At 58.5% G+C, this 57,529-nt stretch carries 52 protein-coding genes, 2 pseudogenes and 1 riboswitch (2 of these 55 only partly in view); of the genes and pseudogenes, 24 read left to right on the plus strand and 30 right to left on the minus strand.

Features of this window, described 5'->3' with window-relative positions:
- Both BSK43_RS30760 and BSK43_RS30765 read right to left on the minus strand, forming a co-directional pair.
- Window positions 1-69, minus strand: the 5' end (the start) of a protein-coding gene (locus BSK43_RS30760; protein ID WP_077467299.1) for a TRAP transporter substrate-binding protein. Its footprint begins 945 nt before the window's first position; the window shows 69 of its 1,014 coding nt (coding positions 1-69); it begins with the start codon at window positions 67-69; its stop codon lies off the left edge, out of view.
- Between the two features lie 66 nt (window positions 70-135).
- Window positions 136-855 (minus strand): hypothetical protein, encoded by a 720-nt coding sequence (locus BSK43_RS30765; RefSeq protein WP_077467300.1) that lies wholly within the window; start codon window positions 853-855, stop codon window positions 136-138.
- A gap of 173 nt (window positions 856-1,028) precedes the next feature.
- On the opposite strand from BSK43_RS30765, the gene BSK43_RS30770 reads away from it, so the two are divergent.
- Window positions 1,029-1,703: a GntR family transcriptional regulator gene (locus BSK43_RS30770; protein WP_077467301.1), complete on the plus strand. Its 675-nt coding sequence runs from the start codon at window positions 1,029-1,031 to the stop codon at window positions 1,701-1,703.
- 119 nt (window positions 1,704-1,822) lie between these two features.
- Here BSK43_RS30770 and yjfF read toward each other — a convergent pair whose 3' ends face one another.
- From yjfF to BSK43_RS30810, 8 genes are all read right to left on the minus strand, one after another.
- The gene (gene yjfF, locus BSK43_RS30775; protein WP_077467302.1) at window positions 1,823-2,791 is read right to left on the minus strand and encodes a galactofuranose ABC transporter, permease protein YjfF; all 969 of its coding nucleotides are present in this window, start codon (window positions 2,789-2,791) and stop codon (window positions 1,823-1,825) included.
- Window positions 2,788-3,816, minus strand: coding sequence for an ABC transporter permease (locus tag BSK43_RS30780; protein ID WP_077467303.1), 1,029 nt, complete (start codon window positions 3,814-3,816; stop codon window positions 2,788-2,790). Before BSK43_RS30780 ends, yjfF begins: the two co-directional genes overlap by 4 nt.
- Window positions 3,813-5,336, minus strand: coding sequence for a galactofuranose ABC transporter, ATP-binding protein YtfR (gene ytfR, locus BSK43_RS30785; RefSeq protein ID WP_077467304.1), 1,524 nt, complete (start codon window positions 5,334-5,336; stop codon window positions 3,813-3,815). Before ytfR ends, BSK43_RS30780 begins: the two co-directional genes overlap by 4 nt.
- A gap of 130 nt (window positions 5,337-5,466) precedes the next feature.
- On the minus strand, window positions 5,467-6,429 hold the full coding sequence (ytfQ, locus tag BSK43_RS30790; protein WP_077467305.1) for a galactofuranose ABC transporter, galactofuranose-binding protein YtfQ: 963 nt from the start codon (window positions 6,427-6,429) through the stop codon (window positions 5,467-5,469).
- A gap of 195 nt (window positions 6,430-6,624) precedes the next feature.
- The gene (locus BSK43_RS30795; RefSeq protein ID WP_077467306.1) at window positions 6,625-7,209 is read right to left on the minus strand and encodes a TadE/TadG family type IV pilus assembly protein; all 585 of its coding nucleotides are present in this window, start codon (window positions 7,207-7,209) and stop codon (window positions 6,625-6,627) included.
- A gap of 1 nt (window position 7,210) precedes the next feature.
- On the minus strand, window positions 7,211-7,741 hold the full coding sequence (locus BSK43_RS30800; RefSeq protein ID WP_077467307.1) for a TadE/TadG family type IV pilus assembly protein: 531 nt from the start codon (window positions 7,739-7,741) through the stop codon (window positions 7,211-7,213).
- Window positions 7,738-9,117: a TadE/TadG family type IV pilus assembly protein gene (locus BSK43_RS30805; protein WP_077467308.1), complete on the minus strand. Its 1,380-nt coding sequence runs from the start codon at window positions 9,115-9,117 to the stop codon at window positions 7,738-7,740. Before BSK43_RS30805 ends, BSK43_RS30800 begins: the two co-directional genes overlap by 4 nt.
- A 994-nt stretch (window positions 9,118-10,111) precedes the next feature.
- Window positions 10,112-10,435 carry a hypothetical protein gene (locus BSK43_RS30810; protein ID WP_169055461.1) on the minus strand — a complete coding sequence of 108 codons (324 nt, stop codon included), beginning with the start codon at window positions 10,433-10,435 and terminating at the stop codon, window positions 10,112-10,114.
- Here BSK43_RS30810 and BSK43_RS30815 point away from each other — a divergent pair.
- Both BSK43_RS30815 and BSK43_RS30820 read left to right on the plus strand, forming a co-directional pair.
- Window positions 10,394-12,487: an EAL domain-containing protein gene (locus tag BSK43_RS30815; protein ID WP_077467310.1), complete on the plus strand. Its 2,094-nt coding sequence runs from the start codon at window positions 10,394-10,396 to the stop codon at window positions 12,485-12,487. The two genes, BSK43_RS30810 and BSK43_RS30815, sit on opposite strands and share 42 nt — an antisense overlap.
- 61 nt (window positions 12,488-12,548) lie before the next feature.
- Window positions 12,549-13,796: an ABC transporter substrate-binding protein gene (locus tag BSK43_RS30820; protein ID WP_077467311.1), complete on the plus strand. Its 1,248-nt coding sequence runs from the start codon at window positions 12,549-12,551 to the stop codon at window positions 13,794-13,796.
- Between the two features lie 88 nt (window positions 13,797-13,884).
- Here the strand turns inward: BSK43_RS30820 and BSK43_RS30825 are convergent, their stop codons facing one another.
- Both BSK43_RS30825 and BSK43_RS30830 read right to left on the minus strand, forming a co-directional pair.
- Complete coding sequence (locus BSK43_RS30825) at window positions 13,885-14,883, minus strand: AraC family transcriptional regulator (protein ID WP_077467312.1); 999 nt, start codon at window positions 14,881-14,883, stop codon at window positions 13,885-13,887.
- A 62-nt stretch (window positions 14,884-14,945) separates the two neighbouring features.
- Window positions 14,946-15,977, minus strand: a complete 1,032-nt coding sequence (locus BSK43_RS30830) for an AraC family transcriptional regulator (protein ID WP_077467313.1) — start codon at window positions 15,975-15,977, stop codon at window positions 14,946-14,948.
- A 229-nt stretch (window positions 15,978-16,206) separates the two neighbouring features.
- Here BSK43_RS30830 and BSK43_RS30835 point away from each other — a divergent pair, with 229 nt between their 5' ends.
- Window positions 16,207-17,358, plus strand: a complete 1,152-nt coding sequence (locus BSK43_RS30835; protein ID WP_077467314.1) for an ROK family transcriptional regulator — start codon at window positions 16,207-16,209, stop codon at window positions 17,356-17,358.
- Between the two features lie 133 nt (window positions 17,359-17,491).
- Here BSK43_RS30835 and BSK43_RS30840 read toward each other — a convergent pair whose 3' ends face one another.
- The 4 genes from BSK43_RS30840 to BSK43_RS30855 form a co-directional block, all read right to left on the minus strand.
- Window positions 17,492-18,454, minus strand: coding sequence for a sugar-binding transcriptional regulator (locus BSK43_RS30840; RefSeq protein WP_077467315.1), 963 nt, complete (start codon window positions 18,452-18,454; stop codon window positions 17,492-17,494).
- 20 nt (window positions 18,455-18,474) lie between these two features.
- The gene (locus tag BSK43_RS30845; protein WP_077467316.1) at window positions 18,475-19,941 is read right to left on the minus strand and encodes an FGGY-family carbohydrate kinase; all 1,467 of its coding nucleotides are present in this window, start codon (window positions 19,939-19,941) and stop codon (window positions 18,475-18,477) included.
- A 65-nt stretch (window positions 19,942-20,006) separates the two neighbouring features.
- Window positions 20,007-20,963 (minus strand): transketolase family protein, encoded by a 957-nt coding sequence (locus BSK43_RS30850; protein ID WP_077467317.1) that lies wholly within the window; start codon window positions 20,961-20,963, stop codon window positions 20,007-20,009.
- On the minus strand, window positions 20,960-21,772 hold the full coding sequence (locus BSK43_RS30855) for a transketolase (RefSeq protein WP_077467318.1): 813 nt from the start codon (window positions 21,770-21,772) through the stop codon (window positions 20,960-20,962). Before BSK43_RS30855 ends, BSK43_RS30850 begins: the two co-directional genes overlap by 4 nt.
- A 214-nt stretch (window positions 21,773-21,986) precedes the next feature.
- Here BSK43_RS30855 and BSK43_RS30860 point away from each other — a divergent pair, with 214 nt between their 5' ends.
- The 8 genes from BSK43_RS30860 (at window position 21,987) to BSK43_RS30895 (ending at window position 30,272) form a co-directional block, all read left to right on the plus strand.
- The gene (locus BSK43_RS30860) at window positions 21,987-22,970 is read left to right on the plus strand and encodes an ABC transporter permease (protein ID WP_077467319.1); all 984 of its coding nucleotides are present in this window, start codon (window positions 21,987-21,989) and stop codon (window positions 22,968-22,970) included.
- A 115-nt stretch (window positions 22,971-23,085) separates the two neighbouring features.
- Complete coding sequence (locus tag BSK43_RS30865) at window positions 23,086-24,015, plus strand: sugar ABC transporter substrate-binding protein (protein WP_077467320.1); 930 nt, start codon at window positions 23,086-23,088, stop codon at window positions 24,013-24,015.
- A 27-nt stretch (window positions 24,016-24,042) separates the two neighbouring features.
- Complete coding sequence (locus tag BSK43_RS30870; RefSeq protein ID WP_077467321.1) at window positions 24,043-25,521, plus strand: sugar ABC transporter ATP-binding protein; 1,479 nt, start codon at window positions 24,043-24,045, stop codon at window positions 25,519-25,521.
- A 122-nt stretch (window positions 25,522-25,643) separates the two neighbouring features.
- Window positions 25,644-26,432 carry an SDR family oxidoreductase gene (locus tag BSK43_RS30875; RefSeq protein ID WP_077467322.1) on the plus strand — a complete coding sequence of 263 codons (789 nt, stop codon included), beginning with the start codon at window positions 25,644-25,646 and terminating at the stop codon, window positions 26,430-26,432.
- 4 nt (window positions 26,433-26,436) lie between these two features.
- Window positions 26,437-27,174, plus strand: a complete 738-nt coding sequence (gene tpiA, locus BSK43_RS30880; protein ID WP_077467323.1) for a triose-phosphate isomerase — start codon at window positions 26,437-26,439, stop codon at window positions 27,172-27,174.
- Between the two features lie 46 nt (window positions 27,175-27,220).
- Entirely contained in the window at window positions 27,221-28,003 is a 783-nt protein-coding gene (locus BSK43_RS30885; RefSeq protein ID WP_077467324.1) for a glucose 1-dehydrogenase, read from the plus strand.
- 98 nt (window positions 28,004-28,101) lie between these two features.
- Window positions 28,102-28,243, plus strand: a riboswitch (FMN riboswitch).
- 114 nt (window positions 28,244-28,357) lie between these two features.
- Window positions 28,358-29,002 carry a 3,4-dihydroxy-2-butanone-4-phosphate synthase gene (gene ribB / locus BSK43_RS30890; RefSeq protein ID WP_077467325.1) on the plus strand — a complete coding sequence of 215 codons (645 nt, stop codon included), beginning with the start codon at window positions 28,358-28,360 and terminating at the stop codon, window positions 29,000-29,002.
- Window positions 29,003-29,237: 235 nt separating this feature from the next.
- Complete coding sequence (locus BSK43_RS30895; protein WP_077467670.1) at window positions 29,238-30,272, plus strand: sterol desaturase family protein; 1,035 nt, start codon at window positions 29,238-29,240, stop codon at window positions 30,270-30,272.
- A 45-nt stretch (window positions 30,273-30,317) separates the two neighbouring features.
- Here BSK43_RS30895 and BSK43_RS30900 read toward each other — a convergent pair whose 3' ends face one another.
- On the minus strand, window positions 30,318-31,355 hold the full coding sequence (locus tag BSK43_RS30900) for a LacI family DNA-binding transcriptional regulator (RefSeq protein WP_077467326.1): 1,038 nt from the start codon (window positions 31,353-31,355) through the stop codon (window positions 30,318-30,320).
- A gap of 137 nt (window positions 31,356-31,492) precedes the next feature.
- On the opposite strand from BSK43_RS30900, the gene BSK43_RS30905 reads away from it, so the two are divergent.
- Both BSK43_RS30905 and BSK43_RS30910 read left to right on the plus strand, forming a co-directional pair.
- Window positions 31,493-31,810: a MocE family 2Fe-2S type ferredoxin gene (locus tag BSK43_RS30905; protein WP_077467327.1), complete on the plus strand. Its 318-nt coding sequence runs from the start codon at window positions 31,493-31,495 to the stop codon at window positions 31,808-31,810.
- On the plus strand, window positions 31,807-33,045 hold the full coding sequence (locus BSK43_RS30910) for an FAD-dependent oxidoreductase (protein ID WP_077467328.1): 1,239 nt from the start codon (window positions 31,807-31,809) through the stop codon (window positions 33,043-33,045). The genes BSK43_RS30905 and BSK43_RS30910 overlap by 4 nt, the downstream gene beginning before the upstream one ends.
- 156 nt (window positions 33,046-33,201) lie before the next feature.
- On the opposite strand, the gene BSK43_RS30915 is transcribed toward BSK43_RS30910, so the two are convergent.
- From BSK43_RS30915 to BSK43_RS36170, 4 genes and pseudogenes are all read right to left on the minus strand, one after another.
- Window positions 33,202-33,639 carry an SRPBCC family protein gene (locus tag BSK43_RS30915; protein ID WP_077467329.1) on the minus strand — a complete coding sequence of 146 codons (438 nt, stop codon included), beginning with the start codon at window positions 33,637-33,639 and terminating at the stop codon, window positions 33,202-33,204.
- A 9-nt stretch (window positions 33,640-33,648) separates the two neighbouring features.
- Window positions 33,649-34,482, minus strand: coding sequence for a phosphoenolpyruvate hydrolase family protein (locus tag BSK43_RS30920; protein WP_077467330.1), 834 nt, complete (start codon window positions 34,480-34,482; stop codon window positions 33,649-33,651).
- Entirely contained in the window at window positions 34,479-35,060 is a 582-nt protein-coding gene (locus BSK43_RS36165) for a Tm-1-like ATP-binding domain-containing protein (protein ID WP_348641767.1), read from the minus strand. The genes BSK43_RS30920 and BSK43_RS36165 overlap by 4 nt, the downstream gene beginning before the upstream one ends.
- Window positions 35,061-35,143: 83 nt before the next feature.
- Window positions 35,144-35,746 (minus strand): annotated as a pseudogene (locus tag BSK43_RS36170) (Tm-1-like ATP-binding domain-containing protein); the annotation flags it as partial.
- A 45-nt stretch (window positions 35,747-35,791) separates the two neighbouring features.
- On the opposite strand from BSK43_RS36170, the gene BSK43_RS30930 reads away from it, so the two are divergent.
- Window positions 35,792-37,192 (plus strand): PLP-dependent aminotransferase family protein, encoded by a 1,401-nt coding sequence (locus BSK43_RS30930; RefSeq protein WP_077467331.1) that lies wholly within the window; start codon window positions 35,792-35,794, stop codon window positions 37,190-37,192.
- 46 nt (window positions 37,193-37,238) lie between these two features.
- Here the strand turns inward: BSK43_RS30930 and BSK43_RS30935 are convergent, their stop codons facing one another.
- Window positions 37,239-37,955: a GntR family transcriptional regulator gene (locus BSK43_RS30935; RefSeq protein WP_136687373.1), complete on the minus strand. Its 717-nt coding sequence runs from the start codon at window positions 37,953-37,955 to the stop codon at window positions 37,239-37,241.
- 144 nt (window positions 37,956-38,099) lie between these two features.
- Between BSK43_RS30935 and bioB the strand changes: the two genes are divergently transcribed.
- Genes bioB through BSK43_RS30960 form a run of 5 tightly spaced genes read left to right on the plus strand, consistent with a single transcriptional unit; the run spans window position 38,100 to window position 43,198 of the window.
- On the plus strand, window positions 38,100-39,089 hold the full coding sequence (gene bioB, locus BSK43_RS30940) for a biotin synthase BioB (protein WP_077467332.1): 990 nt from the start codon (window positions 38,100-38,102) through the stop codon (window positions 39,087-39,089).
- Window positions 39,086-40,231, plus strand: coding sequence for an 8-amino-7-oxononanoate synthase (locus BSK43_RS30945; protein ID WP_077467333.1), 1,146 nt, complete (start codon window positions 39,086-39,088; stop codon window positions 40,229-40,231). Before bioB ends, BSK43_RS30945 begins: the two co-directional genes overlap by 4 nt.
- Window positions 40,228-40,866 (plus strand): dethiobiotin synthase, encoded by a 639-nt coding sequence (gene bioD / locus BSK43_RS30950; protein ID WP_077467334.1) that lies wholly within the window; start codon window positions 40,228-40,230, stop codon window positions 40,864-40,866. The genes BSK43_RS30945 and bioD overlap by 4 nt, the downstream gene beginning before the upstream one ends.
- Window positions 40,863-42,143 (plus strand): adenosylmethionine--8-amino-7-oxononanoate transaminase, encoded by a 1,281-nt coding sequence (locus BSK43_RS30955; protein ID WP_077467335.1) that lies wholly within the window; start codon window positions 40,863-40,865, stop codon window positions 42,141-42,143. Before bioD ends, BSK43_RS30955 begins: the two co-directional genes overlap by 4 nt.
- Window positions 42,140-43,198, plus strand: a complete 1,059-nt coding sequence (locus tag BSK43_RS30960) for a beta-ketoacyl-ACP synthase III (protein ID WP_077467336.1) — start codon at window positions 42,140-42,142, stop codon at window positions 43,196-43,198. The genes BSK43_RS30955 and BSK43_RS30960 overlap by 4 nt, the downstream gene beginning before the upstream one ends.
- A gap of 152 nt (window positions 43,199-43,350) precedes the next feature.
- Here the strand turns inward: BSK43_RS30960 and BSK43_RS30965 are convergent, their stop codons facing one another.
- The 4 genes and pseudogenes from BSK43_RS30965 to BSK43_RS30980 form a co-directional block, all read right to left on the minus strand.
- Window positions 43,351-44,220, minus strand: coding sequence for a shikimate dehydrogenase (locus tag BSK43_RS30965; RefSeq protein WP_077467337.1), 870 nt, complete (start codon window positions 44,218-44,220; stop codon window positions 43,351-43,353).
- 139 nt (window positions 44,221-44,359) lie between these two features.
- Window positions 44,360-45,031: a TetR family transcriptional regulator gene (locus BSK43_RS30970; protein WP_077467338.1), complete on the minus strand. Its 672-nt coding sequence runs from the start codon at window positions 45,029-45,031 to the stop codon at window positions 44,360-44,362.
- 83 nt (window positions 45,032-45,114) lie between these two features.
- Window positions 45,115-47,003: pseudogene (locus BSK43_RS30975) on the minus strand (TIM barrel protein).
- A 104-nt stretch (window positions 47,004-47,107) separates the two neighbouring features.
- Window positions 47,108-48,448, minus strand: a complete 1,341-nt coding sequence (locus BSK43_RS30980) for an MFS transporter (protein WP_077467671.1) — start codon at window positions 48,446-48,448, stop codon at window positions 47,108-47,110.
- Between the two features lie 904 nt (window positions 48,449-49,352).
- Here BSK43_RS30980 and BSK43_RS30985 point away from each other — a divergent pair.
- Window positions 49,353-50,123, plus strand: coding sequence for a hydratase (locus BSK43_RS30985; protein ID WP_077467339.1), 771 nt, complete (start codon window positions 49,353-49,355; stop codon window positions 50,121-50,123).
- 153 nt (window positions 50,124-50,276) lie between these two features.
- Entirely contained in the window at window positions 50,277-50,549 is a 273-nt protein-coding gene (locus tag BSK43_RS30990; protein WP_246662737.1) for a hypothetical protein, read from the plus strand.
- 36 nt (window positions 50,550-50,585) lie between these two features.
- On the opposite strand, the gene BSK43_RS30995 is transcribed toward BSK43_RS30990, so the two are convergent.
- Both BSK43_RS30995 and BSK43_RS35285 read right to left on the minus strand, forming a co-directional pair.
- A complete protein-coding gene (locus BSK43_RS30995; protein ID WP_077467673.1) occupies window positions 50,586-51,419 on the minus strand; it encodes a DUF4118 domain-containing protein in 834 nt (277 codons plus the stop codon).
- 181 nt (window positions 51,420-51,600) lie between these two features.
- Window positions 51,601-51,879 (minus strand): hypothetical protein, encoded by a 279-nt coding sequence (locus BSK43_RS35285; protein WP_169055462.1) that lies wholly within the window; start codon window positions 51,877-51,879, stop codon window positions 51,601-51,603.
- On the opposite strand from BSK43_RS35285, the gene BSK43_RS31000 reads away from it, so the two are divergent.
- Together BSK43_RS31000 and BSK43_RS31005 are read left to right on the plus strand one after the other, a co-directional pair.
- Entirely contained in the window at window positions 51,851-53,701 is a 1,851-nt protein-coding gene (locus tag BSK43_RS31000) for an ABC transporter ATP-binding protein (protein WP_136687375.1), read from the plus strand. The two genes, BSK43_RS35285 and BSK43_RS31000, sit on opposite strands and share 29 nt — an antisense overlap.
- A 341-nt stretch (window positions 53,702-54,042) precedes the next feature.
- The gene (locus BSK43_RS31005) at window positions 54,043-54,555 is read left to right on the plus strand and encodes an NUDIX hydrolase (protein WP_077467341.1); all 513 of its coding nucleotides are present in this window, start codon (window positions 54,043-54,045) and stop codon (window positions 54,553-54,555) included.
- Between the two features lie 193 nt (window positions 54,556-54,748).
- Here BSK43_RS31005 and BSK43_RS31010 read toward each other — a convergent pair whose 3' ends face one another.
- On the minus strand, window positions 54,749-56,332 hold the full coding sequence (locus BSK43_RS31010; protein ID WP_246662738.1) for a DHA2 family efflux MFS transporter permease subunit: 1,584 nt from the start codon (window positions 56,330-56,332) through the stop codon (window positions 54,749-54,751).
- Window positions 56,329-57,529 carry the 3' portion of an HlyD family secretion protein gene (locus tag BSK43_RS31015; RefSeq protein WP_077467342.1) on the minus strand. It continues 59 nt past the right edge of the window, so 1,201 of the gene's 1,260 nt are visible here — the last part of the coding sequence; its start codon lies off the right edge, out of view; the stop codon is at window positions 56,329-56,331. Before BSK43_RS31015 ends, BSK43_RS31010 begins: the two co-directional genes overlap by 4 nt.

A 57,529-nucleotide genomic window follows, 5' to 3' on the forward strand; every position in this document is an offset into this window, starting at 1 on the left:
GATGGCGAATGCTCCCACAGCCGCCAGCGATGCGCCGAAAGCACGGCGCGACATTTGTATGTTCTTCATGGTTCTCCTCCTTGCAAGACGCGACGTGCGTCCCTCCTCCATTGCTTGAAGTTGAATGCGCATCCGTTAGTCGGATGCTGATCTCTCCGCGATCCTGACCGCCAGCGGCGGGCAACCGTCGCAAACGGCTTCTCCGAGTTGGCCGATTTCGATCGCGTGAACCCCCGTCGTGGCACCCGCTATGACGACGTCGCCCTTCTTTAGGCCGCGGTTGCGCGCGGCCAGGTGGTTGACGAGAAAGAGGAAGGCATCGAGCGGGCCGCCGTTTACACCGACCGCGGCACCCTCACCGATCGTTCTCCCATCGATGCGCATCGCGGTTTTCAATTGGTCGATGGCCCCGCTGTCCCAACCCTTGATTTCCGCGCCCACGGCAATTCCGGAATTGTTGCCGAAATCGGAAACGATGGCCCAGGGGCCGATATCGTTGATGGTCGGGAGGGGCGAGCCGGCAATCTCCATTGCCAGATGTATACCGGCGATAAAGGGCTGCAATTCCGGCTTGGTCCACGGCGTCGAGCGTGGAGCGATATCGCCCCCAAGGACGATGCCAATCTCCGTTTCCACGGCAATGAAACCGCCTGCTATTACCGGTATTTCCCCGATTTCGCCCGGCTGGACCCGGATCACCGATCGGGAAAAGGCGGGTCCCGACATGCGGTCGGATTTCAGCTCGGTTCGCAGGTCGGGATGAATTGCCGCAACCTTCCAGCCTGCAATTTCATCCGGCCAGAGCGCGATCGACCGTTCCTGTATCGCATATGCTTCGGGCAGCCCAGCTGGCAAATCCCCTGGGAATCCCGGGAGGGGCCTCGCTTTCCGTCGCGCCATGTGAAAGGCTTCGGCGATGGACGCAGTTGAAGACATGGACAAAATGCTCCCGAACTGGTACTAGTATGTTGTTGTATGGTAGTATTAACTCGTATTCCACTGAATGCAAGTAGCTCGGAGGACGGATTGTGAATATTGAACGCGGGCAAGGTGGTTCTGCGGCTCATCGCCTGGGCCAGGAGCTCTTGAAAGCCATCATCGCGTTGGAGCTTCCGCCGGGCATGCGGCTTTCTGAGCAGGAGATCGCCGAGCGCTACGGCGTTTCCCGTCAGCCGGTGCGCGAAGCGCTGATCGCACTGAGCCGCCAGCGCTTTGTCGAGGTGGTTCCGCAGCGCGGCACGATCGTCGTGAAGATTTCGGTTCGCGAGCTGATGGAAGCCCGTTTCCTGCGCGAGGCCATTGAAAGCGCAGTGATCCGTCGGGCTTGCGAAAGCTTTTCGCCCACGAGCCGGGGGCGTATCGACGATTCCCTCGACGCTCAACGCCGTGCCGCCGCCAAGGGCGATCACTCAGCGTTCCGGCGCTTCGATGAGCTCTTCCATGTAACACTCGCCGAGGGTGCCGACTGCCCCATGGCCTGGACTATCGTCGGTGATCTGAAGGCGCATATGGATCGCGCCTGCCAGCTGACACTTCAGGGGCCTTCGGTCATGCAGGCGCTGGTGGCTCAACACGAACAGATCATTGCGGCGGTCGACGCGCGCGATCCGGAAGCCGCTGAAGCCGCAATGCGCAATCACCTGACCGAAATCCTGCGCGCGCTGCCCGAAGCCGAGCAGCGGCACCCCGAGCTGTTTGCTTGAGGTAAAGCCCGAGGGTTCAAGAACTATCGGCGCTTTAGGGGCGCCGGAGTTCTATTGCTTTCGTAAAGGAGCGCAGCTCTTCACGCGGAGATGGAGCCCACCTGCGTACCTCGTGCCTTTCAGGCATAGCGCCGGTTGAAACGGGAGAGCAGCAGCAGACCCTTCTGCAGCAGGATAAAGGCGAACAGCAACAGGCCGATCAGTATCTTCGTCCACCAGCTGGAAAGCGTTCCATCGAAGGTGATGTAGGTCTGAATCAGGCCCTGTATGAGGATCCCGATGAGTGTTCCCCCCACGAACCCCGCTCCTCCCGTCAACAGCGTTCCGCCGATGACCACCGCCGCGATGGCGTCGAGCTCGACGCCGACCGTGGCAAGCGAATATCCCGCCGATGTGTAAATCGAGAAAACGATGCCGGACAGGCCTGCGAGGAAGCCGGACAAGGCATAGATATGGATCGTCGTGCGGCCGACCGGAACGCCCATAAGCTCGGCCGTCTGCACGCCACCGCCCAACGCATAGACATTGGCGCCGAAGCGGGTCCGATGCGCCAGAACAATACCGCCGGCAAAGACCAGCAGCATGACGCCGCCGATCAGGGTCAGCCGGCCGCCGCCCGGCATCAGCCAATAGAGATCGTTGAGCTGCGAATAGAAATCATGCTCGATCGGAATGCTGTCGATCGACAGGACAAAGGCGATCCCGCGCGCCAGAAACATTCCCGCCAGGGTAACGATGAAGGGCGGCATGGCGAGATAATGGATGATCGCGCCCATGCCGGCGCCGAAAATGGTGGTGATCACCAGGACCAGGGCGAAGGCGATCAGCGGATGGATCGAGGTGTCGCGCAGGATGATCGCCAGGAAAACACCGGTAAAGGCGATGACAGAGCCGATCGACAGGTCGATACCGCCGGAGATGATCACGAAGGTCATGCCGACGGCGGCAATTCCGAGGAACGCATTGTCCGTCAGCAGGTTGCCGACGACCCGCGTCGACAGCATGGTCGGATACTGCAGTGCGCAGCCGGTATAGGCGAGGATGAAGATGACGATGGTTGCGAGCAGCGGGAGATATTTCGAATTCACTTTGCCTGCTCCTCATGGATCATTGCCGTCTCGCCACGCCGCCGCCACAGAAAGGCCGAAAGGGACTGCAGCGCGGGAGACTGGATGACCAGGATGATGATGACGATGACAGCCTTGATCACCAGATTGAACTCCGGCGGAAAGCCGGAGAGCAGGATGCCGGTATTGACCGACTGGATGATCATGGCGCCGATCAGCGAGCCGACAATGCTGAAGCGCCCTCCAAGCAGGGAATTGCCGCCGATGACCACGGCAAGGATCGCATCCAGCTCGAGCCACAGGCCGGCATTGTTGGCATCCGCACCCTTGATGTCGGCGGAAACGATGATGCCGGCAATGGAGGCGCAAAGGCCGCTCAGCGTATAGACGGCGATCAGCAGTACCGGTGTCTGGATGCCCGACAGCGTGCTGGCGCGGCGGTTGATGCCGATAGCCTCGACCAGCATGCCGAGCGCCGTGCGCCTGACAAGCAGGATGACCGCCAGCCCCACCGCCAGCCACACGACGACCGGCATCGGCAGCCACGCGAAAGATCCGCTACCGAAGAAGATCAGGCCATCATTATTGAACGTCAGAATGACGCCTTTTGTAATCAATTGCGCAATGCCACGGCCTGCGACCATCAGCACCAGTGTCGCGATGATCGGCTGGATGCCAAGAACCGCGACCAGAAACCCGTTCCACAATCCGCATGCGATCCCGACGCCGATGGTCAGCATCAGCGTGTAGGCCAGAGAATTTCCGGTAACGATCGTCGATGCCGCCACGGCGCCGCAAATTGCAATCACCGCCCCGACCGAGAGGTCTATGCCCTTCGTGGCGATGACCAAGGTCATACCGATCGCAAGAAGCGCCACCGGCGCACCGCGATTGAGGACATCGATGGCGCTGCCATACAATCTGTCGTTCTGGACCTCCAGATGAAAGAAATGCGGGAACATGATAAAATTCAAGAGGAGGATGGCTGCCAAAGCTATGAGCTGGGGCATCAATCGGAACAAGGAGGCCTTGATCTGGGAACTCATGCTTCCTCCCGGCTCTTCTGCGTTGTCGCGATTGCGTCGACAATGTTGCCTGCGGTTATCTCTCCGCCCGTCAGCTCGGCGATATGCTCCCGGTCGCGCAGCACGATGACCCGGGAGCTATAGGCCACAAGCTCTTCCAGTTCGGAGGAGATCACCACCAGCGACATTCCCTGCCGGCAGAGATCCTCTATCAGCCGGATGATCTCGGCATGCGCACCGACGTCGATGCCGCGCGTCGGCTCATCGAGAATGAGGAAACTGGGATTGGTTGCCAGCCAGCGCGCCAGAATGGCCTTCTGCTGGTTGCCGCCCGACAGGAGCCTGATCGGCTTTTCGCGGTCGGTCGTGCGGATATCCAGCGCCTTGATGTAGCGGTCGGCGATGGCGTTCTGTTCGCTGCGCGGCACCGGCCTCGCCCAACCGCGGCGCGCCTGCAGGGCCATGACGATGTTCTCTCGAATGGAGAGGTCGCCAATGATGCCATCGGTTTTTCGATCCTCCGGACAGAAGCCGAAGCCATTCTTGATGGCGGCCCGCGGGCTGGACAGTGCGACCACGCTGCCTTCGACCGTCGCCTCGCCGCTATCCGAACGCTCGACGCCGAAGAGCACTTCCGCGGTCTCCGTGCGCCCGGACCCGAGCAGGCCGGCGATGCCGACCACCTCGCCACCGCGCACTTCCATGTCGAAGGGCTTGATCTTGCCGCGTTTGCCGAAATTGCTGAAGCGGTATTTCACCGGTCCGCTTTCGTTGGCGGTCTGCCTTGCTGCACTTTCGGTATGTGCAAGCTCGCGCCCCAGCATCATGGCGATCAGCGTTTGCCTGGGAAGACCTTCCGCTTCCCGCGTGCCGACCAGACGGCCGTTGCGCAGAACCGTGATGCGATCGCAGATCTCGTAGACCTGCTCGAGAAAATGCGTGATGAAGACTATACCCAAGCCACGCTGTTTCAGCCGTCTGATGATGCCAAACAGCAAGGCGACCTCCTGTGTGTCGAGGCTCGCCGTCGGCTCGTCCAGGATCAGGACTTTGCCGGAAAGATCGACGGCGCGAGCGATCGCAATCACCTGCTGGATGGCAACCGAGAACCTGTCGAGCTGACGGCCGACATCGATATCCATGCCGTATTGCGACAGCAGATCCCTGGCCATACCGTTCATGACACGGCTGCTGACCATGCCGAAGCGCCTCGGCTGCCGACCGAGAAAGAGGTTTTCCGCCACGCTCAGATTCGGAAGGAGATTCACCTCCTGATAGACAGTTCCGATGCCAAGCTTCTGCGCCGCGAGCGTATCATGCGGATCGATCTCGATGCCATCGAGGCTCAGAATACCCCCATCGCGGCGATAGGCGCCGGTCATGCATTTGATCAGCGTCGACTTTCCCGCCCCGTTTTCTCCGAGCAGCGCATGAACCTCTCCGCGCATCAGAGTGAAATCGACATGATCGAGAGCGGTCGAGCCGGGGAAGTATTTACAGAAGCCTGTCGCTGTCAGAAGTCGCTCGGCGTCGTGAGCCATGAGGCGTGAATGTCCTTGGATTTGAGCCAGTATGCAAAGACGGTTGCCGGCGCATGCAGATGATGCGCCGGCATTCGATATTGAGAGACTGCATCGGCTATATACTTACCGAATGCGGTCGGCCTTCGCCTCAGTAGCCGAGGTCTTTCTTCTGCTCGTAGACCTTCTGCGGATCGTCAGCCTGCGTGTAGAGCTTGGACTCGGTCTGGATCCACTTCGGCGGCTCCTTCTTGTTCTTCAGATAGGCATCGAGCGCATCGAAGGCGGGGCCGGCCATGTTCGGCGTCAGTTCGACGGTCGCGTTCGCTTCGCCCGCCGCCATGGCCTTGAAGAGATCCGGAACCGAATCGACTGAAACGGTCAGGATGTCCTTGCCCGGCTTCAGGCCAGCTTCCTTGATGGCCTGGATGGCGCCGACAGCCATGTCGTCATTGTGGGCATAGAGCGCGCAGATGTTCTTGCCGCCGTTTTCGGCCTTCAGGAAGCTTTCCATGACTTCCTTGCCCTTGGAGCGGGTGAAATCGCCCGTCTGGCTGCGCACGATCTTGAAGTTGTCATGGCCCTTGATGGCTTCTTCGAAGCCCTTCTTTCGGGCGATGGCCGGCGAAGAGCCCGTGGTGCCCTGCAGCTCCACGATGTTGCACTTCTTGTCGCCCACCGTCTTCACCAGCCAGTCGCCGGCAACCTTGCCTTCATGGATCTGGTCGGATGTAACAGCCGTCAGATAGAGATCCTTCGGCGCATTGATGGTGCGATCGAGCAGGATGACGGGGATCTTCGCTTCCTTGGCTTCCTTCAGCACGGCATCCCAACCGGTCTCGACAACTGGCGCGAGCAGGATCGCATCGACGCCCTGGGCGATGAAGGAACGGATCGCCTTGATCTGGTTTTCCTGCTTCTGCTGCGCATCGGCAAATTTCAGATCGATGCCGCGTTTTGTGGCTTCCTGCTTGGTCAAGGTCGTTTCAGCGGCACGCCAGCCGGACTCCGAACCGATTTGTGAGAAACCGACAACCAGCTGCTTTGCAGACGCAGACGTGAACATGCAGGCAGCAAGGATCGTGGCACTGATCAGTGCAGTCTTGAACTTCATGATTTCCTCCCAAAGGCCATCTCCTCAGGCCCGCCGTCAAAAAATCATATAGTAATACTTTTGTAAATCAGCAATCGATGATGCACCGCACAATGAATGCCGAAACCTTGCGCGGCCTGTTGAGAGACCGTTGCGGATCGACCTCTCTTTCCGCAACCTCGATCTTTCGAGGCGATAAAGCAGTCCCGATCCGCGCTAGTTATAGGTAATCGTGTCAGCTGTACGCGGCCGATTGAAGAAATAGCGGTCGAAGCTGTAGCCACTGACACCGGTAAAGCTTCCGAGGAATGCGGAAATCGGCGTCGTAAATTTATATTGTACCCGGGTCAGAACGACCTGGACGCCGCCTTCCTGTATCTTCGCAGGCACGGTGATCGGGCTTGCCGAGCCTGCGGCAAGCGAAGACGTATTGAGTGCTGCCGACCAATTTACCGTCGCGTTGCCATTTGCCGACACGTCCTCCACCGCCACGGTAATGGTCAATCCCGTCGTATCGTAGGGCTGCAGGATGAAGCTCATTCCGGAGAGCAGCCCGGCAACATTGGATTTTGTCCAGGTGCCTTGTTGCGAAATAACATCTCCCGTCGTGGAAGCAATTTGATCGAGCTTGCGGTTGACGGTCAATGCATGTCCGAGATCCAGGGTTGCCGCCAGCAGCAGCAGCAGAATTGGCAAAAGAAGCGCAAACTCCACCGCTGAGGCGCCATTGCGATTGCTTGCGAAGCGCCGAATGCTGAAGGTTCCGATGCGGCGCTTGGGCCGGGCATGTTTGATCGTCATCTCAGGAGGGCTCGTTGCGAAACAGCACAGTCGCACCAAGGAGGTAGCGACCGTCCGCCAGCTTTGCGCTGGAATAGGTGAAGTAATTGACGACAGAACTCCACGGCAGAAATGCCTGCACCAGCATGTAATCGCTCGCCTTGCCGGTGGCGAAGGTCTCCGTGACCTTGAGGTTGCCTGTGCTGTCGATCGGAGTGGCGCTGGTGACGGCAGACAGGTTGGAAATGACGTCGACCCTGATCAGGAGATTGTCCGAACAGCTGAAGGTAAGGGTCATATCCGCGCAGATTTTTGCCTTGAAATCGGTGAGTGTCATATTGGCCGAGACGGCCTCTCCGGTACGGATCATGCGGGATATCTTCTGCACCGATGCATCGAGGCTGGATGCCGCGAAGAACATCACGGAGACCTCTATGATGGCGAAGATCATCAGGGACAGCGGAAATATCAGCAGCGCGAACTCGACCGCAGCCGCTCCTTTGCGATCGGCAAACAGATGGCGCAGGAACCTCAATGATCTGGGGCGCATCATTGCGTCAGCCGTACGGATGCAAGATATTGCGTGAAGAGTGCGGACAAGCCGGACACAATATCGCTCGAGGAAGACGCGGAAATGAACAGGCTCTTGGACGAGGCGCAGTCCGCGAGCGCATAAGGAATATAGTCGCGACGTGTGATGCTGGCAGCTATGCCGCTATCCATGGTGCCGCCCCAGGTGCTGCGCCAATTGGCACTGGCCATCGTCGAGCCAACGGTATTGTTGTAGCCCCAGTCGGTGGTGATCGGCAGATATTCGGTATAGAGAACCGCCATGGTGTTCGACTGGTTCTTCACATAGCCACACCAGTCGGGATTGATGGGAGCGACCTTGTTCCAGTATGGTCCGGCGGTCTTGATTTTAGATCCGGACCACGTCACGCCATCGGTCACCCACTCGCGCTTCGACTGGACGCCGTCCGTGAGCAACAGGACCAGCTTGAGCGGCTTGGCGAGGGAACTGCCATCGCCGCCACTGCCGACTTTCTGCTGCAGAGCCGGCAAAGCCACATCGAAGAACGTGTAGTCTGTGGAGGTCGCGCTGGTCAGCCCATAGCTATCATTCGAGAGGCGCTTCCGCGCATCGGACGTCTCGAGTGTCGGCGCCAGAACCTCGGTTATGGTGTCGCCAAGACTATAAAGTCCAACCTTGATACGCTCGTGATTGCTGTCGGCCTCGTCTATCAGATCGATCACTTCGTTGACAGCATCGACGGCAACATCCGCCCGCAACTTTATGCCCTTGGCATGCGCATAGGCGTAGTTGTCGGCATAATTCACACCTGCCGAGGTATGCGCGTCTCCGGTATGGCAGGCAAACTGGCATCCGATCCCGCTATACATGGCTTGCTGACCGGCGGTTGTTGCGGCCAGTAGCATCGAGGGTGACTTGTCGATAACGATATAGACATTCAAATAGGACGTTGCCGGTCCTTTGACCGAGCTTGCAACGCTAACCGGAACATTGTCGATATTCGCAATCTTCATGAGTGTTGTCGGAACAACACCATTTGCAGTCGCCGTTATCTTGTGGTTGCTGGTATCGATTGCTATATCTGAGATTGTATAACTGCTCTCGGATTGCGAACTGAACCAATCAGTAACTTTCTGTTTAAGAGCATCAGTGTCTGCGGTATCGATCTGCTTCACTGCCGCAATCAGCGCCGCGTCGAGATCACTTTGTAGGCGTTGTCTGACATTGTAGGCCCGGATATAATCGAGGCTGGCGCCAACAGCGAGTATCATCGGGACTATTGATAGGGCCACAACAATCGCGACGTTGCCGCTTTTGTTCCGAAACAGCGCGCTGATTAGAATCCTTAAACGATCGCGTGAGATGAAATATCTTTGCTTCAAAATCCGCACCAACATTTATCATACTAATGCACAACTCAGGCCGCCTTTGGGTTAAAGAGTTGTTTACGCCTGCGTCGGGGACGAGGAAGGCCAGACCACACGGCAAGAATTATGCGCAATTTGGCCATGATGCGCTTTTTGGATACGATATATGCCGTGCTTAGTGCCTCAGAACGAGGCTTTATGCAGGAGTAGGATACTACTTGCTTGGTGACATTGGCGGATCAAATGGCTGTATCTTGGCTCTAAGTGAGCAGTGATCCACTTAGTCATCTACATTGCACTGCATATATTCAATCGTTTAGTCCACTACATACATATTAATAAGCAATGCCTTATATAGACCATACGTGCGTAATTAATTTAAATTGTCTGAAATATAATATTTTAGGAAGGCATTATGAGCAGCTTTTAGCTCACGAGATGCATGCATTGATCGCGGGTGGTTCTAAGCCTCATTGCGCCTGGATAGGCCGCAAGAAATGTATTTTTGATGGTCATTGTGTTCACAGGTAATGCTTGAAGTGAAAGCTCAGCATATTCCAATTAGGCATTATAATTGGTGAGACAGCCAAACGATTGATCGGGACTTACCCTCTGGTCACCAAATTGAAGCGACAAGCCGATTAGCGCAGCTGAATATCCGATTTGCGCATCCGATTTCCCTCTCCGCTCAAGAGTTTGAAATATTTAACTAATTCTCAGCAATTCGCACCGCTTTGTGACAGCATGGCATTGGCTCGCACGGTTCCAATCCCTTTCGGGAGATTTGATCCTTCCGTAAGCCGAAAGCATCACGCGAGGGACCTAAGCTCTTCGGATGTTTGCCACCTGCGAAATGAATTTCGCTGGTTTAAATGATCGTCACGCCAAAGCAGCCGATCGCCCCATGCTCCCTGTGAAGTGATATCCCGCCTATGAGTGGGACAAAGGATGCGGTTCGAACGCCGCAGCATCAGAGAACCAAAGCTGTGTGACGCTGAAGCTGAGTGCCTAGATTAAAGGATCATCAATGAGCAATGTTATTCCATTCCCTCCCAGCCATCTCCACCATGCGTCCGACCATGATGAGATCGACTTCGATCTTGCGCAAAAGCAAATCGAGAGTGCCCGCAATCAAATTCGGGCCATTTTTGAAGAATTGCTCAGCATCCAGGAGAAACTGATAGAGATCCCTACAACTGCGGCTCATCCAGATCGCATTGAGCTCAGACAATCCCGCCGAATATAACAGATACAAAAGATACTCATCGATATTACGAGTGCCTATTTCACTTAAATTGAGTATTTTATGAAAATAAGAGATAAATACCTTCATCGGAAGCCAATTCATCCCTCTATCGAACACTATATTCAATCTATCGGGCGGTATTATGTAGCTGCTATCATCGTCATGACGATACTGATCAGCGCGACTTATGAGACAGTCGAGATTGCGCTGGAACGTCATTCGCTGCAGCAGGATGTCAGCTATCTTGTCGGGCGCCAATTCATCCGCTTTCAACAACTTGCCATCGAAACGCGAGCCGTCATGCGTGCTTCGATCGACCCGAACACACCCGACTATGTCGTGGCGCCGATGATTGACGATGTTCGAAGCGCAATCGCCGATATTCGAACCATGAGCAAGAAGCTTGAAGAACTGAATGGCAAGATAAGCGCCAATCTTCTGGAGAAGCTCAATAAACATGACACAGGGTCAGAGACCTTGCGGCTCGATCTCTCCCAACGGCTTGAGGACTTCCTGGAGCGTGCCGAGCGCGTGATGTCGACAACGGCAGAAGACCGCCGACAACGCTATTCCTTTTGGGGACCGATTGACTTTGCCGCCTCGTCCGACAGTCTCCTTATGCGCCAGTTCAGGGCGCTGATTGATAGCGCGCATGACAGAAGCGACGGCAGCATAGATCACGCACGTCTCATAAGCGCCGTGTTACTGGGCCTTATCGCAGCGACGCTCATTCTAGCCACGACAATCCTTTTCCTGCCGCTTCTGAGAAAACTCCACAGCGAGCATCGCAAGACGCTTGATTTTGAGAATAAACTCACCCGGCTTGCCCATACGGATGCGCTCACCAACCTCAACAACCGCTCTGCTTTCAACGATTCACTGACCGAGTTGTTTGCCAGTCAGAAAAAAACGGGGGCAAACTTCTCGCTCCTGCTCATCGACCTCGACAACTTCAAATCCATAAACGATAACTTCGGCCATCCAGCAGGCGACGCGGTGCTTACGCATGTTGCCGATGCCCTTCAAAGGACCTTTCGCGTCGGCGACGTGGTCGGACGGCTGGGTGGTGACGAATTTGCCGTTCTTATCCCAGGCGTCGGCGATGGCTCGGCGCTCGAGATTGCCGCAGGCCGCGCTATCTCAGCGATCGCTTCGGAATGTCATTTCGAAGGTCGCCTGATCCCAGTATCCGCTAGCATCGGCGGCGCAGCAGCTCCCGCGCACGCAGCAGACGAACCGAGCCTCATGCGGGTGGCGGATCTTGCCCTTTATGCGGCAAAGGTCAAACGCGGGACGGTGGTCATTTTCGATGAGGCCTCGCTTGCTCAGCGTTTGGAAGAAAACCAACTCGCAGCAGCCCTGGCGCTCGCCCCCGCGCGCAAGGAATTCGTTGTCCATTACCAGCAGAAAGTCGATTTGCGAACCGGAGAACATCTTGGATTCGAGGCTTTGGTGCGCTGGAACCATCCCCAGCTCGGCATCCTACCGCCCGGACGCTTCCTGCCGCTGATGGAAGGATCGCATCTCGTGCGCAGCATGACATGTTGTGTCGTGGATATCGTCGCGTCCGACATTCAAGCCTGGAAGGCAGCCGGTTTGCGGCCCGGCCCGATTGCGATCAATCTTCCAGAGGTCCTCCTTGTCGGACGGGAAGGCTATGAGCTCATCGAGAACGCCACCCGGATCCATCAACTCGAATGGCACGATTTCGCGGTGGAGGTACCGGAAGACGTTTTCCTCAACCGCGGCACCAATCAAATACTGGAAACCATCACGCGTTTCCGACAACACGGCATGCCGGTCTCCCTCGACGATTTCGGCACGGGCTTCGCGTCGCTTGTGCATCTTCGCGATTTTCCGTTCGACGAGTTGAAGATCGATCGCAGCTTCGTCGCCGAAATCGGCAACGATATCCGGTCCGAACAGATTGTGCGGGCGATGGTCGATCTGGCGGGAAATCTGGGCAAACGGTGCATAGCTGAGGGCATTGAAACCCATGCGCAACGCGTCTTCCTCCTCAAGATCGGCTGCGATATCGGGCAAGGCTATCTTTTCGCCAGGCCCGAACCAGCGGCATTGGCAACGGCGCGGCTGCAGGCCGATCGAAGCGTCAAACGGCTGCCGACAAAGCGAATGAAGCGAACGGCTGGCTGATCAATTTCGACGAGGCGCTGCGCGCCATTACCACGCATGACGATCGGGTGGAGATCCCCAAATGAAGAAGATGATGCAGGTTGCATTGGCCGCAGCTCTGGCCGCGGTCAGCCCTTCGGAGCGCGCAGTTGCCGCAGACAAAATGGCGGTGGACGTCGTTCACTTCTGGGTGTCGAAAAGCGAGGCGGCGGCACTCGATGTATTTCGCAAGGCCTGGCTCGCCGGCGGCAATCAATGGGCCGATGTGCCCGCTGAGAACAAGGTCGCCGTTCAGCGCATCGTCAGCGATCGCATCGCCAATGGCTATGCCCCGAGTGTGATGCAATGGAATGCCAATGAAGGGTCACGGGAACTGCCGGAGATGGGAATCGTGCAGGACATCAATGATGTCGCAACGGCCGATCATTGGCGGGACTTCATCCCGGCCACGGTTTTCGACCGCATCTCCTATCAAGGAAAGGTCTACTTCGCGCCGACGAACATTCATGCCGAAAACTGGCTTTGGACAAGTAAGACGATATTCGACCAGGCCGGAGTCCGGACGCCCGCGACATGGGATGAGATTTTCGATGCAGCCGAGAAGATCAAGGCATCCGGGCATCTGCCGATCGCGCTCGGAGGGACGCGCTGGGAGATATCGTTGATCTTCAACGATATTATCTATCATGAATTTGGCCCGGATGGGTATACGCGCCTCATGGGCGGTGATGCCAGTCTGGTGCAGGATCCGCGAATGATTGCCTCCTTGAAGATGCTCTCGAGGCTATCGCAATATGTCGAACCGCTCGAGACAAGAAAGAACAAGACCTGGGCCGATGCGACAGCTGCAGTCGGCAGGGGCGACGCGGGCATGCAGTTCATGGGTGATTGGGCCAAGGGCGAGTTTGTTGCGAGAGGTTATGAGGTCGACAGGGATTTCGATTGCAGCCTGGCTCCCGGCACCGCCATTGCCTACTTCATGGTCATCGACGCCTTTGCCTTTCCGCTCACCAATCGTGAGGGAGCAGCCGATGCGCAGCGTGCCTTTGCGCGCATGGTTCTTGACCGAGACAACCAGGTCGCCTTCAGTCGCTTCAAGGGCTCGCTTCCTGTTCGCACCGATGTTGATCCGGCGGGATTGGATCGTTGCGGCAAAATGGGTCTCGAGATGATCAAGGCGAAGAACCGGGAGGTCAGCGCTCAATCTCAGGCGATGCCCTCGCAGATGTCAGAAGGCTGGATCGGCGTCGTCGGCGACTTCTTCAACAGTGGAACCACCACGCCTGAGGAGGCACAAAAGCGCCTCTATGAGGTCTTGACCCAACACTGAGGCGGGCGACCCGATATCGCTCACCTGTCACTGGAACTCCATAAGGGTGGAGGCGCGACCGGCAATCATTTGCCCTGGGCCTTGACGGTCAAGGTCTGCCGGCGCGCTTTTTCGTTTCCGAAGGGTTTTCTCCATAAGTCGCCCTGTAGACGGCAGAAAATCGCCCGAAATGGAAAAATCCCCATTTCAGGCAGATCTCGCTCACGGCCTGGCTATTTTCGGGATCAAGAAGGTCTTGTCGCGCCTCTCGCAGGCGAAGCTTCATGAGGTAGGCAAGCGGCGTCGTGTCCTTGAAGGTGCGAAAGCCGAGTTGAAGCGCCCGAATGGATACTCCGGCCGCTGCCGCTACCTCGGTCATGCCGATGGGTTGGCTGATATTGGCCTGCATGAACTCGATCGCCCGACGGACGTGCCGTGGGGCTATCAAGCTCGGCTTTTGGTCCAGCAAGTGCGATAGCCGGTGAGGAACCAGACGTATGACGAGCTCGGCGAGTGCCTGCGTAATATGAGACATGGCGATCGGAGACCGCAACAACGGGCCGTTGTCGCGCATGCCGTTCATCATCGTTGCCGCCAGGTTGCCGATGGTCTGGCCAACCGCTGTTGTCAGGCTCAATTCGGGCAGCAGCTGCAGGGAGCCGCTAAGGGATTGTTCAAAGGTCTGATCAATGGTCTGTAAAATGACAGACCAGCCAAGCAGCAATTCATCTATCAAATTTGACTGACCGTACATAGTGACGCTGTCTGGCTCGAAGTTATTATAGAGCAGCAGCTTTCCCTCTCCCGCCTCCGCCATGCGCGCGCCATAGGCCACTCCCATGCCGCCGTTTCGCGGAATGACGATGGACAGATACTCCGCGGTGTCGCGCGTTGGCTCGATCTTGAACTGGAACTCATCCTGATGATAACCGCTGAGCAAGACCGCGTTGTCATGCAGGGCAATGTCGATCCCCCAATGAAAGTCCGAGACCTGCCCGATCGGCTCGGCACTAAAGGCGCCGAAGGCTCCACCGAGCGTTTCAATCATGTTGTCGAACGAAGCGCCACTGTAGCGAAACGAGTTTGAAAGAACGCTATCGTCTGGCATGAGATCCTGGTGGCATGTTTTCTACAGCGACGGTTGAATCATGGTAGTTGGGTTCGCGGTTCCTACAGCGAGGCTGCTGCTCGTGAGCGTGTATCGCTCGGGCTTTCTCCGAAAGCATTGCGATAGACGACAGCAAACCTGCCTGGATGAAAGAAGCCCCATCTCGTGCAAATCTCGCGCACGGACTGCAGATTCAGGGGGTCGCGAAGCTGGTCGTGGGCGGCCTTCAACCTTATCGCGCGCAGATAGGCGCCTGGCGACGTCCCCTTGAAGTCCTTGAAGCCCATTTGCAGGGCGCGCAACGAAACTCCGACATCGTCCGCCACCATCGATATGGTGAAGGGCTCGGTAATTCTGGCATACATGTAGTCGATGGCACGCCGGACATGCCAGGGCGCGACCGTCGACACCTTCTTTCTTTCCAAATGCCCCGACAGGCGATGGGGAGCACACCGGAGCACAAGATCGGCGAGCGTCTCGCTCATCGCCGCGACTGCAAGAGGTGAAGACATGAGCGGGCCGTTGTTGCGCATGCCCTGCACGATCGTCATGACCAGGTTGCCGATCAATTGGCCCGAAGGCGTTGCAAGGTCCACAATGGGCTCAAGATCAAGCGTCTCGAAGACAGGAGCTTCCAACAGCGACACGAGCATCCGCCTTATGATCTTCCAGTCCAGCAAGAGAGCATCCGAGCGGTGCGGACCGCCTTGGAGACAGCGATTGCCTATCTCATGATTGTTGCCCATCAGAAGATGGCCTGCCCGACCTTCAACGGCTCTTTTACCAACGGTGAACTGAAACGAGCCTGTGCGGGGAATGTAGAACGCAAGGTGCTGCGGGGTTTCATCGAGCGTGCGAGCTTCCCAAGGGCTTTGATAGGTGGAATGAACCGCGGTAAAAGCGCCGCTTCTGCGCAGCTCCACCGCCCAGCCGAAGCCCCGTTCTCTCCCCAACGGCTTGGCGCCAAACGCACCATAATTGGTGGAAAAAGCTTGAACCATGGATTCGAAATCAGTGCCCTCATGGGTTGGCACAAAGCCGCCAACGGGGTGCTCGGGAGCATGTGCAGAGTTCTCGAATCTCGGTAGAATCATGCAGTTCGGTTCTTTCCCTTTTATCTATTCCGCCTCGTTCAAAGTGGTCGCTACGCTGGGAGTGCCTTCCATTCCCGTCATTCGCGAAAGGCCCTTGCCGCGGCTGGATTGGCCAATCTTGTTCATGTATGCAGGATCAGTAATTGGGAATTGAGCTGCGCACTTTGATCGAATCGAAGCACCTGCCAGCGCAATTCACACTTACAGTGTAAATCAAAAAGATCTGTAAATGAAGTATGATCCGTTAGAGCATGTTGCGGCCCATTTCCTGCGAGAGTCGCAACCCAAACGGGTTGCGTCCCGCAATGAGCGCGACCTGTTGCGTTTGATCTGGAAGTCTCCCGGGATAGAGCGCTCCGAACTGACCGAGCCGCTCGACCTTACCCAACAATCCCTGCATAGGATCGTCGCGCAGCTTCGTGATCGAGGAATGATAACGTTCACGTCGTCGGAAACGCGTCGACCCGGCCCACCCAGCCCAGGGCTCAGTCTTTGCAAAGACTGGTGCCTGACACTCGGCATATCGATAAATGTGGGGTCGATCGGCCTATGCCTGATGGGGTTCGGGGAGCCGCTGGAGAAGATGGAAATTCCGCAGGAAGGATCCTCCCTCTCCGTTGAGATGGATCGGATCGAAGCCGCGATTGAGGATCTTCTTACCCTCAGGAGTGCAAAACGGCACGACATACTGGGCATCGGCCTTGCTGTCAGCGGCCACCGCATGCTGGAAACCGCTTTCAATTGCCCACTACCACTCGCCCACTGGTCATTGATCGACCTGGCACCGCTGCTGGGAAAGCAACTGGGCTTACCCGTTTGGGCAGACAATGTCGCCCGCACGGCGGCCTTGGCCGAAGCAATCTTCGGCGTGGGCCGCGAGAGCGCAGACTTCGCCTATATCGCCCATCTCCATGGTTACGGCGGCGGACTCGTTTCCGGCGGAATGCCATTTCGGGGCAGTTTCGGGAATGCGGGTGAATTTTCCGTGCTCTTCGATCGACAGGACTACGAGAACCGCCCCGCGCTTGGTAATTTGCTTCAGCATCTGCGCTCCAAAGGCCGCTCAGACCTGACGCTGAAGGATCTCAAAAGTGAAGCTGCGTTGAACCCGGATGCTATCACCGAGTGGATCGACCGCGTCACGCCGGCCCACAATCGCGCCATCAATGCGATCTGCGCAGTGTTTGACCCGGCCTTGATCGTCCTTGGCGGCGAACTTCCTCACGCGCTCGCAGGAATGCTCATCAAGCGAACCGAGATTAACAATCTACCGCGACATGGCGCATTGCGCGACGTCCCCAGGCTCGCTGCGGCTGAGGTGATTGATGCTCCGGGTGCAATTGGAGCGGCATTAATCCCTCTGTTCGAGACCGTATTGTGACGTCGCCACCGCCGCTAGGAAATTGAGATCCTTGCCGATGGTGATATCTGGTGGCTGAGCTAATGCGGTGAGTATCAGCGGACAGCGTATCCGAGCTATCTTCGCGGCTGTCGGGAGCGCCGAAATCGCCCGCTCACGAATCGCGTAAATCGATTAATCGTTCCGCCGTGAACTTGTCCGTCACCAGCATGTCTATGACGCCGATACGAAGCGCTCCCGCGATCGCCGCAGTTTTTTTCGCCCCGCCTGCCAATGCAATAACCCGGTCGATCCGTTTCAGATCTTCGATCGGAAGACCGATGACGCGATCGTCGAGCGGGGTTTTCACCAGCCCGCCATCCTTGTTGAAGAACCGTAGCGAAATGTCGCCGACAGCCCCGGCTTCTGCGAGATCGGCAAGTTCGCGCGATGAGAAGATATTGCCGGACCGTGTCAGCAGTTCGGACGGCTCAACACCGCCAATACCGACGATGGCAAGCGAAATGCTGCCGAAGAGGTCCATGGTTTCGCGAACAAAGGGATCGGCCTGCATCAGGAGCTTGGCTTCACGCGAACTTGTAACACCCTGCACAGGCAGGAGCTTCGGCTCAGCTCCGGTCAAACGAGCAAGGCGGGTGGTAAGCTGGGTGGCATGCGTCTGAACGGACGGATCGCCCATCCCACCCAGCGTTTGAACCACATATTTGACCTGAGCGCTCTTCTGCGGATGGATGTTTTCGACCATATTGAAGATCGTCTGGCTCCAGCTCGACACACCGATGATCTCGCCGGGGGCAAGCGTCACCTCGAGCAAATGGGCGGCGGCCTCGCCGATCCGGGCCATGATGGCGGCGTCACGGTCTTCCGTGCACTCGACGACAACGGCTTCCGGCAGGCCGTATCTTTCCCGAAGCGCGCTTTCGAGTTCGGTATAGGTTCCGGCTGGCGGGATTACGCTGGTGCGCACGATATCTTCGGCTTCAGCCCGTTTCAGCATTCGTGACACGGTTGCCTGCGACAGACGGAGGTGCTCGGCGATCTCTGCCTGTCGCCGCTTTTCGATGTGATACATCTGAGCAACTCTCGAAATCAGGCGAAGTTCGTGCAAACGGGCCATATCGGTTCCAGCGTGAATTTTTATTCACATTTAACCGGTGTGTGAGGGAACGTCGAGCGGGCGAGTGCATCATTCCACGTATTCAAAAGGCCAGTCCGATCGAGGCCTTCAGGGCGGATTACTTGCGTGCTGCGTGGTAACGCCGCGATTACCTCCATATCCGTCCACATGCCGAGCGAAAGTCCGGCGAGATAGGCTGCTCCGAGAGCGGATGCCTCCGGCGCTTCACACTGAACGACGGCATGCTCGATCAGGTTCGATACGCATTGCATCAGGAAGCGATTCTGGCTCGGTCCGCCGTCGACATAAAGCGCACCGAGTTTGCCGCCGCTCTGAGCCCGCATGGCGGCGATCACGTCGTGGACCTGGCAGGCGATCGAATCCGTGACCGATCGAGCCATCTGGGCTCGGGTCGTGGCAAAGTTAATCTGGGAGAAAAGTGCGCGGGCATCGGAACTCCAGTAGGGAGCGCCGAGGCCGACGAAGGCCGGCACGAACCCCGGCCCTCCCGGTTCGGCTGTTTCAGCGAGATCGACGAGAGCAGCTACATCGGCAAGCCCCAGAATCTCCGCCATCCAGGGAAGGCTCGCGGCCGAGACGAGAATATTGCCTTCGAAAGCGAAGGTCGGCACGCCCGCAATCCGCCAAGCGACCGTCGTGGTAATACCGTTCTGCGGTGCGATGAAGCGCGGAAGCGTCGTCATGACGGAAGAGCCGGTCCCGAAAGTCACCTTGGCGTCGCCTGGCTTGAAGGCTCCGTGACCGAAGAGCGCCGCGTGGCTGTCGCCTATGGCGGAACGGATCGGCGTACCGTCGGCAATGCCCGCGAGCCCCCGCGTCACGCCGAAATCGGCTGAGCTGTCGAGCACCTCGGGGAGCAAGCCAATATCGACTTCGAAGATTTTCCCGAGTTCCTCGCTCCAGGCCTGGCGCTTGAGGTCGAACAACTGGCTGCGAGCCGCATTGGAGGCATCGCAGACATGGCGGCGACCACCGGTCATGCAATGAATGAGCCAGGCATCGATCGTGCCGAGACGCACACGGCGCCCGGCCGGCACACGATCAAGCAGCCAGCGGAATTTCGCCCCCGGAAACATCGGGTCGAGCGGCAGCCCGGTCAGCGCCTCCACCCGGTCGAGGCGGCCTTCCGTGATCAGGCGCTCGCAGTCCGGCGCTGTGCGGCGGCACTGCCAGCTCAAGACAGGACCGAGCGCTTCGCCGGTCTCTGCATCCCACACCGTCACCGATTCACGCTGGTTGGACACCGCCACGGCCTCAATGGTAACGGCGGGGGCGCCTTTCAGACAGGCCTCGATTGCCTCGTAGACAGAGGCATAGATGCGGCGCGGATCCTGCTCGACCCATCCCGGCTGCGGATAGGAAATGCCGACGGCGGCAGAGCCTCGCGCCAGGACCTCTCCCCTCTCGGAAACCAGCACTGCCTTGGAATTGGTCGTGCCCTGGTCGATCGCCAGAATAGCCCGCATCATCTTCTCCTCAAACGAATGGTCGGGGCGGATGCGCGCCCCGGCTTTGAAGACCTGCTATCAGATTATTTGCGCTTGAGCAGCGCCACTGCTGCATCGGCGATCGCCGTCGGCGCCATGCCGAATTCGTCGAGGAGGAATTCGGCGGAACCGGTTGGGGCAAAAATGCCGGGAACGCCGAGGCGCTTCATCGGCACAGGTGCATTGTCGACCACCACTTCGGCCACGGCCGAGCCAAGGCCGCCGAAGATCGAATGCTCTTCGGCCGTGACGATCGCGCCGGTCTCGTTGGCGGCGGCGATGATGGCGGCTTCGTCGATCGGACGAACCGTCGCCATGTTCAGCACGCGCGCCTTGATGCCGCGTTCGGCCAGGATCTCCGCCGCCTTTACGATACGGTGGGTCAGCGTGCCGTTGGCAATCAGCGTGATATCGGAGCCTTCGCGAAGCAGGTTCGCCTTGCCGATCTCGAACCTGTGCCCTTCCGGCAGCAAATCGGGAACGCCGACGCGCGACAGGCGCAGGAAGCAGGGACCATCGTGGCCTGCGGCCCATTCGACGGCAGCAGCAGTCTCGATCCGGTCGCAGGGAGCGATGACCGGCAGGTTCGGCAGCACGCGCGTCCACGCGAAATCCTCGATCGAATGGTGAGTTGGGCCGAGTTCACCGTAAGCCAGGCCTGAGGAAATTCCGACGAGCTTGACGTTGGCATTGGAGTAGGAAATGTCGGCCTTGATTTGCTCTAGGGATCTGCCGGTGAGAAACGGCGCGGCGGCACAGACGTAGGGCAAGCGTCCGCCATTGGCGAGACCGGCGCCCACGCCCACCATGTTCTGTTCGGCAATGCCGACATTGACCAGGCGGTCGGGAAATTTTGATTTGAAGCCATTGAGCTTGGAGGAACCGACGGAGTCGTTGCACACGGCGACGATGGTTTCATTCTCGGCTGCCAGACGTTCGAGCGTCGCGGCGAAGGCATCGCGGCAGTCGTAAAGCTTCGGTGGGATTACGGGCGCGTTCATTGGATTGCCTCCGACAGTTCTGCCAATGCGATTTCATACTGTTCTTTGCTTGGAACCTTGTGATGCCAGTCGACGCGGTCCTGCATGAAGGAGATGCCATGGCCCTTGTTGGTGTGCGCCACGATGCAATGAGGACGATCGCTTCGATGCTCGAGAGCGGGCACGATCGCACGCATGTCGTTGCCGTTGATTTCGCTGACTTCCCAGCCGAAGGCCTCGAGCTTCGGGCGCAGCGGGGCAAGATCATTGGTATCCGACAGTGACGCCCCCTGCTGGAATCTGTTGTGATCGATGATCAGCGTCAGATTATCCAGCTTGAACTGATGCGCCGCCATGATGGCCTCCCAGTTGGAGCCTTCCTGCATCTCGCCGTCGCCGGTGATGACATAGGTGTGGTACTGCGCGCCCGATAGCTTGGCCGCCTTCGCCATGCCAACCGCAACGGGAAGCCCGTGTCCCAACGGCCCTGTATTGGTCTCGACACCAGGAACCTTGTTGCAGTTCGGGTGCCCATTCAGGCGGGAATAGGGCTTCAGGAAAGTCGAAATCTCATCCTCGGGAATGAAGCCACGCTTGGCGAGAATGACATAGAGCGCACAGGCGGTATGTCCCTTCGACAGGACAAAGCGATCGCGATCCGGGCTCTTCGGCTTGTCCGGCCAGACGCGCAAGACGCGAAAATACAATGCGGCAAGGAGGTCGATGACCGACATTTCCCCGCCAATATGGCCGGCGCCTGCCTCATACACGGCTTGAAGGTCGCGCAAACGGACCTGGCGAGCAATACGCTCAAGCTCCGAAATTTCCATCATCATCCTCGTTGTGCATATTTATTCACTATTAGATATTTTTGCACACCAATCACGTTAGTCAAGCCCCTCATCTGCTTTCAATTGATGAAGCTCGGTTGAATGACCCTGTTGACAGCCTTTCCGCAACTTGTTACGAATTTTCCACCAAGTGTGAATATTTATTCTATGATGAACGAATATATCATCAGGCGTGAGAATTGCAGGAGGAACGATGGTGGCGATAGACATTCAAAATCAGAGCCGACCGTCCGGAACGTGGCGTAGCAAGCTGTCGGGAGCGACCGGACCGCTGATCGGCCTGCTCCTCCTCTGCCTGTTCCTGTCTTTCAGCACCGACGCCTTTCTCTCCGTCCGTAACGGCCTGAACATTCTCGACCAGATCACGGTCCTTGGGATCATGGCTGTCGGCATGACGTTTGTGATCCTGATCGGCGGGATTGATCTTTCCGTCGGTTCCGTGCTCGCACTATCGATGATGGTGATGGGCTGGACCGCCAACACGGCGGGCCTGCCGCTTGGGGTCGGGATCGCGCTCGGATTGATAGCATCGGCCGCCAGCGGGCTCATTGTCGGTCTTGTCGTCACGCTGTTCAGGGTCCCGGCCTTCATCGCAACGTTAGCGATGATGTCGGCTGCACGCGGTGTCGCGAACATGATTACGGACGGGCAGCAGATCGTCGGGTTTCCCGACTGGTTCATGACGCTCGCGATCGACCGTCATTTCGGCGTGCTGACCGCCACCGTGTTCCTCATGCTGGCCGTCGCCCTCATTGCATGGCTGTTTCTTCACTTCCGCTCCGAGGGACGCATGCTTTACGCGGTCGGCGGAAATCCCGAAGTAGCGCGCCTTGCCGGGCTCAACGTGCCACTCGTAACGATCCTGGTCTATGTGCTGAGCGCCATTCTCGCGGGCCTCGCCGGCATCGTGCTTGCCGCCCGTCTGGACTCGGCACAGCCGTCCAGCGGCTTCGGCTACGAGCTTGATACCATCGCGGCTGTGGTTATCGGTGGAACCTCGCTGTCCGGTGGTACCGGCGGCATTGGCGGCACGCTGATCGGCGTCCTGATCATCGGCGTCCTGCGCAACGGCCTCAACCTGCTCAACGTCTCGCCGTTCCTTCAGCAGGTCATCATCGGCATCGTCATCGTTCTTGCAGTCGGCGCGGAGACCATCCGCAGGCGTCGAGCTGCCTAGGCTTTCGGTCCGCACCGGTCGGATCATCGAAAAATTCCTCTCCGATAAGGTTTGGAGCGGATCACTGCCCGAGGGGGAGGTTACCCAAGGGGCCATCAAAAACGGAGGAAAGAAAATGAAATTTGCGCGTATTCTCCTGGCATCGGCGGCGGTTCTGTCGCTGTCACTGGGCTCGGTTCAGGCCAAGGAAGTGAAAAAGCTCGGGCTCGCCGTCGCCAATCTGCAGGCGAACTTCTTCAATCAGATCAAGCAGGCCGTCGAGGCTGAAGCCAAGACGCGCGGCATCCAGGTGGTGACGGTCGATGCCAAGGGCGATGGCCCGACGCAGATCAACCAAGTCCAGGATCTCCTCACCCAGAACATCGACGCCCTGATCTATATTCCGGCCGGCGCTGCCGCCGCAACCGTTCCGGTAAAGCTTGCCAAGCAGGCGGGAATTCCGGTCGTTAACGTCGACCGCAATGCGGATGGCGCACCTGGCGATACGTTCCTGGCAACGGACTCCGTGAAATCGGCCAAGGCGGTCTGCGATTACATCCTCAAGGAAGCCGGCGGCAAGGGCAAGATGGTCATTATCCATGGCCAAAAGGGCACTACGCCGGAGCTCGACCGCACCAAGGGTTGCCAGGAGTCCCTGAAGGCCTATCCGGACGTCAAGGTCGTCGCCGAACAATATTCCAACAACTGGTTCCAGGACGAAGGCTTCCAGATCATGCAGAACATGCTGCAGGCCAATCCGGATGTTTCGATCGTCTTTGCCCAGGCGGATGCACTGGCGCTTGGCGCTGCCCAGGCTATCAAGGTCGCAAACCCCTCGCAGAAGATCGTCGTGGCCGGCTTCGATGGTGACACCGCGGCTCTCGAAGCGCTGAGCAAGGGCGTCTTCGATGTAACGGCGACACAGCAGACGCAGAAGATGGGCCGCGACGCGGTGGAAAATGCAGTCAAGCTCGTTGCCGGCGACAAGGTTCCCGCAGTTCAGCTTCTCGATGCGACCCTGACGACCAAGGACAACGTGGCAGGCTTTATCGCCAACCATCCGTAATCAGTGGAAATCTCGAGGAGGCAAGATGTGACCCAGCCGGTTCTTTCCCTGAGGGGCATATCCAAGCGCTACGGACCGCTCCAGGTGCTGAAGAACGTGGACCTCGACGTCCATGCCGGTGAAGTGGTAGCACTTCTCGGCGAAAACGGCGCCGGCAAGTCGACGCTCTCAGGCATTATAGCGGGCTCGCGCATTCCGTCCGAGGGAACCATGACGTGGCTGGGGCAGCCTTATGCCCCGGCCGCTCCGCGCGATGCAATCGACAAGGGTGTCGTGCTGATCCATCAGGAACTGCAGCTTCTGCCACATCTATCCATCGCCGAAAATGTCTTCATCGGACGATGGCCGATGAAGAACGGCATGGTCGATCGCGCCCAGATGGTTCGCCGTGCCCAGGAACAGCTCGCGAGGTTGAACCTGCACATTCCCGCGACGCGGAAGGTTGCCGGCCTTTCGACCGCCAACCAGCAACTCATCGAAATCGCGAAGGCACTGGCGCTCAACGCAAAGCTGCTCATTCTCGACGAGCCCACGGCAGCCTTAGGGGGCGCGGAGACCGAGGCTCTGTTCGAGCAGATCAGAAAGCTTCGCTCCGAGGGTGTCGGCATCATTTACATCTCCCACCGCATGGAGGAGATCAAGCAGATCACCGACCGCATCGTCGTGCTTCGCGACGGAGAGCGTGTCCATGAATTTGCCGACAGCTCGACGCCCGTGCGCACGATCGTCGAAAGCATGGTCGGGCGTTCGCTCGATCGCATGTTTCCGCCACTTCCCGAGCCGACGAGCCGACCGGTACTGCGCGTATCCGGCCTGACATCGCCGGACAACTCCTTCCGCGGTGTGAGCTTTGACGTTCACGCCGGCGAGATCCTTGGCATTGCCGGCCTTGTCGGTGCAGGCCGTACCGAACTCGTTCGCGCGATTTCCGGCGCAGATCCGATCAGCGCCGGTTCGATTGCTCTGGAGGGCGAGCCGCTCAGGCTGCACAGTCCGGCGGACGCGATTGCCAAGGGCATCGTCATGGTTCCCGAGGACCGGAAGGACCAGGGCCTCGTCGTTGCGCACAAGATCAGCGAAAACATCATCTACGCCAATCTCGACAAGCTCGGCGGCCGCTGGATCACTTCCGGCATGAAGCGCGCCTTTGCTGAAAAGGCGGTGGCAAGATTCGGCGTGAAGGGCCGTGCGGAACAACTTGCCTCAGATCTTTCGGGCGGCAACCAGCAGAAGGTGGTCATCGCCAAATGGCTGATGCGTGATCCGAAGGTCGTCGTACTCGACGAGCCGACACGCGGCATCGATGTCGGCGCCCGCGCCGGCATCTACGACATCATCGTCAAGCTCGCCAGACAGGGGGTCGCGGTCATCGTCGTCAGCTCCGACCTTGAGGAAGTGCTCGGCGTATCGAACCGAATCCTCGTACTGGCACAGGGCAAACAGGCAGGCATTTTAAGTCGTGACGAGGCCAACGACGTCTCGGTCATGGAACTGGCGACAATCTAGAGAATTTCCAGGAAAAATGCGCAGCGGTTTTCGTCCGGAAATGCGTAAAAACAAAGAGATAGAGCGCTTCGCTATCCGAAGAATAGCGAAAATGCTCCAGGCAAAGACAGAAAGGAAGAGCGGTGTCCGACATCTCTCTCAATGCACCGAAACTATTTGATCTCAGCGGCCAGGTCGCCATCGTGACGGGTGCGGGCAGCGGGATCGGACAGAGGATCGCGATTGGCCTTGCACAGTGCGGCGCCGATGTGGCGCTGCTCGATCGCCGCACGGATGACGGTCTTGCCAATACCGCCAGCCATATTCGTGCGGCCGGTCGCCGCTCGATCGAAATCGCGGCTGACGTTACCAGCAAGTCGTCTCTGGCCGATGCCGTCGCGCGCACCGAAGCCGATCTCGGCGCGCTCTCGCTTGCTGTCAATGCGGCCGGTATTGCCAATGCCAATCCCGCCGAGGAGATGGAGGAAGACCAATATCAGACGCTGATGGACATCAACCTGAAGGGCGTCTTCCTCTCCTGCCAGGCGGAGGCACGGGCCATGCTGAAGAATGGACGCGGATCGATCGTCAACATCGCCTCCATGTCGGGCGTTATCGTCAACCGTGGCCTCAGCCAGGCACACTACAATGCGTCAAAGGCCGGCGTGATCCACATGTCGAAGTCGCTGGCAATGGAATGGGTGGCGCGCGGTATCCGGGTCAACACGATTTCACCCGGCTATACCGCAACGCCGATGAACACTCGTCCGGAGATGGTGCATCAAACCAGGCTCTTCGAGGAGCAGACCCCGATGCAGCGCATGGCTGGTGTCGACGAGATGGTCGGCCCCGCCGTATTCCTCCTGTCCAATGCTGCAAGTTTCGTCACGGGCGTGGATCTGCTCGTCGACGGCGGCTTCTGCTGCTGGTAACGCCATGCGCAAGCTGATCGCAGGAAACTGGAAAATGAACGGTCTCGCATCCTCCCTTGCAGAGATCGAGGCGCTGAGGGGACTAACCGGTGAGGCGACGTGCGACATCGTCGTCTTCCCGCCCCTCACGCTGGTTGAAAAGGCCGTCGAGCGCGCCTTGGGCTCGGCGATATCGGTCGGGGCGCAGGATTGCCATGCCGAATTCGCCGGCGCCTACACCGGAGACATCTCCGCCGCCATGCTCGCGGAAATCGGTGCGCGCTTCGTCATCGTCGGCCATTCGGAGCGGCGCTCGTCCTATCTTGAAGCCGATTGCGCTGTTGCGGCCAAGGCCGCGGCCGCCCACAGGGCCGGGCTGACGAGCATCATCTGTGTCGGCGAGACGCGCCAGCAGCGCGACGAGGGCAAGGCGATCGAGGTCGTGCGTGCCCAGCTTGAGGGGTCGATCCCCGACTGCACGACGAGCACCAATACCGCAATTGCCTATGAACCGGTCTGGGCGATCGGCACCGGGCTGGTGCCATCGATCGCGGAGATCGAAGAGGTGCATGCCGCAATCCGCCATGTGCTCGAAGAACGATTGAAGCGGGATGGTACGCTTGTACGGATCCTTTATGGCGGCTCGGTCAAGGCGGCGAATGCGGCGGCGATCTTCGGCGTTCCCAATGTGGACGGAGCCCTGGTCGGCGGCGCATCGCTGAAGGCATCGGAATTTTCCGACATTATTTCTGCAGTCGCTTAACATCGGGGTGACCGGACCGTACCCCTAACCGGTAGAGGAAAAGAGCATGCAACGCTTCGAAAACAAGACCGTCGTCATTACCGGCGCAAGCCGAGGGATCGGTGCCGCGATTGCCAGACGTTTTGCGCGCGAAGGCGCCAATCTGGTGGTGTCGGCCAATGAGGACGCCGTCCATGCGGTCGCCGAGCAGATCACGACCGATGGCGGAAAGGCGATCTCCTTTGTTGGCGACGTTACCGACAAGGCTAGCGTCAAGTCTCTGTTCGATGCCGCCGAACAGGCCTTTGGCGCCGTCGATGTTTCCATCCAGAATGCCGGCGTCATCACCATCGCCCGCGTCGAGGACATGACCGAAGGCGAGTGGGACAAGATCATGGCCGTCAACACCAAGGGCGTCTTTCTTTGCGCCCAGGAAGCCATCGCCCGGATGCGCAAGCATGGCCGCGGTGGCCGCCTCATCAACACGGCCTCCGGTCAGGCGCGTGCTGGCTTTATCTACACGCCACATTACGCGGCCTCGAAGATGGGCGTCGTCGGCATCACCCAGAGCCTTGCCAAGGAAGTCGCCACCGAGGGCATCACCGTGAACGCCTTCTGCCCCGGCATCATCGAAACCGATATGTGGGCCTACAACGACCAGGCGTGGGGCAAATTGCTCGGCAATTATGGTCCGGGTGAACTCATGAAGGAATGGGTCGAAGGCATACCCATGAAGCGCGCCGGATCTGGCGAGGACGTTGCGGGCCTCGTTACCTTCCTTGCAAGCAACGATGCGGCTTACATCACCGGCCAGACCATCAATGTCGATGGCGGCCTGATCATGTCGTAGCGGCCACATGGACAGACTGTTCAGTCTTTGAACCGATTGAAAGGCAGCAGGACGCCAGGCACCCTCTTGCGATACCGGCTGCCGATCGCCTATCTTAAGAATGTTCTCAGGGCGGGGCGTAATTCCCCACCGGCGGTATCGAGGCAACTCGGAGCCCGCGAGCGCTCGTGAAACGAGGGGTCAGCAGATCCGGTGAGATGCCGGAGCCGACGGTCATAGTCCGGATGGAAGAGAGCAATGCTGCAAACGCCACCTCGCGTGGTGTTTCGCATCCTTGTTCGCCCAAGGGAAAACGGTGGCCGCGAACCGGCCATGGATGCCACGCAAGTGGCTAACCCTTGAAAGGCAGAAGACATGGCAATTGCCAAAATAGAAGATGCAATAGAAGCGATCTCGCGTGGGGACATTGTTGTCGTTGTCGATGACCGTGACCGCGAGAACGAAGGCGACCTGGTGATCGCGTCTGACGCCATCAGCTCCAAGGCCATCGCATTCATGATGAACCACGCACGGGGGCTGATCTGTGTCGCGATGGAAGGACAACGGCTCGACGAGCTTGAAATCCCACTCATGGTTCCGCGCAACACGGAAGTCTTAAAGACCGCTTTCACGGTATCCGTCGATTACATTCCGGAAACGACCACGGGAATCTCTGCGGCTGACCGGGCTGCGACTGTCCGCGCGCTGGTCACGACCGGCTCCCGCCCCGACGATTTCGCGCGTCCGGGTCATATCTTTCCTTTGCGTGCGCACCCGGAAGGCGTTCTCGGCCGGCCCGGACATACCGAAGCCGCCGTCGATCTGGCCAGACTTGCCGGGCGGACAGCATCCGGCGTGATCTGCGAAGTCGCAAATGACGACGGAACAATGGCGCGTCTGCCTGACCTCGAACGCTTCGCGGAGCGTCATGGCCTGCTTCTGGTGACGATCGAAGACCTCCAGGCCTATCTCTCGCACAAGCGCCGCGACACTTTCACCCCGGAGAGTTCCGTAGCGTAACCAATGACAGGATAGTCGGCTCAAAAGCCGGATGTCCCATAACGTCCGTTGGAAAAAGACATATAAGGCGAGCGAGGCAATCCAGCAAAGGATTGTACCGCTCGCCCATGCTCACGGAATGGGAAGCCCTGCCCGACGCCATCGCATGATCAATTCTCATCAAATCTCTGCTGTCGCGCCACCCTGGCATGAAACACAGTGATGGCATGATTTTTGCGACATGGGAGGCAGCACGATGGACGACACGCTCTATGGCAAGCGGGACAAGCGCGGAGACTGGAAGCCGAACAAGCTCCTTAAATATCCGCCGGTTTTCATCTGGCCGGCCCAGCCGATCGGCTTCCTGAAATGGTTCTTCGGATATCCCGGCTATCTCATGCCTTGGAACACGGTCTATGCCGTCATCGGCACGCTCCTGTGGCTCTATGCAACGCCATCCATGGAGACCATGAAGACCTTCGAGCCGGGTTGGATCGCCTATCTTCTCGCCCGCAACGCTGCCCTGGTCTTTCTGTTCTTCGGCGCGTTTCATCTGCGTCTTTATATGCAAAAGAAGCAGGGAACGACCTTCAAATACAACGGCAAGTGGCCGTCCAAGGACAATTCCGCATTCCTTTTCAGCAATCAGACAATCGACAATGTGATCTGGACTTTCGCAAGCGCCATCCCGCTTTGGACCGCTTTCGAAGTTCTGACTTTATGGGCCTTCGCAAACGGCATCATTCCCTATATCGATTTTGCTGAACACCCGATCTACTGCGGCTTGATCATGCTGCTGATCCCGACATTTCGCGATCTGCACTTCTATCTCGTCCACCGCCTGATCCACTGGCCGCCGCTTTATCATGCCGTTCACAAGCTGCATCATAACAATGTCAATCCCGGGCCATGGTCAGGATTGGCAATGCATCCGGTCGAACATCTGCTCTATTTCTCAGGCGTGCTGATCCACTGGATCATACCTTCCAACCCAGTCCACGCCCTTTTTCACCTCACGCATGCTGCGCTGGCGCCGGCCCCGGGACATGCGGGTTTCGACAAGATCATTGTCGGAAACGAAACCGCCATCGACACGCATGCCTATGACCACTACCTGCATCACAAATTCTTCGAGTGCAATTATGCCGATGGCGTCATTCCGCTCGACAAGTGGTTCGGCACTTTCCATGACGGCTCCAAGGAGGCGGAGGATCGCATGAACAAGCGTTTCATGGAGAGGGCAAGGCGCCGCCTTGAAAAGCAGGCGCACCGCTCTACGGCATCGGACTGATGCCATAGGCGGCGACCGGAATTGCCAGGCGCGCCGGCGCCTCCATTAGACCGGCGCCGCGGATTGTCCGATATTTTCTGATGTGAAGGTTAGGAACGGTACGGGATCCTGACTGACCGGCACATCAATGATCCCGATCCTCGAAAGGACGGTGTCCAGCGCGCGCCTCGCCTGGGTTTCCGGCGCCTGATCCAGAACCAGCGTCATCAGGCCGGATGAAATGAAGCCGCGCGTTTCGTCGTTCAGTTCATGCGCGATCCAGACGACTTCCTTCTTCTCTCGCTCCCGATAACGCTGAAGCACGGAGCCGACCCCCAGATTGGCGCCTCCCGCATTATAGACGCCGACAATATCCGCCCTGCGGCGCAGCGCCTGTGTCAGCATCTCGGCGGATCTCAAATCGTCATCGTGGCCGAACACGACCTCGGAAAACTGCAACGCGGAATTCCGCTGGGTCGTGATGTAATCGGAGAAGCCGCGGACGCGCTCCTTATGAATCCGATATGCCCAGCTGTGGCAGACGGCAACGATGCTCCCAGTCGCCTGCGGAAGCATGCGCGACATATAGAAACCGGCGGTTCGGCCGGCCGCATAATTGTCGATCCCCACGAATACATCGTCCCTGCCACCCGTATACGAAATGATCTGCACGACTTCGACGCCGCTGGCACGGGCCTGTCGCAAGCTCTCCGTGATTTTCGGATGGTCAACGGCGACAACGATCAGTCCGTGCCGCCGGATTGCGCTACTGGCGATATACGCTGCGAATTTTTCAGGATCACTTTCCTCGACGAAGGTTCGATGAAGGCTGATCGAGCTGTCGAGCGATGCGGCAATCCGTTCGAACGCGCGGTTGAGCCTGCTGAAGAAGGGCGTTTCCGGCCTTACAAGGATCACCTCGATACGGATCGTCCCGCGATAGAGGTTCGGGATGCCCCCCTTGTATCCCAACTGCTTCGCCGCCAGTACCACCTTCTCGATTGTTTGCGGCCTGACCCCGCCTCGTTCGTTCAGAACACGCTCGACGGTTGCAATGCCCACGCCTGCAGCGGCCGCAATATCGACCAAACGGGTTTTCTTCATTCCGCTCCTCCTTGAGGAAAAATGATCATAATCGGCGTGGAATGTGAAGCGGCAATTCGCCCATGGTCGAACCTGTACAGGCGTTTGGGAAAACCGGGCGCAATCGGTACCGGAAGACGATGGCGAGGAGGCAGGAAATGACGACATGGATAGATGCATGTGGAGCCGCGGAGATAGATCAGGAAGACGTTATCCGGTTCGATCATGCCGGACGAACCTTTGCGATCTACAGAAGTCCGGACGACGAATTCTTTGCGACAGACGGATTGTGCACCCATGAAAGGATCCATCTGGCCGACGGACTTGTCATGGACGATATCATCGAATGTCCGAAGCATAACGGCCGCTTCAACTACAAGACCGGCGAAGCTCGGGGCGCACCAGTTTGCATCAATCTGAAAACCTATCCGGTGAAGCTGGAAGGCGATCGCGTCATGATCGGAATCGGAGCATGAGCGACGGTGCCGGGGTTGTCATCGTCGGGGCGGGAGAATGCGGCGCGCGTGCGGCGCTGAGCCTGCGGGAAAGCGGCTATCCTCATCCCGTCACCCTCATCGGCGACGAAGTGCACCTCCCCTATGAGCGGCCGCCTCTTTCGAAACAGTTGTTGCTCGCAGAGGCAACGCCCTCGGCGCCGCCGGTTCTCACGGACATCATGCTCGGCGAACAAGGTATTCAACATATCGGCGAAGCGTTGGTCGAGGCAATCGATCCCGCCGACAGGCAGGTGATCCTGTCAGACGGTCGGGCGCTGCCTTACGAAAAACTGCTGCTGACGACGGGAGCGACACCACGGCGCCTGCCGAATGCGCCGGCGAGCCGCCGCATTCGCTATCTGAGGACCATAGACGATGCGCTGGAGCTTCGCCCCTGGATCAGGGCCGGTACGCATATTGCAGTCCTCGGCGGTGGTTTCATCGGCCTGGAGGTCGCCGCCTCGGCGCGCAGCCGTGGGGCCGAGGTGACGGTAATCGAGTCCCAGGAACGCATTCTCAAGCGTGGCGTGCCCGAGGCTATCGCTGAAATGGTCGAGACATTGCATCGGCGCAACGGCGTCGTTGTGAGATGCGGCGCGATGGTTCTTCGGATCGAGGCCGATGACCGGTGCGTCGAAATCCTCCTCTCGGATGGCGCTGGGATTTCGGCGGATGTGCTGGTCGTCGGGATCGGCGCACAGCCGCGCACCGAGCTTGCCCTCCAGGCCGGCCTTGCCGTGGATAATGGGATCGCCGTCAACGAACGTCTCGAGACGTCAGTCGCGAATATCTATGCTGCCGGCGACTGCTGCTCGTTTCCGCACCCGCTCTATGGCGGACGCCGGCTTCGGCTGGAAGCCTGGCGCAACGCACAGGATCAAGGCATCCTCGCTGCGGCAAATTTGGCAGGCGGGGCAAGCCGCTATGAGGCCGTTCCCTATTTCTGGTCGGATCAATTCGATCATACCTTGCAGATTGCCGGGCTCGTCGACGAAGGGCGGACGGTTGTTCGACGAGACCTGGGCGACAGTGCCTTCATCCTCTTTCATCTTGACGACGCACAGAGGCTGGTTGCTGCAAGCGGGATAGGCCAAGGCAACCGGATCGCCAAGGATATGAAGCTGAGCGAGATGCTGATTGCAAAGCGGATAACGCCGTCAATCGATGCCTTGACAGCAGCGTCGAGCCTGAAGGCATTGCTGCCGAGAGCTTAGTTCAGCGAACAGAAATTGACCGAGGCATCGGAGCTTGATCCGAAATTGCCATAGCAAAATGGACCTGGTGCACCATGCCATGATGCGCGGAGCGTCCCTGCGACGCTCCGCCTCTTAGTCTCTTAACACCAGCCCTCTTGGCGCTTCCCGGCATATCTAGCGTTTCAACTTCTCCTGCAGCGCGGCCCAGCCTGCCGCAAAAACGTGCGTGGAAACGATCTCGGCATATTTTCCGGTATCTTCCGGTTCCTCATCGAATGTCGCGAACCATTCGGCAAAGGTCCGGTCGCCTTCCGTAACCGGAAGCAGCCTTATGCCGGCTATATAGTTTTTGACCGGAAAGGCAGGCTTCACAAAGCTGTAGGACAGCGAATGATCGAGGTCGCTGAGAGCGATCAGCTGCTCGCGCACATGGGCACCGTCCGTGAGGTGAAATGAGCGGATGCAGCCGACATCGCCGCTGCTTTGGCCGCCTTCGATTTCGCTTCTTGCAATAGCTGGATGCCAATCCGGCAGGCCGTTGAAGTCGCGCACAACCCTCCATACGGTTTCAATCGGCGCATCGATCACCGCGCTTGCATATGCCTTGGCCACATTCCCCTCCTAATGCTGTATGACGAGATTCTTGAAAGCTTGCGTCTGCGCGACGAGGGCTTTTTCCACCGGCAGACGTTCCATGCTGGATGCACCATAGAACCCGTGGCAGCCCGGGCACCGCTCCAGAATATAGCGGGCATCCTCCGGCTCGGCGATCGGGCCGCCATGGCACAGGACGATGATATCGGGATTGACGCTGCGGGCCGCCGCGGCGATTGCATTGACTTCCTCCACGCATGCTTCCAGCGTGAGCGCGGTGTCGGCGCCGATTGCTCCGCCCGTCGTGAGCCCCATGTGCGCGACGATGATATCGGCCCCAGCCTCGGTCATCGCCCGTGCATCTTCGACCGTGAAGACATAGGGCGTGGTGAGCAGGTCCTTGCTGCGCGCCAGCCTTACAAGCTCCACCTCAAGCGCATAGCCCATGCCGGTCTCTTCGAGATTGGCTCTGAACCTGCCGTCGATCAAACCGACGGTCGGGAAATTCTGAATGCCGGCGAAGCCCAACTCCTTCAGCTGGTCAAGGAAATGATCGAAGTTGCAGAAGGGATCGGTGCCGTTCACTCCAGCGAGGACCGGCGTGTGTTTGACCACGGGAAGGACTTCACGTGCCATGTCCAGCACGATCTCGTTGGCATTGCCATAGGCGAGAAGACCGGCGAGTGAGCCTCTTCCAGCCATGCGATACCGGCCGGAATTGTAGATGACGATCAGATCGATGCCGCCGGCTTCCTCGCACTTGGCCGAAAGGCCGGTGCCTGCGCCGCCGCCGATGATCGGAATCTTCGCGTTGATCTGCTGGCGAAACTTGTCCAGCAACTGGCTTCTTTTGAATTTCATACGAACGGCCTCTGGCTGATTTCATGGAAATGTCGGACGACTTCGGAGCAGAACTCCGGTGAATTGATTGCGTGCGGCACACGGAGAACCTGGCGTTCATCGCTCTGCTGTACTGTGCTTTCAATGGCATCGAACAGCGCCGCATCGGCTTGCGGATCATGGAAGGCCTGCCCGGGAGCATCCAGAAGAGAGACCCCTCCCAGCGGCAACAGGAAGCGCACCGGTCCAATGCTGCGGTTCAGGCGTTCGCCGATCCATTTGCCCATCGCCACGTTCTCGTCGACCGTGGTGCGCATCAGCGTGATTTGCGGATTGTGCACATAGAGATTGCGGTGACGGTATTTCTCGGGGACTGTGTCGATCCCGGCGAAATTGACCATATCGAGCGCACCACAGGAGCCGACATACGGCAATGTCGACTGGGCAAGGAAGCCAAACCGCTCCTCGGTCGCCGGCAGAATCCCTCCGAACAGCAGATCGCAGACTTCGGTCGTGGTAATGTCCAGAACCCCGGCGAGATAACCGGACGCAGCAAGCTTTTCCATCGATTGACCACCGATGCCGGTCGCATGGAACACCAGGCATTCGAACCGGTCGCGCAATTGCTCGAGACCTGGGTGATGCAAGGCGTGGTGACACCGAACATGGTCAGCCCCAGCGACGGCCTGTCGTCCTGCTCCGGCTCCTTCCGATTGCGGACCATTCCAGCGATCGAATTGGCGGCATTCGCCAGAACCGTTCGCGAAATGCGGTTGAGCCCGGCAATGTCGGTGATCGAATTCACCATGGATATGTCGTTCGGGCCGACATAGGCGCTGATATTTCCGGCGGCCACAGTCGAGACCATGACGCGCGGTGTGCCGACCGGCAGGATGCGCATGGCCTGCGTGACCATCGCGGTTCCCCCCGAACCGCCAAGACCGATGACGCCGCCGACATCGTTGCGCGATTGGATAAAGCGTTCAAACGCCAGCCCCATCGCCGAGACCGCAGAGCCCCGATCACCGGTGAAGACGGCTTTGACACCGCCGGGATGGAAACCGGCAACCGATCTCGCATCGATATCGACATTGGCCGAGGGTGTCACCGTCGAAAGATCAACCAACACAACAGGCACCCCCTGCCCCTTGATCAGTTCGGCAACATAGCGCAGCTCGTCGCCCTTGGTATCGCAAGAGCCCGCCACATAAATGGTCTTCGGCATCGTCATCGTTTCCTCCTCCAGTCTTTTCCGTCCCGTTCTCCGCCAACCAAGTTGCTCCATTTTCAGAGATCTGACAAAGTCCACTTGTCGAGAAGTGGACCGCGAATGAACAAGATTTCATCGGCAAGGATCAGCCGGCTCATTGGCAATTGGCGTGGCCTCGAAGGCAAGATCGGCCATCAGCTAGGCTTGGCACTTGCGAAATTGATAGCGGCGAGGGAGTTGCCCGTCGGCGGCATGCTGCCATCGGAACGTGCTCTGGCGACGGCGCTTGCCATCAGCCGGGGAACCGTGGTTGCGGCCTATGCCTCGCTTCGGGATGCTGGAATACTGGATAGCCGCCATGGCAGCGGCCACCGCATTATCGCATCTGCAACCACTTCCGGCACCGCGCATACGCGTCTTGCCGGCGAGGTCCTGGCACGGCCACAGGATATCGACATGACCAGCGGCGCCTTGCCGCCATCGCCCGTTCTTACGAGAATGCTTGCGGCATTGCGCGGCGCCGATCTTGCAGGCGTGGCCACTGGCCTTGGCTATGATGCCGCCGGCCTGCCGACGCTCCGCTGGGCTGTCGCCCGTTACTATTCCGACCTGGGCCTGCCGACCCATCCGGACAATATCCTGATTACCAGCGGTGCGCAGCAGGCGGTCTGGCTTCTCGCCAATGCACTGGTCGATGCGTCGGACGCAGTTGTGGTCGAAGATCCCGTCTATCGCGGCTCGCTGGAGGCGTTCCACAGACGCAATGCGAGGATCATTCCCGTCGCGGTCACGCAACATGGCCTCAATATGGAGCAGCTCGAAAAGGCCTTGAGAAACCGGCCAAAGCTGCTCTATCTGTTTCCCGAGGCGCATAATCCGACGGGACGGTCGCTGGATGAGGCAAGCCGTCGTCATCTGGTGCGACTGCTGGAACGCTACCCCACCTTCCTAGTGGAAGACGGCGCGCAAAATGAGCTTTCGACCCTTGCGGGAACGACACCACGCCCACTCGCAGGCAAGATGAACCCTGAGATGGTAGCGACGATCGGAACTCTTTCCAAACTATTCTGGGGCGGGCTCCGCATCGGCTGGATTCGTTCCGCCCCTTCGGTCATCAAACGCCTTGCAAGCTTCAAGGCGGTCGACGACCTCGGCTGTTCCATGTTCGACCAGCATATTGCCGTCGGCTTGCTTGAAAACATTGCGGAAGCGCGGATCTACCGTCACCAGGAAGTGGCCGGCCATTTGAAGATCGCCGAGGATTTTATCGCGGAACGCGCTCAGGGCCGATGGCATTGGGCGCGCCCAGCGGCAGGCACTGCCATCTGGATCCATATGCCCGGTGTGGATACCGTGGCACTGTGCCAGGAAGCACAGCGCCACCGCTTGTTTTTGTCGCCTGGATCGGGATATTCCGCACACGAAAACTTTGGTGACTTCATCCGCCTGCCCTTTGTCCGCCCGCCCGCAACCATGCAATTTGCCATCGACACGATCTGTAATCTGACACCGGACGAATAAGCAGCTACCAGCGTTCATGGCGGCGTGCACCCCACTCCCCCCAATGCTAGGCCGGCCGACCCTTGTCGCTCAGTTTACCACTTGGTCCTGCAGAAGCTAGTCCAGTTCGGATGTCTTGAACGTTGGGCGGCATTGAATCGGCGCCGTTTTCCGTCTCGGGCTGCTCCAACCGGCGAATATGGGCATCCAGCATCGCGATAGCGCCGCTGATGTTCCTTTCCTTCAATGCATTCAGGATCTTCCGATGAGCATTGCTCGATACAGGCTGCCATCCTGCCGTCCGGGTCGCGGAAAAAATTATCCGCGAATTCGCGAGCTGGAGATCGTCGAGCATGCTCAAAAGCCTCGGCATTTTGCAAGGGGCGACAAGGGCCCTGTGAAAAGCGCGGTTCGCTTGTTCCCACTCCGTTATGTTCTTCGCTTGGTCGCCTGCGATCAAAGCTTCCTCGATCTTTTCGTGACTGGCAGCATTCATGCGCGGGGCGGCCAGCCTGAGTGCCAGGGTCTCCAGAGATGCGCGAATCTCCACGATTTCCTGGATTGACCACCCGTCCAGCGGGGCAACCCGAATACCTCGGCGTGGCTCGCTGACGACCAGGCCTCGAGCCCGCAAAAGCTGAAAGGCTTCGCGCGCGGGCACATGGCTCGCCTCGAACTCTTCGGCGACTTTATCTTGCCGCAGCGCCGTTCCCGCCGCCAACTCTCCCGACACGATTCTTTCCCCGATAACGCGCGCAATGCGCTCCGCGACTGTCTCTGCCATACGATCCTCATAGATTATCTATGATAATACAGTTTGATCGACCACTTTGGAGGCCATATCCTGAGATTCGGCAGCATAATTATAGATTATCTATTAATCAAGGGCGACTATGCGCTGCCGCTCCGCCGCCCTGGGAGAATTGCCATGCCGGAGAAGGAAGCGGCCATCGCGCCACAAGGCGAACTCAAATCTTGGACACTCGACACTGCGCGCGTGCTTTACGACCTGCCTTTCAATGATTTGCTGTTCAGAGCTCACACCATCCACCGCGAGAATTTCGATCCCAATCGCGTTCAGCTCAGCAAGCTGCTCAACATCAAGACAGGGGGCTGTCCCGAGGATTGTGGCTATTGCAGCCAGTCCTCCCACCACGCCTCCAATGTGAAGGCATCAAAGCTCATAGACACCGCCGAAGTCATCGCCGAGGCCCGCAAGGCAAAGGCGCAAGGCGCAACCCGCTATTGCATGGGAGCAGCCTGGCGCAGCCCGAAGGCACGGGACGAGGCAGCCATCGTCTCGATGATCGAAGAGGTTAAAGCCCTCGGGCTGGAGACCTGCATGACGCTGGGAATGCTGTCGCCGGAGCAGGCTCGCACCTTTGCTGAGGCAGGGTTGGATTACTACAATCACAATCTCGATACTTCCGAGCGCTTCTATCCTCAGGTCGTCACGACACGCACGTTCGGCGACCGGCTGGAGACGCTGGCTCACGTCCGGGAGGCCGGCATCAAGGTTTGCAGCGGCGGCATTTTGGGGCTGGGCGAACAGGAGGATGACCGGATCGACATGCTGGTGACCCTGGCAAATCTGCCAACCCCACCGGAAAGCGTGCCGATCAACATGCTGATCCCCATTCCCGGCTCACGCCTGGCGGAAGCCAAACCTGTCGATTCCATAGGCTTCGTTCGGATCATTGCTCTTGCCAGATTGATGATGCCGCAATCGCATGTCCGCCTGACGGCCGGACGAGCGGCGATGAGCGACGAAATGCAGGCGCTTTGTTTCTTCGCCGGTGCCAATTCGATATTTATAGGCGACACGCTCCTGACGACGGCCAACCCCGGAGATGACCGCGACAACAGCCTTTTGCGCCGGCTTCGGCTTGAGCCGATGACATTGGAGGCACATGAATGACGGTCGATTTGCGCCAGCGTTATGAGGTGAAACTCCGACAACTCGCCCAGAAGGGCCGCCATCGGGACCTCAGCCGCGACACTGGATCGGATTTCACCTCCAACGACTATCTCGCGCTGACCTCGTCGCCGCGCATGCGCGCGGCCCTTGTCGATGCTCTTGATCGTGGCGTGCCGGTGGGCGCCGGCGGGTCGCGCCTGCTAAGGGGCAACCATGCCGAACACGAAGCGCTTGAACAGGAAGCGGCGGCATTCTTTGCGTGCGAGCAAATGCTCTACTTCGGCAGCGGTTACGCCGCCAATCTCGCGGTTCTCTCAACCCTGCCGCAACGCGGAGATCTCATTGTCCACGACGCCCTGATCCATGCGAGTGCGCATGATGGAATGAGGACGGGACGGGCCGATGTGGTGTCGGTGGCGCATAATGATGCGGATGCGGTCGAGGATGCTATCCTTGCCTGGCGCAAGCGAGGGGGCACCGGCGTACCGTGGATTGTCGTCGAAAGCATCTATTCGATGGATGGCGATCACGCGCCACTTTCCGATCTGATCGAAATTGCCGATCGCAACGACGGCTTCCTCTACATCGATGAGGCGCATGCAAGCGGCGTTCATGGCGTTGGCGGGCGTGGCTATGCCGCCGGTCTTGAGGGACGAGATAATGTCATCGTCTTGCACACCTGCGGCAAGGCTCTGGGTGCCGCCGGGGCACTGGTCGGCGCCAACCGCACACTGTGCAGCTTCCTCATCAATCGGGCTCGCCCCTTCATCTACGCAACAGCACCATCCCCCTTGCAGGCCGCGAGCGTCCGCGAGGCGCTGGCCATCCTCGCTGACGAGCCGGAACGGCGCCAAGCGCTGCACGGCCTCATCGCCTTTGCAAACGCGCAATTTTCCGAACGTCTGGGCGTGCCCAGCAGCGGCACGCAGATTCTTCCCGTCATCGTCGGTGAAAACGCGCGCGCCACACATCTCGCCGAGCGCTTGCGCGCGGACGGTTTCGATGTTCGCGCTATTCGACCGCCCACGGTTCCGCATGGGACCGCGCGGCTGCGCATCACCATCACGCTCAATGTCGATCGACCGACCATCGCAAATATGGTCGAGCGGCTCGCCGAGCTCATTGCGACGGAGATTTCATGAGCAACTGTCTCGTTGTGACGGGAACAGATACGGGCATCGGCAAGACGGTCTTTTCCGCCGCGCTCACAGCTGCCCTCAACGCCTGCTATTGGAAACCGGTCCAATCCGGCCTGGATGGCGAAACCGACAGCGAAACGATCGCCCGACTTGGGCGGATTCCGCAGCATCGTATCCTGCCCGAAGCATGGCGCCTGAACACTCCGGCCTCGCCGCATTTGTCAGCCCGGATCGATGGCGTTGAGATAGCGCCTGATCTATTGACATCCCCCGCGACACAATTGCCACTCGTCATCGAGGGGGCTGGTGGATTGCTTGTTCCTTTGACGCGGGAACAAACCTTTGCCGATGTATTTGCGCGCTGGCGCTATCCGACCATTCTGTGCGCGCGGACCGCCCTTGGCACCATCAACCACACATTGCTTTCGATTGAAGCACTGGAGCGACGGCAAATACCCATCCTCGGCGTGGCCTTCATCGGTGACGCCCAGCCCGATACGATGAGCATCATCAAGGAGATAGGTCGTGTTTCGATCCTCGGGCGGCTGCCGCATCTCGATCCGTTGACGCCGGAGGCGTTACACCGGGCCTTTGCAGAGCAATTCGATCTTTCCAGATTTCGCGAGGTCTTGGCATGACGGCGATCTACAGCCCGCAATCGCCGATCTGGCATCCTTTCACCCAGCATCAGCTTGAACCGGCCTTCAAGAAAATCGCGCGAACCGAGGGAGCCTACCTGTTTGACCAGGACGGCCGTTCCGTTCTTGATGCCATTTCTTCTTGGTGGGTCATCACCCACGAGCACCGCCATCCCCGCATCACGAGGGCGATCCACGATGCGGTGGAGAAACTCGACCAGCTGATATTTGCTGAATACAGCCATGAAGCCGCCGAGGCATTGGCGCGCGGTCTCATTGATCTCGCCTCGCCCGGACTGGCACATGTTTTCTTTTCAGACAGCGGCTCCACGTCGGTGGAAGTCGCACTCAAAATGGCGCTCGGAATGTTTCACAATCGGGGGGCGGCACGCTCCCGCATTGTCGTCATGGAACACAGCTATCACGGCGATACCATCGGTACGATGTCGATTGGAGCACGTGGGGTGTTCAACTCAGCCTACGAACCATTGCTGTTCGACGTTGCAAGCATTTCATTCCCTGTGGCGGGCCGGGAGCAGCAGACACTCGACGAGCTTGAGGCATTCTGCCGGCGCGGAGACGTCGCTGCCTTCATCGTCGAACCCTTGGTGCTGGGGGCTGGCGGGATGAAAATGTATCCGCCTCATCTCCTGACCGAGTTTCGGCGGATAACGGCACAGTATGGAACCTTGCTGATCGCCGACGAAGTCATGACAGGTTGGGGACGGACAGGCACCTTGCTCGCCTGCGAACAGGCGGGCATTTCTCCGGACATACTCTGCCTTTCCAAAGGAATAACGGGCGGCGCACTGCCGCTTGCCGTGACGCTCTGTACGTCGGAAATATTCGACGCACATTTGTCCGATGACCGTGGCCGCATGTTTTTTCATTCCAGCTCTTACACCGCCAACCCCATCGCTTGCGCGGCGGCCGTGGCAAATCTGGAGGTCTGGCGGGAAGAGCCCGTTATGTCCCGCATCGCGGCCATCGAGGCAATGCATCGTGAATGGCTGGCGAAATTCCGGTTCGATCCACGCTTTACCGGTGTCCGCCAGCAGGGCACGATCGCCGCGCTTGAGCTTGCCACCGGAACGAATGGCTATCTCTCCGAGGTTGGCCCGAGGCTTCGAAACTTCTTCCGCGAGAGAGATCTCCTCATACGACCTTTGGGCAATGTCATTTATCTGATGCCCCCTTATTGCGTGGGGGAACAGGATCTGCGGCGAGCCTATGAAGCCATCGATGAGGCCGCCGACTTTATTGGGTTCTCGGCATGAGGGCCTGGTCGAGCAGAATAGCAGGCCTCGGTCACTACGTTCCGAAACGCCGCATCGACAACGCCGAAATCGAAGCACGCCTGGGTCTGGCGGAAGGCTGGATTGAACGCAGGACCGGTATACGCGCGCGCCATTGGGCCGCGCCCGGCGAAAGCCTGACCGACATGGCGGCGCAAGCCGGGTCCATGGCGCTCGATCATGCGGGCATCGATCGTGCGGCCGTTGCACTGACGCTGCTGGCAACATCCACGCCTGATCATCTCCTGCCGCCTTCGGCACCGTTGCTCGCGCACAAACTCGGTCTTCAGGCATCGGGAGCAATCGACCTCGCAGGCGCGTGTTCAGGTTTCCTGTACGCGCTGGCGCTTGCCGATGGCTTTATAAGAGCCCAGAACAGGCCCGTTCTCGTGGTCGCTGCGAATATTCTGAGTAGGCGCATAAATATGGAAGAGCGGGCAAGCTCCGTGGTCTTTGCCGATGCCGCCGGCGCGGTGCTTCTCGTTCCATCGGAAGATCCACAATCAGGCATCCTGGGCATTGAGCTGATTTCGGAAGGCTCGGCCTACGATCTCATTTCTATCCCATCGGGCGGGAGCGTCCACCCCTTTCATCCCGGCATCGAGCCAAATTCCGTCAATATGACAATGCAGGACGGGAAAGCGGTTTTCCAGAAAGCCGTCCGCATCATGAGTCAATCGGCGTCGCAGGCCTTGAAGCGTGCCGAGATATCCTCGCAATGTATCGACCGCTTCATCCCCCATCAGGCGAACGCCCGAATTATCGATGCAGTCTGTGACGAGTTGGCAGTTCCGCTCGAAAAGTCCGTACGCACGATCGGCGAATTTGGAAACTCATCGGCGGCGACGATTCCGCTCTCAATGTCGCTGGCCAATCGTGAGCGACCGTTCGTCGCCGGCGAACAACTGCTGCTTGCCGCGGCGGGCGCCGGCATGACCGGCGGAGCTGTTGTCGTTCGAATGCAGGAGGCCCTGCCGGTGTCGACAAGCGAGGCCTGGCCGCTGATATCGATGTCAAGGCCGCCCGTTCCGGCATGAATGCCCAATTGCTTGCAGACGAGCAAAGCGCCCCTCACGGGCAACACCTGCCTGAAAAGAGGCAATGGCGTTCCACCGCCATGAATGACAACCGCCAATCGATGTACCAGGCTCCCTCGCAGATATTCCGATACTCACCGAGACGCCTGCCTCTATGAATGGAGCGAGGCGAAATGTTGCATCATTCGTTCCGCATCGGGGCGGATGCCGGTGAACAGTTCGAAAGCCTTGACCGCCTGTGAAACCGCCATTCCGCCGCCATCGAGAACGCGGCATCCCCTTTGCCTTGCAAGCTTCACCAGTTCCGTCTCGATCGGGAAATAGACGATTTCCGCAACCCATAGCCGATCCCTAACGAGCCGCGCATCGAGCGGCAAACCGGGATGCGCAGCCATGCCGGTCGGTGTTGCATGAACCAGACCATCGGCAGCATCCAGGGCGGCGGCAAGGTCGCTGCCGACCAGGAATGAGCATTTGCGGTGGGCTGGCTGCAGCTGATCTGCGAGCGACTGCGCACGCGACGGGTCGATATCGAATATTTCGATCGTGCGCGCACCCATTTGCGCCACGGCGTGAGCAACTGCGACACCGGCCCCGCCGGCCCCAAGCTGCACGACATGGTCGAGCGGAACTCCGGACAGGCCACGACGAAAGCTCTGCGCAAATCCCCACCAATCGGTATTGTGCCCTATCCTGCGCCCGCCTCGAAAGACGATCGTATTGATCGAGCGCAGCGTCTGGGCATCCGGCGAAAGCTCGTCTACCAGCGCGACGGCCGCCTGCTTGCAGGGATGCGTGATATTCAGGCCGGCAAAGCCCTGGGCTTCAGCCTCATCGATCAGTGCCGGCAGATCCGATACGCCAAGGCCGCGAATTTCGAGGTCGATGAGATCATAGCGGTATGAAAGACCGTAATTCTCACCCTCGCGCATGTGCATGGCCGGCGTCAGCGAACGGCCGATGCCAGCACCGATGAGACCGACCCGAAGTTGACGTGAGATGATGGCAGCCTGAGTGTTCAATCTATCCTCCCGAGCAGCGAACCATAGCCATATCGCAGCTCGAGATCAAAATGTACGAACTAGTACGTAAAGTCAATGAACGGTACAGAAATCCTGTTCGCGGCAGTGCTCGGCGACATCATCACATGGCCTCGGATTCTCAAATAGTGTTCGAAGGAGCAGTCTTCAGGAAAGCCAGAATTGCGTCGACGATCAATGCCTTGTGCCGTTTTTTCAGCTCGTCGGAGGACAAATCTCGTTCGAAGATTGCCCCGAATGTATGGCGATTGGACACCCGGAAAAAACATTGCGCACTGATCATCATGTGCAGGTCGACAGGATCCACCCGGCGTATGAAGCTACCATCCGCATAACCACGTTCCAGGATGCCGGTAATGATATCGATGACGGCGATATTCATTTCCGACAGAACCACCGAACGCTTCATATGTTCGGCTCGATGAATATTCTCGATGCTGACCAGGCGCACGAAATCCGGATTTTGATCATCATGATCGAAGGTGCTGGCAATCAGCTGCGCCATCGCCTGAACTGGCGGCATGTTTTCGAGATCGAGCTCGCTCTCTAGCGTCCGGATCTTCGTATAGGCCTGTTCGAGAACGGCGAGATAGAGCCCTTCCTTGCTGCCGAAATAATAGTAGATCATGCGCTTGGAGGTCTTGGTGCGCTCAGCGATCTCATCGACACGCGCGCCGGAAAAGCCTGCGGCGACAAATTCTTCCGTCGCAATCTTCAGGATATTTTCCTTGGTCGCGTCGGGATCGTTTTTCCGCGTGAGGCGCTCGATCTTGGCCGCTTGCGCTTTGGTCATGCCTTGCTCGTCTTCCTGGGTCCATCAATGCCCACCATTGAAGATCAAAGCTTTAACACAGCCTCAGCGCGAATGGGGAGAGCCTAAAGCTTCGGCAGACCAATCGGTCGCAGATACCGTCTCAGTGCCGCGATGCGGAAGATCGCGTTCGCCGCACCGTAGCCGCGATAACCGCTACGCTGGACGATCTCGAAGAAGAACCCTTCTCCATAACTGGGACTATAGAGCTGGAAATATTCGCCATGATCGTCGCGATCATAGAGGATATTATATGCCTTCAGCCGATCGGTGAATTCCGGATCGAGGCCGAATCTCGCCTCCAGGTCATCATAGTAATTTGGCGAGATCACCAATGTCGCGAAACCGTTGGCAGACAGGGCAGAAGCCGTCGCGAAGATATCTTCGGTTTTAAAAGCCAGATGCTGAATACCCGAGCCGAATGTCTCGGCGATGAAATGGCCAGCCAGAGTATTGCGGTTTTCCGCGCCGTTGAGCGTGATGCGCAGCGTACCTAGATCATTTTCGACGACCTGGCTTCGAACGACGCCGGCAGGATCGATGATGTCGACCATCGGCGTCTTATGCGCATCCAGTATCGCCGTATAGAACAGCAGCCAGGTGAGCAGCTCTTCGTACTTCATGGTCTGCGCAACATGGTCGATGCCCGTCAGGCCGACCGGCTGCAGATCGGCATCGTCGTTGACGGGGTCGAACTCGATCTCCCAGATCCGCCCGAGCGGGCTCTGTCGATCGAGGAAATACAGGATGCCGCCACCGATACCGCGTATGGCCGGCATCTCAATCTCGCCGGGATCGAGCGACTGTTCGAAACGCTCGGCACCGAGTGCTACCGCGCGCGAGAGGGCCGCTTGCGCGTCGCCGACCCACAGACCCATTGCATAGGCCGATTGCCCATGCAGAGCGTAGGAGGCGCCGGCAAATCCACCCTGATCGGCATTGACGACCAGATTGATGCCGCCCTGCCTGAAGACATCGACGCGCTTGGACTTATGGCAACCGACATGCCTGAAGCCCAGCGCGTGCAGTCGATCAAAAAGTGGGGATGTCTCGGCTTCATCAACGGTAAACTCGACGAAAGCCACGCCCTCGACCTCAGCGCGCGGCGGCATGGGCGCCAATGTCAATTTGCTTCCGCTTTCGGCGCGCGAACCCGATCGCCCAGGTAAACAAGCGAGCGCTTGCCGTCTACGGCGATAGCCGTCGGCGAGCCACCACGGAACTGGTCGTTGAAAATCTCCAGCGAAAGGTAGCCGTCATAACCTGTCGCTGCTACCGCATTCATGAAGTCGAGCACGGGCAGATCACCCTCGCCCGGCATGTTGCGGAAATGACGGCTCCAATAAAGAAGATCCATGTCGATCAGCGGCGCATCGGCAAGCTGAATGATGAAGATCTTCTCCTTCGGGATCGATCGGATCGAATTGACGTCGATCTTGCGCGAAAGTGTATGGAAGCTGTCGAGGATGAGCCCAATATTCGGATGATCGGCACGGCGGACGATCTCCCACGCATCGCGGTGATCATGGATGTGCCGTCCCCAAGCGAGCGCCTCATACCCCACGCGCAGGCCGCGCTTTGCTGCCCGTTCTCCGAGTTCGGCAAAGTCGGCCGCCGCGCAATCGATACCTCCGAGAGCAGCCGAGGAGACATTCGAGCATACCAGCACGAGGTCCGTGCCCATTTCCTGCATGAGATCGAACTTGCGCTCGGCACGATCGAAAGTGCGGCTACGCAGTGGCTCGGGCATGCCCTCGAAATCGCGGAACGGCTGGAAAAGCGTGATCTCCAGGCCATGATCCCGGACCATCTGGCCGACCTCGCGCGGCGATTGATCGAAGGCAAGAAAATCGTTCTCGAAGATTTCGACGCCATCGAAGCCGGCCTTTGCGATGGCATGAAGCTTTTCCCTGAGGTCGCCGCTGATCGAAACGGTCGCGATCGAGGTTTTCATTGTGTCATCCCATTCATTTGGTGATTTCCAAGAAACTCATCGCCGATCGCCTACCCCGCAGCGGCCAGCGGATACCGGCGCAAAGCGCCGGTATCCGTTTTTATTCAGACGGCGCGATCGGCACGCGGCGTCGCGGCAGCGATGCGTCTTCCATCCCTGCCGAGCTGATCGATCGGTGTCCGATAGGTCTCCGTTGCCGTTGCCGCCGAGGCGGCGGCAATCAGGGCCGTGATCGAGGTAAACGCTGCGACGGGCACCCACCCCATGGGCCCGGTACCCAGCAGGGCAGCACTGATTGTCGGGGCAAAACCGCCAAGTGCGAAGCCGATCTGTGTGCCGACCGCCATGCCGGAGAGGCGAACCCGAGTATCGAACATTTCGGCATAAAGCGCCGGCCAGATGCCGTTGGACGCGCTATAGACCACACCCGAAAGCAGAATGCCCAAAACGAAAACGAGGGTGAGGTTATTCTGGCTGATCGCCCAGATATAAGGCCAGATCAGAATTGCGCAGCCAATGGCACCGAAGATGAAGATCGGCTTTCGGCCGATACGATCAGCCAGGATTGCCCAAAGCGGGATGGCGCCGAGCGCCACGACATTGGCAAGCACCAGCACGGTCAGCATGGTGGAGCGGTCGATATGCATGGTATTGACCGCATAGGACAGGGTGAAGACGCTGAAGATCGTGCTGACGACTGAGATCAACGCGGCAAAGATGATGCGCAGGACATCGGCCCAGTAATTCGTCATCAGGGTGACCAGCGGCAGCTTGGTGGCCTCGCCCCTCTTGGTCTCTTCGAGGAAGGCAGGCGTCTCGGCCAGCGTGCGGCGAACCCAGAAGCCGACGATGACGACGACGAAGCTCAGGAAGAAGGGAATGCGCCAGCCCCAAGACAGGAGCGCGGCTTCGTCAAGCCTGCCGAGCGGTATGAAGACCAGTGTTGCAAGGATCAATCCCGCCTGCGTACCACTCAGCGTGAAGCTGGTGAAAAAGGCTCGCCGGTGTTCGGGCGCGTGCTCCAACGTCATCGAGCTGGCGCCGGCCTGTTCGCCCGCGGCCGAGATACCCTGCAGCAGACGTGCCAGAACGAGAAGCATTGGCGCCAGAATGCCGGCCTGATCATAGGTTGGCAGGCAACCGATGATGAAGGTGGAAAATCCCATCAGAAGCAGCGTGAAGGTGAGCACCTTCTTACGGCCGAATTTGTCGCCGACGTGTCCCAGGATAACCGCACCCAGCGGGCGCATGATGTAAGCGACGCCAAAGGTGGCGAACGAGGCGATTGCCGCCGTCTGCGGATCTTCCGCCGAGAAGAATATCTTTGGAAAGATCAGCGCAGCAGCCGTCCCATACACGAAGAAATCGTAATATTCGACAGCACTCCCGATCCAGCTCGCCAGAGCGGCGCGCTTCGGTGTCTTACGTTCGACTGGTGTTTTCATCATTGTTCCTCCCCAGAACATGTCAGTTTCGAAGACATGCCACACCCGCAAGCGTCAGCTTTCGCTCACGCCCTCCCGCACGGCATCCTTGATCGTCTTGGCAGTCACCGATACCGCCGAGGCGGTACACGTCACTCCTCATGGCAAATAATGTACGAACTAGTTCGTTTTGTAAAGTGATGCGCTCAGATGGTTGGAAATGGCACGACCATCATCGACGATGATCGCTTAGATTTGAATTCTTTCGCCACTTCCGCAAAGCCCTTATGAATGAGGAAAAGCGAAATATTCCAACGCATTGGAAATATTTTGGCGGGTCATCGCGAATGCCCAGTCGGACCACTGCCTGACAAAATCGATAAACGCTCGCCACCCACATTCACGAATCCGTGCGATGGCGCAGTGGACGGCCATGACGGATGCAACTGTCGAAGTTCGCAGACAAAGCCCTGTCCGCGTTTTACTGAAATAAAGCGGCATAGCCAGCCGAGTGGCTATTCATTTGACTTCGGGTTTGCATCCATCGGGACTATGACACAGAGCTACGGCGCTGACCGGACCCGGACCTCTCGACATGGGGGAATGACGCACTCAAAGTTTTGTCCCTTGCGCATAGCGGCGAGTTGCAGGCCTACCTGACAGTGAAACTGCGCGACGCGGATAAGCGCCAAGGGCAATCACGGGCATATCGGGTCGGCAAGATAAAACATAAATGCGGCTCAATGTGATGAACGCCACTGCGGGAATAGAGCTTCGCCTGGCCGGATCTTGAGGCGTGGCTCCGGCACCCAGACCACTATGACATTTTAATCTCACGCCACCGGCCGGCCCATGGAATACCTATGCGCTGATCTCCATTCTCAACGGCATCTGGAATCTGTTGAAGATATATGGAATTACAGCGATGTACTTCGAGCTCAAGGACACCACGGCCGAGATCCTTGCCAAAAGTCGTCGGCATGAAGAGCTTTGCGAATTGCCTCTCGACCTGATCGGCTCCGAGCAGGAGGCCTATGATATTCAGGCCTTTGCTCAAAACGCACTCGGCTTTGGCCGAAAGGGATACGCCATCGTCGGTTCCAGCGAGCCCTGTCGCCAGGCGCTTGGTCTGGCGAAACCGATTTATTCCGAGATCCCGGCTCTCGCTCTTGCATCCGCGGCGACGGCGTTTCGGCTGCCGCCTGGCGTCATCGGCGCACAATGCGAAATCACGTTCACGATGCGGCGCACCTTTCCCGATGCTGACGAGCGCATCTCGCCGGAAACCGCTGCCGATGCCGTTGCCGGATGTCGACCAGCGATCGGCATTCTTGGACGCCGTACAGTCCGAGGGATCGCCGGTGACAATGCCGCGATTGCGGATTTCGGCCTGCATGTCGCAACCCTTCAGGGCGGCCAGACGGTGGATGTCGATCTCTCCGTACTTGGAAAGCTCGACGTCAATGTCTTCCTGTTCAAGGAGGCCGGAATTTCGGGATGCGCTTCATCCGTCATGGGGCATCCACTGAATGCCGTGGCCTGGCTGGCAGCCGCCCTCTCTTCCCGTGGCAAGCAACTGCAGGCCGGCGACATTGTCGCGACGGGTGCATGCGCGAAGATCCTCTGTGTTCACGCGGGACAGCATGTTGCAGCCGATTTCGGGCCGCTTGGCCAAGTCGAATGCATCTTCGAGTAACGAACAATCAGGAGCGGAAGGCCAGCAGATGCGTCCTCAACAGAAACCATTCGTCGTAGAAATCCGGAGAAGCCGCCGCCGAAAGGAAGCTTCGCCATCCCAGCAAGAGGGCGGCATTCGTGCGCTGACCGTGACACATGCGACGAAGCAAGAGTGTCCAAAGGATCCTCGCCTGAACGGGCGTGCATGATGGTCAGCCGAAACATCCCTTTCGAGTACTTCCTTCTTTCGGGCGTTCACGCCGACGGTCCCGTCATCGCTCGAGTAGCCGACACCGCCGTCGCCCGGTCCGTCTCCGACGCCTATGGGCGTCGCTACCACTTCGTCGGCGTCGCGCAGCGGGATGGCGCCGGCAGGATCGATGTGCTGTCTCTAAAGGAAGGCGAGTGGATCGTTTCACCCAATCTCATATACGAAGCAGCCTGAGCGATGCGGGCAGCGCAGGATGTACCACCTGGCACATCAGGTATCGCGGCGGGCGATTGTTGCTCCCAGCATCAGGGCCATCATTTCGATCGTCGCGTCCGGATTGGCCGGACGGCGCTCCGGATCAAACGCAACGCCGATAACGACTGCGCGATCGGTTGAAACTTGAGCCGGCCAGAAATCGAACCGCGATTGATCGAATGGATAAACACCTCCATTGACAATCGCCTTCGAAGTCAATGCCGTTCTTATCGCCTCAAGCTCCATGGGAGAGAGGTTCTTCTCACCCTCAATCTTAAGGTCGTCACCCTTGCCGGAGACAATGATGGCGACGGGAACGTGAAAGAGCGAGACCAGGGCAGACCGGGTAAGATGTGTCGCCTCCTCCATGGAGTTGGCAGCGATCATCTGTCGAGCATAAATCTGCAGCTTCTCCTGACCCCGGCGGTAGCGATCAAGTTCTGCCGCATCGCGCCGCCTGGTGGAGGCGATGGCACTGGTTATGCAACCGATGATGAAGAGCAGAGCAATCGCCCATATGTTGGCGGTGTCCGCTACCGCCAGCGAAAAGCGGGGCTCCGTGAAGAAGAAATTATATGCCAAGGCGCCGAGGAGCGCGCAAAACAGCGCCGGCCTGAGGCCGAATGCCACGCTGCTGATGACGACGGGCAAGACATAGATCAGCGACAGATTGGGAATGGCCTCATATCGGTCGAAACCGGCGGCAACCGCGGTGGCCATTGCCGCCATAATGAGGGACACAAGATACTGAATAACCAGCGGCATCTCCGAGAGGCCTGTGTCGCGCATGACAAACGGATCTGCGACAATGCCGGTCTGAGATTGGCTGAAATCTTTTTCCAGGGACATGGCGGAATCCTCCTGAAAGAGAGATGGCCAGATCCGCATATCAATTCCATATGGATGGCGGACGAGATTTATAAAAACTGCATAAATGGACCCGTCGTCAGCCTTGACTGACCACCGGACGCCCGATTTTCGAAGGGACTCATCACCTCACGGATGTTGCAACTATGTCGCATTTCAAAATTTAGCCGAAAATTTCGCCAAATTCGACTTGGCCTGAGTGATCAATCAATCTAGGATTGGTCATCATCAACACGGTTCTAGGGGGTTTTAGATGGCTGTTTTTTCCAACTCCCCAGTGGCTTCCGCGAATATCGCCTGAAGCCGGCTGCGTTTTCGAACGCAATAGAACGTGATGGACTGGCGCTAAATCTCCCGTCGATCGTTCCGCATCAAACCATTTCGCGCGGTTTTGCGCGAACATTCCTTTCCCTATGACGGAGCCGGCAAAAGCCGGATACATCAATGGCTCTTGGTTTCAAATCCCGCCGCGGCGTGCTTTTCGCAGCGTTTTTCGCTATTGCTGGGCTCATTGGAAGCATCAGCCGGGCCGCGCATCCTTCATGCTGTTCACGGCGATGCTGTCTACGCTTGCGGATGTGCTAACACCCTTGTTCTCCGGCCGTCTGGTCGATGCGGTGGTGTCCGGTCAGGCGAGCGACGTTGCAACGTGGAACAATGCCTTTAACGCCTTTTGCTGGCTGATGGCACTGTCGGTCGGCGCTGTCATCCTGCGGCACGCCACGTTCATCGCCATCATCCGCTTCACGCTGAAGTCGATGTCGGAAATCGCGGCGAATTCCTTCTTCCATATCCAGCGCTTTTCAAGTGACTGGCACGCCAACAGCTTTGCCGGCTCGACTGTTCGCAAGGTGACGCGCGGCATGTGGGCGCTCGATCTGCTCAACGACACCGTCTTCATCGCTCTGTTTCCCTCGCTGATCATGCTCATCGGCTCGACCATTCTGATGACCTGGTACTGGCCGATGATGGGACTGCTGGTCGGCGCCGGATCCGTGTTCTTTATCGCCTTCACGGCGACGATGGCTCTGCGCTATGTCGCGCCGATGGCCAGCATGGCCAATAGCTGGGATACACGCCTTGGCGGCGCGCTCGCCGATGCCGTGACCTGCAACGCAGTCGTCAAGGCCTTTGGCGCCGAGGATCGGGAAGATAAGCGTCTCGCCAAGGTCATGCGCAAGTGGCGGGATCGCACCGCGCGCACCTGGACGCGGGGCACGGTGAACGGCACGTCGCAGAACGCGCTGCTCAGCCTCTTGCGCGGCAGCGTGCTGGGGCTTGCCCTTTGGCTCTGGGCCAACGGCAAGGCCAATGCGGGCGACATCACCTTCGTCCTGACTGCCTTTTTCATCCTCCAGGGATATCTGCGAGAAATCGGCATGCATATCCGCAACCTGCAGCGCTCGGTCAACGACATGGAAGAGCTTGTCTCCATCCATGCGCAGCCGCTGGGTGTCGAGGATGTGCCAGGCGCTCCAGCGCTCCATGTGAAGGCCGGCATGATCGAATTCGATCGCGTCACCTTTCATTACGGCAACCACTATGACCCGCTCTACAAGGACTTCTCGGTCACCATCAAGCCGGGCGAACGGGTCGGTCTCGTCGGCCATTCCGGCTCAGGAAAGACGACGTTCATCAAGCTGATTCAGCGCCTGCATGACGTCAATCACGGTACGGTCTCGATCGATGGACAAGATATTTCGAAGGTGGCGCAGACCTCTCTTCGCCGCCAGATCGCCATCGTGCAGCAGGAGCCCATCCTGTTTCACCGCTCGCTGGCGGAGAATATCGCCTATGCGCGGCCAACGGCCACGCATGCGGAGATCAAGAGGGCTGCGCAGCTTGCCAGCGCCCACGACTTCATCGAGGCCCTGCCTAAGGGCTATGCGACGCTTGTCGGAGAACGTGGCATCAAGCTTTCCGGCGGCGAGCGGCAACGCATCGCCATCGCCCGCGCATTCCTGGCCGATGCGCCGATCCTGATACTCGACGAAGCAACTTCGAGCCTCGACTCGGAATCGGAAATGCTGATTCAGCAGGCCATGGAACGATTGATGGATGGACGCACGACGCTCGTCGTCGCCCACAGGCTGTCGACCGTGCGTGCGCTCGACCGGCTGCTGGTCTTCGAACACGGGCATATCGCCGAGGAAGGCACCCATGCCAGCCTCATTCGTCGCAAGAGCGGAATCTATCGTGGGCTGTTCGAGCGTCAAGCACTGGAGTTGACGAAAGGCATCGCGAGCGAGGGGTTGATCGGCTGATAGGACTCCGCCGATCAACCCTTCCGCCGAATTGGCGCCCCTCTTTATGGTAGGCATCATAAACTCTATCATATTGATCTAAAACATTAAAAATAGTTTTGTGACAAATTGCCTTGCAAATGGCATGAAGTAGATGAAACATAGTCGGCTAATGAATTTTAGCTGATGATGATATGGCTGCCCGGTCTCCATCCGCGCAGCGTAAGCATAGGGAGGATCGCCATGGCGGTTAATTCAAGCCCCGTCGCCCTGGTGGAACATTCTGACCGGTCGCGTAACGACCCGAAGTGCCTGTTCATAGCCCACATTCACGTTGACAGCACATGCAGCCGTGACAGCAGATGACAAAGAAGACCTATCTCAGACAGCTGGCGGGCGAAGCCGATAAGCTCTTCACCGGACAGACAATCGAGCAATATGCCGCAATCTGCTATCGGTGGCGCCCGGGCAAACAGGATGTAGAAGTGCTCCTGATCACTTCGCGGGAAAGCGGTCGATGGGTCATCCCAAAGGGATGGCCGATAGACAGGAAACTACCTCACCAAGTCGCCGAGCGGGAAGCCTGGGAGGAAGCTGGCGTCAGTGGAAAGGCCCGGAAGAAAAGCTTTGGCTACTACACCTATCTGAAATCCCTCGACACCGGCGAAACCGTTCCATCCGTAGTGCAGGTCCATCTTCTCGAAGTTGCCGGAATGAGCGCGCAATTTCCCGAACATGGCCAGCGTCAGCTAAGATGGCTTCAGCCCAATGAAGCAGCCGCCCTGGTGCGCGAGCCCGAGTTGAAGGGGCTTTTGCGCATGGTCGAAACCGCACTTGCAAAAGACAATAAGGCAAAGGATTCGACTGCGAAATAAGGACCCTATCCGGGAATAGGAGGCGTGTTTTGCCATCATCGATGCGCCTCCCGTCGCGGAACAATAGCAGGCAAGGACGGGAAGGCGCCGATGCCGTCATCAGCATGAATTCACAGTGCTCGGAGCAGGTTTTACGGCCGGTATCAGAATGATTTTACCTGGGAAAATCCTGCTCCTGACTGCGAAGATGCTTTCAATGCCCCATCGATGCCTTCTTGCCGAGCGTTACATTGCGTAGCGTAAGGGCCAAGGGGATAGCCGCCAGGGAAATCAGCGTCAGAACCCAGAAGGCGTCGACATAGGACAGAAGCGAGGCCTGACTCTGCACTTGCTGGTTGATCCAGGCGAGCGCCTGCTGTTGGGCCGCCACCAGCGAACTACCCTGACCAACGAAGTAGTTCGTCACCTGGTTCAGCGTATCCTGATAGGCTCCATTCGAAGGAATGGCATGCTCCACCAATCGGCTCTGATGAAACTGCTCCCGATGGGTGATGATGTTTGAGATCAGCGACACACCGATCGAACCACCGGTATTGCGCGCCGCATTCAGCAAGGCCGATGCCTGGTCGGTTTTGCTGGAGGGGATGCCGTCATAAGAGGCGGAGGTGATCGGCAGGAAGATGAAGGGCAGGCCAATCCCCTGCAACATGCGAGCTTCGGCAAGATACCAGAAGCCGATACCGCTATAGACGCTGGTCACCCGATACATCGAGAAGGCGACAAAACCGGCTCCGATCGCAATCAGATATTTCGGCTGTACTTTCGATGAAAGAATGCCGACGACAAACATCATGACCAAGGTCACGACACCGCCCGGCGATAGCATCATGCCGGCCCATGTTGCCGTGTAGCCAAGATTTTGCTGAACCAACTGCGGCAGATACTGGGTTGTCGCCAGCAGCAGCGCGCCCGTCGCCATCATGACTATGAAGCAGGTTCCGAATTGCCGGCTGACCAGCATCCGGATATCGACGGCAGGATTCTTGTGTTTCAGCTCCCACGGGATCATCAGCACAAAGGCCAAGGCGCTGATTGAAGCCGCCATGATGATGAAGCTCGAGCCAAACCAGTCATCCTCAAGACCACGATCCAGCGTCAGTTCCAGCGCGCCGAGGAAGGTCGCCACCAAGCCGAAGCCGATCCAGTCGAAACTAATCTTTTCCTTACGCAACCGGGCACGCTCCTGGGCGCTGCCTTCGGGCTCCTTGATCAGCATGGCGACGGCGGCAAGCGTCAGAATGCCGACAGGACCATTGATCAGGAAACACCAATGCCAGGAGAAATTATCGGAGAGCCAGCCACCCAACGTCGGTCCGACGACGGGAGCAACCACAACCGCGACCCCGAACAGGGCAAAGCCCTGCCCGCGCTTTTCCGGCGGAAAGCTGTCGGCCAGGATGGACTGCGCGACCGGCACCATGCCGCCGCCGCCGATGCCTTGCAATATCCGGGCGAGCAGCAGGAATTGCAGGTTCGGCGCAAAGCCGCACATGACCGAACTGATGGTAAACAATGCCAGGCAGGCAAGGAAAAAGGTCTTGCGCCCAAAAATGCGCACAAGATAGCTCGTCGCCGTCACGATCACCGCATTGGAGACGAGATAGGTGGTCACCACCCAGGAGGCTTCGTCCTGGCTGACGCCAAGACCGCCGGAAATGTAATTCAGGGCAACGTTTGCGATCGTCGTATCGAGCACTTCCATGAAACTGGCGAGTGCCACGACAATGGCGATGATCCAAGGGGTTGCCGAGGGTTTGGCAACAGCGCTCGTGCTCACAGCAGGTCCCTCAGGCTTTCCAATACGGAAGGACTTGCATCGGTACGCACGCTGGGCACGACCGACATGCCCGGGCCTAACGCAACGTCACTCGGCACGTCATCAAGCTCGATTTTCACCGGTACGCGCTGAACGATCTTGACGTAGTTGCCGGTGGCGTTTTCGGCCGGAAGCAGGGAGAATGCCGTTCCCGATCCCGGCTGCACGCTTGCGACATGGCCATAGATCGTGCGTCCGCCATAGGCATCGATCGTCAGAGACACCGGCTGCCCAGGACGCATGTGATCGAGCTGTGTTTCCTTGAAGTTGGCCGTCACCCAGAGCTTGTCCGGCACGAACATGGCAAGGTTCGTTCCTGCCTGGACATATTGGCCATCGCCGGCCGAAAGTTGCACCACCCGACCAGGCTGAGCCGCCGAAATTGTCGTGTAGGAGAGATTGAGCTTGGCCTGATCCAGCAGCGCTTCATCCTGCTTCACCGTTGCCTCGGCGCTGGCGATCTGCGGGCCATAGGCATCGAGCTGGCGCTGCGCTGCGGTCAGCGATGCCTGGTCGGTGTTGAGCGCTGCCTCCTGCTGATGCAGTTGCGACGTATATTGCTGCGCTTCCTGAAGCGTGCCGGAGCCGCTCTTCATCATTGTCTGGTAGCGACTATCCTGTTGCTGGGCAAAGACGAGATTGGCCTTGGCCTGCTCAATCTGGGCCTTGGCCTGTTCGACGTTCGCCTGCTGCACCTGCTTCTGGGCCTGAGTATTTTGGAGATTGGCCTGTGCAGCGGCGACCTGCGCCTGCGCCTGCTCCAGGGAGGTACGGTAGTCCCGGTCGTCGATCCTAGCGATCACATCGCCTGCTGCCACATGCTGGTTATCGGTCACGGCGACCGAAGAAATATATCCGGACACCCTTGAGGTCACGGCATATTGACGGGCAGCGATAAAGGCGTCGTCCGTGTTTTCGTAATGCGCGCCGTTATCCCAGTATATATAGCCCGCAACCACCGCCACGGCCAGCGCGCTTCCGCCGATCAGAAGCATCCTCAGGCGGCGAGAGGGTTTGTCCGTGGCTTCTTCCGTCTCGGAAGCCTGCCCTGCGCGCCCGGCATCGTCACCGACGTGAGCCTGATCGCCGGTAAGTGGCGCCTCCGCTCGCTCCTGCCGAGCCGCGATGTCGTCTTGCTCAGTATTTGCCGCCGCACCG

This window comes from Rhizobium sp. P44RR-XXIV, assembly GCF_001999485.2.
Classification (GTDB): domain Bacteria; phylum Pseudomonadota; class Alphaproteobacteria; order Rhizobiales; family Rhizobiaceae; genus Rhizobium.

What these genes read in the sequence shown, in the direction of transcription:
- BSK43_RS30780 (WP_077467303.1), bottom strand. Translation starts at nt 3,816, where the DNA reads ATGAGTTCCCAGATCAAGGCCTCCTTGTTCCGATTGATGCCCCAGCTC.
- ytfR (WP_077467304.1), bottom strand. Translation starts at nt 5,336, where the DNA reads ATGGCTCACGACGCCGAGCGACTTCTGACAGCGACAGGCTTCTGTAAA.
- ytfQ (WP_077467305.1), bottom strand. Translation starts at nt 6,429, where the DNA reads ATGAAGTTCAAGACTGCACTGATCAGTGCCACGATCCTTGCTGCCTGC.
- BSK43_RS30795 (WP_077467306.1), bottom strand. Translation starts at nt 7,209, where the DNA reads ATGACGATCAAACATGCCCGGCCCAAGCGCCGCATCGGAACCTTCAGC.
- BSK43_RS30800 (WP_077467307.1), bottom strand. Translation starts at nt 7,741, where the DNA reads ATGATGCGCCCCAGATCATTGAGGTTCCTGCGCCATCTGTTTGCCGAT.
- BSK43_RS30805 (WP_077467308.1), bottom strand. Translation starts at nt 9,117, where the DNA reads ATGTTGGTGCGGATTTTGAAGCAAAGATATTTCATCTCACGCGATCGT.
- BSK43_RS30815 (WP_077467310.1), top strand. Translation starts at nt 10,394, where the DNA reads ATGAAAATAAGAGATAAATACCTTCATCGGAAGCCAATTCATCCCTCT.
- BSK43_RS30810 (WP_169055461.1), bottom strand. Translation starts at nt 10,435, where the DNA reads ATGAATTGGCTTCCGATGAAGGTATTTATCTCTTATTTTCATAAAATA.
- BSK43_RS30820 (WP_077467311.1), top strand. Translation starts at nt 12,549, where the DNA reads ATGAAGAAGATGATGCAGGTTGCATTGGCCGCAGCTCTGGCCGCGGTC.
- BSK43_RS30825 (WP_077467312.1), bottom strand. Translation starts at nt 14,883, where the DNA reads ATGCCAGACGATAGCGTTCTTTCAAACTCGTTTCGCTACAGTGGCGCT.
- BSK43_RS30830 (WP_077467313.1), bottom strand. Translation starts at nt 15,977, where the DNA reads ATGATTCTACCGAGATTCGAGAACTCTGCACATGCTCCCGAGCACCCC.
- BSK43_RS30835 (WP_077467314.1), top strand. Translation starts at nt 16,207, where the DNA reads ATGAAGTATGATCCGTTAGAGCATGTTGCGGCCCATTTCCTGCGAGAG.
- BSK43_RS30840 (WP_077467315.1), bottom strand. Translation starts at nt 18,454, where the DNA reads ATGGCCCGTTTGCACGAACTTCGCCTGATTTCGAGAGTTGCTCAGATG.
- BSK43_RS30845 (WP_077467316.1), bottom strand. Translation starts at nt 19,941, where the DNA reads ATGCGGGCTATTCTGGCGATCGACCAGGGCACGACCAATTCCAAGGCA.
- BSK43_RS30850 (WP_077467317.1), bottom strand. Translation starts at nt 20,963, where the DNA reads ATGAACGCGCCCGTAATCCCACCGAAGCTTTACGACTGCCGCGATGCC.
- BSK43_RS30855 (WP_077467318.1), bottom strand. Translation starts at nt 21,772, where the DNA reads ATGGAAATTTCGGAGCTTGAGCGTATTGCTCGCCAGGTCCGTTTGCGC.
- BSK43_RS30860 (WP_077467319.1), top strand. Translation starts at nt 21,987, where the DNA reads ATGGTGGCGATAGACATTCAAAATCAGAGCCGACCGTCCGGAACGTGG.
- BSK43_RS30865 (WP_077467320.1), top strand. Translation starts at nt 23,086, where the DNA reads ATGAAATTTGCGCGTATTCTCCTGGCATCGGCGGCGGTTCTGTCGCTG.
- tpiA (WP_077467323.1), top strand. Translation starts at nt 26,437, where the DNA reads ATGCGCAAGCTGATCGCAGGAAACTGGAAAATGAACGGTCTCGCATCC.
- BSK43_RS30885 (WP_077467324.1), top strand. Translation starts at nt 27,221, where the DNA reads ATGCAACGCTTCGAAAACAAGACCGTCGTCATTACCGGCGCAAGCCGA.
- ribB (WP_077467325.1), top strand. Translation starts at nt 28,358, where the DNA reads ATGGCAATTGCCAAAATAGAAGATGCAATAGAAGCGATCTCGCGTGGG.
- BSK43_RS30895 (WP_077467670.1), top strand. Translation starts at nt 29,238, where the DNA reads ATGGACGACACGCTCTATGGCAAGCGGGACAAGCGCGGAGACTGGAAG.
- BSK43_RS30900 (WP_077467326.1), bottom strand. Translation starts at nt 31,355, where the DNA reads ATGAAGAAAACCCGTTTGGTCGATATTGCGGCCGCTGCAGGCGTGGGC.
- BSK43_RS30905 (WP_077467327.1), top strand. Translation starts at nt 31,493, where the DNA reads ATGACGACATGGATAGATGCATGTGGAGCCGCGGAGATAGATCAGGAA.
- BSK43_RS30910 (WP_077467328.1), top strand. Translation starts at nt 31,807, where the DNA reads ATGAGCGACGGTGCCGGGGTTGTCATCGTCGGGGCGGGAGAATGCGGC.
- BSK43_RS30920 (WP_077467330.1), bottom strand. Translation starts at nt 34,482, where the DNA reads ATGAAATTCAAAAGAAGCCAGTTGCTGGACAAGTTTCGCCAGCAGATC.
- BSK43_RS30930 (WP_077467331.1), top strand. Translation starts at nt 35,792, where the DNA reads ATGAACAAGATTTCATCGGCAAGGATCAGCCGGCTCATTGGCAATTGG.
- BSK43_RS30935 (WP_136687373.1), bottom strand. Translation starts at nt 37,955, where the DNA reads ATGGCAGAGACAGTCGCGGAGCGCATTGCGCGCGTTATCGGGGAAAGA.
- bioB (WP_077467332.1), top strand. Translation starts at nt 38,100, where the DNA reads ATGCCGGAGAAGGAAGCGGCCATCGCGCCACAAGGCGAACTCAAATCT.
- BSK43_RS30945 (WP_077467333.1), top strand. Translation starts at nt 39,086, where the DNA reads ATGACGGTCGATTTGCGCCAGCGTTATGAGGTGAAACTCCGACAACTC.
- bioD (WP_077467334.1), top strand. Translation starts at nt 40,228, where the DNA reads ATGAGCAACTGTCTCGTTGTGACGGGAACAGATACGGGCATCGGCAAG.
- BSK43_RS30955 (WP_077467335.1), top strand. Translation starts at nt 40,863, where the DNA reads ATGACGGCGATCTACAGCCCGCAATCGCCGATCTGGCATCCTTTCACC.
- BSK43_RS30960 (WP_077467336.1), top strand. Translation starts at nt 42,140, where the DNA reads ATGAGGGCCTGGTCGAGCAGAATAGCAGGCCTCGGTCACTACGTTCCG.
- BSK43_RS30970 (WP_077467338.1), bottom strand. Translation starts at nt 45,031, where the DNA reads ATGACCAAAGCGCAAGCGGCCAAGATCGAGCGCCTCACGCGGAAAAAC.
- BSK43_RS30980 (WP_077467671.1), bottom strand. Translation starts at nt 48,448, where the DNA reads ATGAAAACACCAGTCGAACGTAAGACACCGAAGCGCGCCGCTCTGGCG.
- BSK43_RS30985 (WP_077467339.1), top strand. Translation starts at nt 49,353, where the DNA reads ATGTACTTCGAGCTCAAGGACACCACGGCCGAGATCCTTGCCAAAAGT.
- BSK43_RS30995 (WP_077467673.1), bottom strand. Translation starts at nt 51,419, where the DNA reads ATGTCCCTGGAAAAAGATTTCAGCCAATCTCAGACCGGCATTGTCGCA.
- BSK43_RS31000 (WP_136687375.1), top strand. Translation starts at nt 51,851, where the DNA reads ATGACGGAGCCGGCAAAAGCCGGATACATCAATGGCTCTTGGTTTCAA.
- BSK43_RS35285 (WP_169055462.1), bottom strand. Translation starts at nt 51,879, where the DNA reads ATGTATCCGGCTTTTGCCGGCTCCGTCATAGGGAAAGGAATGTTCGCG.
- BSK43_RS31005 (WP_077467341.1), top strand. Translation starts at nt 54,043, where the DNA reads ATGACAAAGAAGACCTATCTCAGACAGCTGGCGGGCGAAGCCGATAAG.